At 69.0% G+C, this 57671-nt stretch carries 51 protein-coding genes (2 of these 51 running past the window's edge); 26 read left to right on the top strand and 25 right to left on the bottom strand.

Translation table 11 applies throughout. From position 1 onward, the window contains the following. Window positions 1–162, top strand: the 3' end of a protein-coding gene (locus OG579_RS19450) for a cellulase family glycosylhydrolase (RefSeq protein ID WP_328857283.1). Its footprint begins 1614 nt before the window's first position; the window shows 162 of its 1776 coding nt (coding positions 1615–1776); the start codon falls outside the window, past its left edge; it ends in the stop codon at window positions 160–162. Between the two features lie 77 nt (window positions 163–239). On the opposite strand, the gene OG579_RS19455 is transcribed toward OG579_RS19450, so the two are convergent. From OG579_RS19455 to OG579_RS19465, 3 genes are all read right to left on the bottom strand, one after another. Further along, window positions 240–548 (bottom strand): hypothetical protein, encoded by a 309-nt coding sequence (locus OG579_RS19455; RefSeq protein ID WP_328857284.1) that lies wholly within the window; start codon window positions 546–548, stop codon window positions 240–242. 81 nt (window positions 549–629) lie between these two features. Further along, window positions 630–1199, bottom strand: a complete 570-nt coding sequence (locus OG579_RS19460) for a vitamin K epoxide reductase family protein (protein WP_408068831.1) — start codon at window positions 1197–1199, stop codon at window positions 630–632. 158 nt (window positions 1200–1357) lie between these two features. Continuing rightward, complete coding sequence (locus tag OG579_RS19465) at window positions 1358–1834, bottom strand: glutathione peroxidase (protein WP_328857286.1); 477 nt, start codon at window positions 1832–1834, stop codon at window positions 1358–1360. A 75-nt stretch (window positions 1835–1909) separates the two neighbouring features. Here OG579_RS19465 and OG579_RS19470 point away from each other — a divergent pair, with 75 nt between their 5' ends. Together OG579_RS19470 and cobF are read left to right on the top strand one after the other, a co-directional pair. After that, complete coding sequence (locus OG579_RS19470; RefSeq protein WP_328857287.1) at window positions 1910–2749, top strand: SDR family oxidoreductase; 840 nt, start codon at window positions 1910–1912, stop codon at window positions 2747–2749. Continuing rightward, window positions 2746–3534, top strand: coding sequence for a precorrin-6A synthase (deacetylating) (cobF, locus tag OG579_RS19475; protein WP_328857288.1), 789 nt, complete (start codon window positions 2746–2748; stop codon window positions 3532–3534). Before OG579_RS19470 ends, cobF begins: the two co-directional genes overlap by 4 nt. A gap of 18 nt (window positions 3535–3552) precedes the next feature. Here cobF and OG579_RS19480 read toward each other — a convergent pair whose 3' ends face one another. After that, window positions 3553–4314: a 3'(2'),5'-bisphosphate nucleotidase CysQ gene (locus tag OG579_RS19480; protein ID WP_328857289.1), complete on the bottom strand. Its 762-nt coding sequence runs from the start codon at window positions 4312–4314 to the stop codon at window positions 3553–3555. Between the two features lie 206 nt (window positions 4315–4520). Here OG579_RS19480 and OG579_RS19485 point away from each other — a divergent pair, with 206 nt between their 5' ends. The 3 genes from OG579_RS19485 to OG579_RS19495 all read left to right on the top strand — a co-directional run bounded on the left by OG579_RS19485 (window position 4521) and on the right by OG579_RS19495 (window position 7522). Continuing rightward, window positions 4521–5240: a hypothetical protein gene (locus OG579_RS19485; protein ID WP_328857290.1), complete on the top strand. Its 720-nt coding sequence runs from the start codon at window positions 4521–4523 to the stop codon at window positions 5238–5240. Between the two features lie 64 nt (window positions 5241–5304). After that, window positions 5305–6207, top strand: coding sequence for a DNA-formamidopyrimidine glycosylase family protein (locus OG579_RS19490; protein ID WP_328857291.1), 903 nt, complete (start codon window positions 5305–5307; stop codon window positions 6205–6207). Window positions 6208–6352: 145 nt separating this feature from the next. Beyond that, window positions 6353–7522 (top strand): GGDEF domain-containing protein, encoded by a 1170-nt coding sequence (locus tag OG579_RS19495; protein WP_328857292.1) that lies wholly within the window; start codon window positions 6353–6355, stop codon window positions 7520–7522. 19 nt (window positions 7523–7541) lie between these two features. On the opposite strand, the gene OG579_RS19500 is transcribed toward OG579_RS19495, so the two are convergent. From OG579_RS19500 to pgi, 3 genes are read right to left on the bottom strand one after another with little or no spacing between them, the layout of a single operon-like run. Further along, on the bottom strand, window positions 7542–8216 hold the full coding sequence (locus tag OG579_RS19500; protein ID WP_328857293.1) for a hypothetical protein: 675 nt from the start codon (window positions 8214–8216) through the stop codon (window positions 7542–7544). Between the two features lie 21 nt (window positions 8217–8237). Beyond that, entirely contained in the window at window positions 8238–9605 is a 1368-nt protein-coding gene (locus OG579_RS19505) for a hypothetical protein (RefSeq protein WP_328857294.1), read from the bottom strand. Then, window positions 9589–11274 carry a glucose-6-phosphate isomerase gene (gene pgi / locus OG579_RS19510; protein WP_328857295.1) on the bottom strand — a complete coding sequence of 562 codons (1686 nt, stop codon included), beginning with the start codon at window positions 11272–11274 and terminating at the stop codon, window positions 9589–9591. The genes OG579_RS19505 and pgi overlap by 17 nt, the downstream gene beginning before the upstream one ends. A 130-nt stretch (window positions 11275–11404) precedes the next feature. Between pgi and OG579_RS19515 the strand changes: the two genes are divergently transcribed. Continuing rightward, complete coding sequence (locus tag OG579_RS19515; protein WP_328857296.1) at window positions 11405–12385, top strand: formylglycine-generating enzyme family protein; 981 nt, start codon at window positions 11405–11407, stop codon at window positions 12383–12385. 2 nt (window positions 12386–12387) lie between these two features. Here OG579_RS19515 and OG579_RS19520 read toward each other — a convergent pair whose 3' ends face one another. After that, a complete protein-coding gene (locus OG579_RS19520; RefSeq protein WP_055792295.1) occupies window positions 12388–13008 on the bottom strand; it encodes a TetR/AcrR family transcriptional regulator in 621 nt (206 codons plus the stop codon). Window positions 13009–13222: 214 nt separating this feature from the next. Between OG579_RS19520 and OG579_RS19525 the strand changes: the two genes are divergently transcribed. The 3 genes from OG579_RS19525 to OG579_RS19535 are packed head-to-tail and all read left to right on the top strand — an operon-like array spanning window position 13223 to window position 16636. Continuing rightward, the gene (locus OG579_RS19525; protein ID WP_328857297.1) at window positions 13223–14026 is read left to right on the top strand and encodes an SDR family NAD(P)-dependent oxidoreductase; all 804 of its coding nucleotides are present in this window, start codon (window positions 13223–13225) and stop codon (window positions 14024–14026) included. A 37-nt stretch (window positions 14027–14063) separates the two neighbouring features. Continuing rightward, entirely contained in the window at window positions 14064–15614 is a 1551-nt protein-coding gene (locus OG579_RS19530) for an acyl-CoA synthetase (protein WP_328857298.1), read from the top strand. A 26-nt stretch (window positions 15615–15640) separates the two neighbouring features. After that, window positions 15641–16636, top strand: a complete 996-nt coding sequence (locus OG579_RS19535; protein WP_328857299.1) for an LLM class flavin-dependent oxidoreductase — start codon at window positions 15641–15643, stop codon at window positions 16634–16636. Here the strand turns inward: OG579_RS19535 and OG579_RS19540 are convergent, their stop codons facing one another. After that, window positions 16637–18028, bottom strand: coding sequence for a sulfatase family protein (locus tag OG579_RS19540; protein WP_328857300.1), 1392 nt, complete (start codon window positions 18026–18028; stop codon window positions 16637–16639). After that, window positions 18025–18345 carry a chorismate mutase gene (locus OG579_RS19545; RefSeq protein ID WP_045824084.1) on the bottom strand — a complete coding sequence of 107 codons (321 nt, stop codon included), beginning with the start codon at window positions 18343–18345 and terminating at the stop codon, window positions 18025–18027. The genes OG579_RS19540 and OG579_RS19545 overlap by 4 nt, the downstream gene beginning before the upstream one ends. A gap of 61 nt (window positions 18346–18406) precedes the next feature. On the opposite strand from OG579_RS19545, the gene OG579_RS19550 reads away from it, so the two are divergent. Continuing rightward, on the top strand, window positions 18407–20296 hold the full coding sequence (locus OG579_RS19550) for a hypothetical protein (RefSeq protein ID WP_328857301.1): 1890 nt from the start codon (window positions 18407–18409) through the stop codon (window positions 20294–20296). 80 nt (window positions 20297–20376) lie between these two features. After that, window positions 20377–22869: a UvrD-helicase domain-containing protein gene (locus tag OG579_RS19555; protein ID WP_408068704.1), complete on the top strand. Its 2493-nt coding sequence runs from the start codon at window positions 20377–20379 to the stop codon at window positions 22867–22869. A 28-nt stretch (window positions 22870–22897) separates the two neighbouring features. On the opposite strand, the gene OG579_RS19560 is transcribed toward OG579_RS19555, so the two are convergent. After that, window positions 22898–24007, bottom strand: coding sequence for a M23 family metallopeptidase (locus OG579_RS19560; protein WP_328857302.1), 1110 nt, complete (start codon window positions 24005–24007; stop codon window positions 22898–22900). A gap of 431 nt (window positions 24008–24438) precedes the next feature. Here OG579_RS19560 and sucC point away from each other — a divergent pair, with 431 nt between their 5' ends. Both sucC and sucD read left to right on the top strand, forming a co-directional pair. Further along, window positions 24439–25602 (top strand): ADP-forming succinate--CoA ligase subunit beta, encoded by a 1164-nt coding sequence (gene sucC / locus OG579_RS19565; protein ID WP_045824038.1) that lies wholly within the window; start codon window positions 24439–24441, stop codon window positions 25600–25602. 14 nt (window positions 25603–25616) lie between these two features. Continuing rightward, window positions 25617–26507 carry a succinate--CoA ligase subunit alpha gene (gene sucD / locus OG579_RS19570; RefSeq protein WP_328857303.1) on the top strand — a complete coding sequence of 297 codons (891 nt, stop codon included), beginning with the start codon at window positions 25617–25619 and terminating at the stop codon, window positions 26505–26507. Between the two features lie 70 nt (window positions 26508–26577). Here sucD and OG579_RS19575 read toward each other — a convergent pair whose 3' ends face one another. Next, the gene (locus tag OG579_RS19575) at window positions 26578–27048 is read right to left on the bottom strand and encodes a DinB family protein (RefSeq protein WP_328857304.1); all 471 of its coding nucleotides are present in this window, start codon (window positions 27046–27048) and stop codon (window positions 26578–26580) included. A gap of 250 nt (window positions 27049–27298) precedes the next feature. Between OG579_RS19575 and OG579_RS19580 the strand changes: the two genes are divergently transcribed. The 3 genes from OG579_RS19580 to OG579_RS19590 are packed head-to-tail and all read left to right on the top strand — an operon-like array spanning window position 27299 to window position 29950. Beyond that, the gene (locus tag OG579_RS19580) at window positions 27299–28189 is read left to right on the top strand and encodes a MetQ/NlpA family ABC transporter substrate-binding protein (protein WP_328857305.1); all 891 of its coding nucleotides are present in this window, start codon (window positions 27299–27301) and stop codon (window positions 28187–28189) included. Beyond that, entirely contained in the window at window positions 28182–29276 is a 1095-nt protein-coding gene (locus OG579_RS19585) for a methionine ABC transporter ATP-binding protein (RefSeq protein ID WP_328857306.1), read from the top strand. The genes OG579_RS19580 and OG579_RS19585 overlap by 8 nt, the downstream gene beginning before the upstream one ends. A 2-nt stretch (window positions 29277–29278) precedes the next feature. Then, window positions 29279–29950 (top strand): methionine ABC transporter permease, encoded by a 672-nt coding sequence (locus tag OG579_RS19590; RefSeq protein ID WP_328857307.1) that lies wholly within the window; start codon window positions 29279–29281, stop codon window positions 29948–29950. Between the two features lie 90 nt (window positions 29951–30040). On the opposite strand, the gene OG579_RS19595 is transcribed toward OG579_RS19590, so the two are convergent. The 7 genes from OG579_RS19595 to OG579_RS19625 all read right to left on the bottom strand — a co-directional run bounded on the left by OG579_RS19595 (window position 30041) and on the right by OG579_RS19625 (window position 37583). Beyond that, the gene (locus OG579_RS19595) at window positions 30041–31381 is read right to left on the bottom strand and encodes an ABC transporter permease (RefSeq protein ID WP_328857308.1); all 1341 of its coding nucleotides are present in this window, start codon (window positions 31379–31381) and stop codon (window positions 30041–30043) included. An 84-nt stretch (window positions 31382–31465) separates the two neighbouring features. Further along, entirely contained in the window at window positions 31466–32254 is a 789-nt protein-coding gene (gene heR, locus OG579_RS19600) for a heliorhodopsin HeR (RefSeq protein WP_328857309.1), read from the bottom strand. Window positions 32255–32419: 165 nt separating this feature from the next. Further along, window positions 32420–33199, bottom strand: coding sequence for a hypothetical protein (locus OG579_RS19605; protein ID WP_328857310.1), 780 nt, complete (start codon window positions 33197–33199; stop codon window positions 32420–32422). Next, window positions 33196–34269 (bottom strand): hypothetical protein, encoded by a 1074-nt coding sequence (locus tag OG579_RS19610; protein ID WP_328857311.1) that lies wholly within the window; start codon window positions 34267–34269, stop codon window positions 33196–33198. The genes OG579_RS19605 and OG579_RS19610 overlap by 4 nt, the downstream gene beginning before the upstream one ends. Next, a complete protein-coding gene (locus OG579_RS19615) occupies window positions 34262–34783 on the bottom strand; it encodes a hypothetical protein (RefSeq protein WP_328857312.1) in 522 nt (173 codons plus the stop codon). Before OG579_RS19615 ends, OG579_RS19610 begins: the two co-directional genes overlap by 8 nt. Before the next feature lie 593 nt (window positions 34784–35376). Continuing rightward, a complete protein-coding gene (locus OG579_RS19620; RefSeq protein ID WP_328857313.1) occupies window positions 35377–36975 on the bottom strand; it encodes a carboxylesterase/lipase family protein in 1599 nt (532 codons plus the stop codon). Then, a complete protein-coding gene (locus OG579_RS19625) occupies window positions 36972–37583 on the bottom strand; it encodes a TetR family transcriptional regulator (protein ID WP_328857314.1) in 612 nt (203 codons plus the stop codon). Before OG579_RS19625 ends, OG579_RS19620 begins: the two co-directional genes overlap by 4 nt. A gap of 81 nt (window positions 37584–37664) precedes the next feature. Between OG579_RS19625 and OG579_RS19630 the strand changes: the two genes are divergently transcribed. After that, window positions 37665–38522, top strand: a complete 858-nt coding sequence (locus OG579_RS19630; RefSeq protein ID WP_328857315.1) for a hypothetical protein — start codon at window positions 37665–37667, stop codon at window positions 38520–38522. Then, window positions 38519–39124 carry an HNH endonuclease signature motif containing protein gene (locus OG579_RS19635; RefSeq protein ID WP_328857316.1) on the top strand — a complete coding sequence of 202 codons (606 nt, stop codon included), beginning with the start codon at window positions 38519–38521 and terminating at the stop codon, window positions 39122–39124. Before OG579_RS19630 ends, OG579_RS19635 begins: the two co-directional genes overlap by 4 nt. Here OG579_RS19635 and OG579_RS19640 read toward each other — a convergent pair. Continuing rightward, the gene (locus OG579_RS19640) at window positions 39057–42620 is read right to left on the bottom strand and encodes an indolepyruvate ferredoxin oxidoreductase family protein (protein ID WP_328857317.1); all 3564 of its coding nucleotides are present in this window, start codon (window positions 42618–42620) and stop codon (window positions 39057–39059) included. The two genes, OG579_RS19635 and OG579_RS19640, sit on opposite strands and share 68 nt — an antisense overlap. Window positions 42621–42773: 153 nt before the next feature. On the opposite strand from OG579_RS19640, the gene OG579_RS19645 reads away from it, so the two are divergent. From OG579_RS19645 to purH, 7 genes are all read left to right on the top strand, one after another. Further along, a complete protein-coding gene (locus tag OG579_RS19645; protein WP_328857318.1) occupies window positions 42774–44432 on the top strand; it encodes an AMP-binding protein in 1659 nt (552 codons plus the stop codon). After that, the gene (locus tag OG579_RS19650) at window positions 44429–46384 is read left to right on the top strand and encodes an acetoacetate--CoA ligase (protein WP_328857319.1); all 1956 of its coding nucleotides are present in this window, start codon (window positions 44429–44431) and stop codon (window positions 46382–46384) included. The genes OG579_RS19645 and OG579_RS19650 overlap by 4 nt, the downstream gene beginning before the upstream one ends. A gap of 66 nt (window positions 46385–46450) precedes the next feature. Next, entirely contained in the window at window positions 46451–47689 is a 1239-nt protein-coding gene (locus OG579_RS19655) for an acyl-CoA dehydrogenase family protein (RefSeq protein ID WP_328857320.1), read from the top strand. A 200-nt stretch (window positions 47690–47889) separates the two neighbouring features. Continuing rightward, complete coding sequence (locus OG579_RS19660) at window positions 47890–49188, top strand: DUF5336 domain-containing protein (RefSeq protein WP_328857321.1); 1299 nt, start codon at window positions 47890–47892, stop codon at window positions 49186–49188. Between the two features lie 77 nt (window positions 49189–49265). Continuing rightward, on the top strand, window positions 49266–50753 hold the full coding sequence (locus OG579_RS19665; protein ID WP_328857322.1) for a cell division protein PerM: 1488 nt from the start codon (window positions 49266–49268) through the stop codon (window positions 50751–50753). A 147-nt stretch (window positions 50754–50900) separates the two neighbouring features. Next, entirely contained in the window at window positions 50901–51524 is a 624-nt protein-coding gene (gene purN / locus OG579_RS19670; RefSeq protein ID WP_328859304.1) for a phosphoribosylglycinamide formyltransferase, read from the top strand. Then, entirely contained in the window at window positions 51521–53083 is a 1563-nt protein-coding gene (gene purH, locus OG579_RS19675; RefSeq protein ID WP_328857323.1) for a bifunctional phosphoribosylaminoimidazolecarboxamide formyltransferase/IMP cyclohydrolase, read from the top strand. The genes purN and purH overlap by 4 nt, the downstream gene beginning before the upstream one ends. Window positions 53084–53163: 80 nt before the next feature. On the opposite strand, the gene OG579_RS19680 is transcribed toward purH, so the two are convergent. From OG579_RS19680 to OG579_RS19700, 5 genes are all read right to left on the bottom strand, one after another. Next, on the bottom strand, window positions 53164–53289 hold the full coding sequence (locus tag OG579_RS19680) for a hypothetical protein (RefSeq protein WP_328857324.1): 126 nt from the start codon (window positions 53287–53289) through the stop codon (window positions 53164–53166). 9 nt (window positions 53290–53298) lie between these two features. Next, window positions 53299–54093, bottom strand: a complete 795-nt coding sequence (locus OG579_RS19685) for a type IV toxin-antitoxin system AbiEi family antitoxin domain-containing protein (protein WP_328857325.1) — start codon at window positions 54091–54093, stop codon at window positions 53299–53301. A gap of 167 nt (window positions 54094–54260) precedes the next feature. Continuing rightward, window positions 54261–56312: an ArnT family glycosyltransferase gene (locus OG579_RS19690; protein ID WP_328857326.1), complete on the bottom strand. Its 2052-nt coding sequence runs from the start codon at window positions 56310–56312 to the stop codon at window positions 54261–54263. Between the two features lie 113 nt (window positions 56313–56425). After that, complete coding sequence (locus OG579_RS19695) at window positions 56426–57568, bottom strand: NAD(P)/FAD-dependent oxidoreductase (protein WP_328857327.1); 1143 nt, start codon at window positions 57566–57568, stop codon at window positions 56426–56428. A gap of 56 nt (window positions 57569–57624) precedes the next feature. Further along, window positions 57625–57671: the end of an MIP/aquaporin family protein gene (locus OG579_RS19700; RefSeq protein ID WP_045824073.1), read on the bottom strand. It continues 694 nt past the right edge of the window; only the last 47 of its 741 coding nucleotides appear in the window; its start codon lies beyond the right edge, outside the window; it ends in the stop codon at window positions 57625–57627.

Genomic DNA, 57671 nt, shown 5'->3' on the forward strand with positions numbered 1-57671 from the left:
GGCACGAGTGCGCCGGTCACCCCGTCGACCGGTGAGAGCTCGCCGAGTGCGACGATCCCGTCGACCTCGAGCACCCCGTCGACGTCCGCCGGGCCGTCGATCACGGCAGGACCGACAGGATCGGACACCAAGTCCGTCGAGACGGTCGGTGCCGCCGGCTGATCTCGACCCGGACCTGACGCCTCGGGCGGTCACCGCAGCCTCACGGCTCGGTGGCCGCCCGTTCGCGTGCCGGGGTCCTAGAAGCCGAGGCCCATCCAGTCGGTCTCGGTGAACGTCTTCTCCAGGAACTGCGCCTCCACCTTCACCACATCGGGATCGGGTTCGCTTCCGGCCGTGGCGATGTCGCGATCGGCGATGGCCTTGAGCGCGCCGGTGACACCGGCCTCATAGGTGGGGAACGCGCCGATCACCTCGCTGTCGGTGTGTCGGTCGTCGGTGTCGCGCCACCACACCCACAGGCTCATGCCGTCGGGGGAGGGGGAGAAACCGACGGTGGTCCCGTCGCGGGTGAGGGTGGGGCAGTCGTCGGGGAAGCGCTCGCTCATGGGCGAACGGTAACCGCCGCGGCCGACACGATACGTGCGCTGACAGCCGTGGCGACGGCGTTGTTCACAGGAGTGCCGGGTTCACAGGAGCGTCGACCAGTAGTACCAAAAACGTTCGCCGATGAGCGCGACGACGATGATGTAGTAGGCGATCAGGGCGAACCACGCCTTGTCGACGACACGCCAGAGGGTGGGGATCGACCCGAGCCGGGCGGTGGTCTGTGCGGCGATCACGAGCAGGATCGGCGTCACCGTCCACACCGCCATGCAGTACGGGCACAGCGCGTTGATCCGATAGAGGCTCTCGACGATCAGGTAGACGACGAACACCATCCCCGCGGCCAGGCCTGCGGTGAGGCCACCCCAGAACCAGACCGGCAGATCGACGCGCGCCAGCACCAGGACACCGATCACCAGGACGACGCTGAACGCGCCGATGCCGATGAGCGGGTTGGGGAACCCGAAGAACTGGGCCTGCCTCGTCACCATCACCGATCCGCACGAGAGGACCGGGTTCAGGCTGCAGCTCGGACGGTACGACGGGTCCTCGAGCAGCTTGAAGCGTTCGATCGTGAGGGTGACCGCGGCCAGCAACCCGATGGCGCCGCAGATGAGCAGGACGATCGCGGTGGCACGCCGTGGCGCCCAGATGGGATCCGGCGAGTGGTCATCGAGATCGGTCGGCGTCTGATCGGACGCGGTGATCGACTCGCTCACTCCGGCCTCCTCGGTTCGGGCCGCTGCGCGGCGCTGGGCGAGACCAGGCTACAAGTGCCGGCTGAGGCGGCGATGAGATGTCGACGCGAGGGTCAGAGGACCTTCTCGATCTTGCCGGTCAGCGCCTGCGGCTTGGTGGTCGGCGGGAATCGGTCGACGACCTGTCCCTCCTTGTTGACCAGGAACTTGGTGAAGTTCCACTTGATCCGGTTACCGAGGATGGTCGACTTCTCCGACCGCAGCCACGCGAACAGCGGGTGGGCGTCGCTGCCGTTGACGTCGACCTTCTCGAACATCGGGAAGCTCACGTCGTAGGTGAGGCTGCAGAAGTTCTTGATCTCCTCGGCGTCGCCGGGCTCCTGGTGACCGAACTGGTTGCACGGGAAGCCGAGCACCACGAGGCCCTTGTCGGCGTAGGTCTTGTTCAGCTCCTCGAGACCGGTGTACTGCGGGGTGAAACCGCACTGCGACGCGGTGTTGACGATGAGCAGGGGCCGGCCCCGGTACTGCTCGAGGCTGACCTCCTCACCGTCGATGGTGGTGGCGGTGAAGTCATACGCGGTGGTCATGACTCATATTCGTAGCGCATCCGCGGGCGGATGGCGTCATGGAGGTGCCGTCGTTGACGCCCTAGAGTGATCTGCGTGACCTCATCGCACTCCGCCACCACCGCTCCCCGGACCGTTCTCGTGACGGGTGTGTCCAGTGGGATCGGCCAGGCCGCGGCCCGACTGCTCGTCGAGGCCGGCCACACGGTGATCGGCACGAGTCGCCACCCCGACGGCATCGCCGAGGCCGACCGCGTGCCCGGTGTCCGCTACATCGCACTGGATCAGACCGATGCCGACAGCATCGAACGGTGCGCCCGCGAGGCCGGTGCCGTCGACATCCTGATCAACAACGCCGGCGTGAGCCACATGGGCCCGCTCGAGGACACCCCGATGTCGACGATCCAGGAGGTGTTCACGACGAACCTCTTCGGCCCGATCGCACTCACGAAGGCGCTGCTGCCCGGGATGCGCGAGCGCCGCTTCGGTCGCATCGTGATGGTCGGGTCGATGCTCGGGAGTTTCCCGCTGCCGTTCCGATCGGTTTACGGGGCCACCAAGAGCGCGATGCACGCCTTCTCCGACGCGACCCGCCGCGAGTTGGCGCCGTTCGGCATCGCGATCACCACCGTCGAGCCGGGGACGATCGCCACCGGTATCGCCGACCGCCGCGTCTACACCGTCGCCGAGAACTCCGCGTACGCCGCCGATTACGACACCGTGGCCGCGGCGACCCGCCGCAACGAGGCGAACGGGATGGCGGTGGGACCCCTCGCCGACCTCGTGGTGACGGCGGCACTGGCCGACAACCCGAAGACGCTGTACGCCAGGGGCAACAAGGCGCCGATCGTGTTCGCGCTCAAGCGGATCCTGCCGTCGCAGTCGATGCTCGACGTGATGGCCCGGTTCCACGGGTTGAAGCGCGCCCGTCCGTGACGTCGCCCGCGGGTGTCCGCACGCTCCGTGTGATCGGCATCGGTCCCGGCGACCCGCGCCAGATCACCATCGAGGCCGTCGACGCGATGACCGGTGTCGACGCGTTCTTCGTCCTCGAGAAGTCCTCCCGTGGAAAGGGTTCGACCACCGACACCTTGATCGGCGTGCGCGAACAGATCTGTGACCGCCACCTGGGTGCCGGGAACTACCGTTTCGTCGAGGTCGTCGACCCGCCGCGGCGGTCCGATCCCGACGACTACGACGCCGAGGTCCGACGCTGGCACGACGAACGCGCCACCCGCATCGAGGACGCGCTGCGCGCCGAGCTCGCCGACGACGGTGTCGGGGCGATCCTGGTGTGGGGCGATCCCGGTCTCTACGACAGCACCCTGCGCATCGCCGACGCGATCGTCGAACGCGGCCGCGTGCCCCTGCAGATCGAGGTGGTCGCCGGCGTCACCAGTGCGTCGGCACTGACTGCGGCACACCGGATCCTGGCCAACCGCATCGGCGAACCCATTCTCGTCACGACCGGTCGACGGCTCGCCGACACGCCGCCGGGCATCGACACCAATCAGATCGTGATGCTCGACGCCGACTGCACCTTCCGACACACCGCCGCCCACGACGACCACATCTGGTGGGGCGCCTACCTCGGTACACCGCACGAGATCCTGATCAGCGGCACCGTCGGCGACGTCGGTGACCGCATCGCCGAGGAACGCGCGCAAGCCCGCGCCGAACACGGCTGGATCATGGACATCTATCTGCTCCGCAAACCCTGACCGCGCGTAGCTGAGGGATCAGAAGAGGTCGCCGAGCGCCGACAGCATCTCCTCGGCGATGTCGGAGCGGCAGATCACGAAGTCCCGGACGTAGGGCCGCGACCGGTTGTAGACGACCGGCGAACCGTCGAAGCGGCTGCAGTGCAGACCGGCGGCGAGCGCGACACCGATGGGCGCGCAATTGTCCCATTCGTACTGTCCGGTCCCGTGCACGTACGCGTCGGCGTCGCCGCGGACCACCGCCATCGCCTTCGCGCCCGCCGAGCCGACCGAGTAGGGCCGCAGCGACAGCCGATCGGCCACCCACGCCGTGTCGTAGTTCAGGCCGTACCGGGAGACGACGAGCCGGCCCGACGGTTCATCGGCCTGCGACACCTCGTCGGTGCGGAACAGCTCGCCCGTGGCGGGTAGCGAGACCGCGCAGTCGGTGGGTGCGCCGTCGACGGTGAGCGCGATGTGGACCGCCCAGTCGTCGCGCCCGGATGCGTACTCCCGCGTGCCGTCGAGGGGATCGATGATCCACACCCGTTCGCTGCGCAGCCGCGCACCCGAGTCGCGGGCCTCCTCCGACAGGATCGCGTCGTGTGGCCGGTGGGTGGTCAACACCGCCGCGATCCACGCCTGGGCGACGGCGTCGCCGACATCGCCGAGCATGCGGCCGGTGAGCAGCGAGCGGTGTCGAGCCGCGACCAGCACCTCGCCGGCGCCGCGGGCGAGGCGAGCGGCCAGTTCGACGTCGGACAGTGCGGTGGACGAGGCACCCTGCGGCGGAGGAGCCATGGCCGAACCTTTCCGCCGAGACCTCGAGACCGGGACCGGGTGTCCGACCGAGATGAACTGTTAATGTACCGGCGTCCAAATCCATTCTCGCAGGGCACGTTGTCGTGTCTCGTTGGTCGCCTCCGGGAGGTGTCGATGTCACGCCGGGCGCACGGGACGAACGCTGCGCGGATGGTCGGTGCCGTGGCCACGTCGATCGGGGCGCGGTGACCGAGCCGGGTGTCGATCGGAACGCTGTCGCCGCGTTGATCGTCGGTGGCGACGTCGAATGGATCGATGCCGATTCGGAGGCGGCTCGGGCTCTCCCCGAGGTCTGGCAGGCGATCGTTGCAGCGAGGTCGGCGCCCGAGCGTGTGCGCGCGGCCATGGGTCGATGGGATCACGAGTTCGTCGATCTGCTGCCACGTTTTGCGGCCCTGATGCGCGAACAGCTCATCGATGTCGTGCCCGCGATGATCGCGGGGGATCCAGCGCTGGTCTACGTCACGACCGACGGTGACGCCTACGCCCCCTGGGTGGGTACCGACCCGCGCGACTTCGGCGAGGTCTCGCCGATCTGGGACGTACTGCCCGAGCCGTTGCGGGCGTTCCAACGGAACACCCATCCGGGCTTTGGACTGACGTGGCCCGGCGTCTACGGGATCCGCACACCCGCCGACCAGATCTCCCGGTACGAACGACTCGAACTCGCAGACCTCGGGGTGGCGCCCGAGGAGGCCGTCATCGGCGAGTACGACGGCGAACCCGTCCGCGAGGACGAGGTCTATCTGCTGTCGTTCGATGAGGCGCAGGCCTTTTATTGTGTGTCACCGCTGTTCCGTGTCGGTGAGATCGTGTTCATCCACTACGACGATTTCGATATCGTCGACCTCTGGCCGACCCTCGACGACATCATGCTCATGCCCTATCGCAACGTCGTCTACTGACCGTCGTCGTGCGCGGCCGGTCGAATCGGGCCGAACGGTTGACGGGTGAGGGAAACTGGACCTCATGCCGGAGTTGCCCGAGGTACAGGCCATCGCCGACTACGTCGACGGACGTGCGGCCGGACTACCGATACGTCGCGTCGACGTCGCGTCGCTCGCCGTGCTGAAGACCGCCGACCCGCCGTACTCGGCGATGGCCGGCCGGATCGTCGCCGGTGTCCACCGCATCGGCAAATACCTCGTGATCAGCACCGATCCGGCCGAGGCGGCACCCACCGGCCCCGATGCCGAGCGCGACGTCATCCACCTGGTGATCCACCTGTCCCGCGCCGGGTGGCTGCGGTGGTCGTCGAACCTGTCGCAGACACCGCCCCGCCCCGGCGGCAAGGGGCCCATCGCGCTCCGCGTCCACTGCGGGCTGCCGGGTGAGGGATTCGACGTGACCGAGGCGGGCACCCAGAAACGCCTGGCCGTGTGGATCGTGCGCGACACCGCCGAGGTCGAACGGATCGCGACGCTGGGCCCCGACGTCCTGTCGCTGACGCGGGACGAGCTCGCCGCGATCCTCGGCGGCACCGGGGCGCGTATCAAGACCGTCCTCACCGACCAGCGGGTCATCAGCGGCGTCGGCAACGCCTACAGCGACGAGATCCTGCACACCGCGCAGATCTCCCCGTTCGCGACGGCGAAATCGCTCTCCGACGATCAGCTCGACCGGCTGTTCGTCGCGGTGAACGCCGTCCTGTCCGACGCGATCGTGCGACTCGAGGGCGCGGAGGTCGCGACCATGAAGGGCGAGAAACGGTCCGGATTGCGGGTGCACGCGCGCACCGGCATGCCGTGCCCGGTGTGCGGTGACACCGTGCGCGAGGTGTCGTTCACCGACCGGGCGTTCCAGTACTGCCCGACGTGCCAGACCGGCGGCAAGATTCTCGCCGACCGGCGGATGTCCCGCCTGCTCAAGTAGCTCACGGCGGTGACATCCCCGTGCGTTAGCATTCTCGACAGGTACCGCACACATTTGCGGTCGTTCACCGGCCGTGACGCGTCGTCGCCGGACGCGCCGCTGACCGGAGGCATCACGGGGGGCTGACGATGGTGGGGGATCCGAGGTGATCCGCATCGCCGTCGCGTTGGGTCAACTCGGGTGGGCCCTGTCGCACTGGTGGAAACGACAGGACCAGTTCGCCTGGTTCACCAGCTACCTCGCCGACCGTCAGCTCATCGAACCCAGTCGCATCATCCTGGCCCTGTCGGCCGCGATGGTGACCCTGGTGCCCGTTGTCGTCCTCATCGACGCCGACCTCACGACGTCGTTGCTGGCCATGCTCATCGCGTCGATCGTGGTCGGGTCGGGGCTGTCGTTGATGTGGGTGCTGTTCCCGTGGCCGTCGCCGGCACGATCGCGTGCGTGGGTGTGCGTCTGCGACGTCACGATCCTGGTGGGCTCGCTCGCGCAGTACAAGACACTGGGCGGCCTCTACGGATGTGCGGCCTTCGGTCTCGTCGGCGGCTACATCGCCTTCTTCCACGGCGCACGTCTGCTCGCCGCCCACCTCGTGTTCTCGCTGGCGTCGGCGAGTGCGATCGCCGGCTTCATCCTCGCCGACGACGGCGCGGCGACCTCGAGTGTCGCGGTCGGCATCATCCAGGCGGTGCTGATCGGGATCTCGATCCCCGTGGCCACACAGTTCCTCATGGAGGCGCTGGCATCGGACGCCGCGGCGGCCGAACTCGACACCCTCACCGGCGTGTTGAACCGTCGTGGGCTCGAACGTGCCCTCGACCGGCTCAACAGCATGGATCCCGACAACGTGCACGGTCTCGCGATGATCGTCGCCGATCTCGACAACTTCAAGGAGATCAACGACCGGTTCGGCCACCGCTACGGCGACCGTGTGCTCGCCGAGATCGCCACACGGTTGCGCGCCACGCTCGGTGTGAGCGGCGTGGTGTCGCGGATCGGTGGCGACGAGTTCGTCGTCGCCGACAGCCTGCGCTGGACCGAGCCGATGCGTCTGGCCAACCAGGTGCTGCACACCATCTCGACCACGAGCGATCCGCCGGTGACCGCCAGTGTCGGGGTCGTGCACCTCACCGGGCGCCTACCGGGTCATCGGTCGTTGATGACCACGGTCCTGTTCACCGATCTCGCCGACGCCGCGATGTACGAGGCCAAACGCGCGGGCGGCGACACCGTCCGTACCCGCTCACACGACTACGGCGCCGCCGTCACCGGCGACCCGTCCCCGTCGCCGCGCCCGACGCAGTGGCCGCACTGATCCGCGGGGGGACGCGCGGTCAGCCCGTCGTGGCCGGCGACGACGCCGGTGCGGCCGGCGATCCGTCGGACCACACCACGGGCGCGGCCTTGTAGTCGGCCGAGGGATCGGTCGAGGTCTGCGCCCAGTAGATGACCCGGGTCAGATCGACGCCCTTGTCGGCCACCGCGACGAAACACGTCGCGTAGGAGTTGCCACGGCCCAGGGTGCGTGGGGCTTCCGTCGCCCGGCACTTGTCGAATCCGTCGGGCGGGGTCTCGGTCAGGGTCGCGGTGCGCCCGTCGCTGCTGCCGGCGAGGCCCACCACCGACGGCACGTCGAGCTGGCGGTTCGCCAGCTGGGTGACGGTGACATGGACGTAGAACGGGGTGCCGCCATGGGTCACCGACTCCGGCAGTTCCGATGCCGAGCCGGGCTCGATGCCGGTTACGGTGAACATGGCGAGCTGACCGGCGGGCCGGAACGCGTCTGCGGGGAGGTAGGCACTCGCGCCGAAGGCCAGGGTCGTGCCGGTGGGGGTGCGGTCGACCAGGCCCGCGGGCGCCACGACGTTCGCCGACACCGGCACCGACGTGCTGGGCCGGGCCGGGGCGTCGGTGCCCGCCGACTCCGACCCGGACGTGCAGGCGGCGAGGGTCGCGGCCGTGCCGACGATCGCGAGCGCGGAGGTGACAGCGGTTCTCAACGTGACCATGTCAGTGATCGTATGCAGCGATCACCATGGAATGGCGACAAGTCCCCGCCGCGCCGCGACCGCGGCGCCGAGTTCACCGAGCCGGTGGCGATCCATCGCGGCGCCGCGCCCGGGGCGAGCGGGTGTCACGAGGGTGAGGGTGATGCGTCCCGCCGAGCGGCCCGACCACAGACGCACGATGGTCCGCGACGGCGTGTCGGTGGGTCGGGGTTCCACCGACCGCACCGCCATGCCGGTCGCGCGGTGCCCACCGAGCTCGTCGAACACCCCGCCCAGATCGCCCAAGGGGGACACCAGCGCCTCGCGTCCGCCGGGGTCGGGGACCATCGCATGCGCGATGCGGTCGCCGAGGAGCTGCAGCAGTTCGGCGGGCATCCCACCCGGTGGACCCAGGCCGGAACCGGACGCACCGCCGCCCGCCGCGGCGTAGGCGGCGCGCAGCTTGCCGGCGCATACGGCCGCGTCGTCGGCGTCGTCGATCACCGTCTCCGCCATCATCAGCTCGCCGGTCTCGTCACCGCCCGACATGGGGATCGCGACCTCGACCGGTCCGGGTCCGCGGACCTCGCGCACGAGGTCGGCGGCGAGCGCGGTCGCGACCGCGGTGGAGGTGGCGCCACTGTCGGCGACGAATTGATCCCAGTGCGCCGCATCGACATCGAGCACGGCGTGGACCTCACGCACGGGCGGTCCGGACGGGGCTGCGGCGGGTCGCGACGGCGGTCGGGCCGCGGCCAACAGTTCTGTCCGGACCTGCGGATCGGTCACGGTTCGCGCGAGGCTGCGCACCACGCCGACGACGACGTGTACCCACAACAGCAGCGCGTCGATCACGTCGTCGCGCAGCCGCGGCGGTGTGGTCGGGGTGCGCACCGCGCTCGGATCGGATCCGGCGAGTGCCGCCCGGGCGACACCGATCAGGCCGAGCCCCTCGGTCACCACGTGCGAACAGCTGACCGTCACCGCCGACCCGCCGTCGGTGACCGGGCGCACCGCGATCTCCCACACCGGTCCGCGGTCGACGTCGAACCCCGCGGCGGCGCGGTCGTCGGCCCACGCCACCACGTCGTGCGGCGCAACCGGTTCGGGATCGACCCGCAGCGGTGCGACGATCGCGTCGGCGACGAAACTGCGACGCGCGAACGGGACCGGCGACGTCGCCACCCGCCGCGTCAGGTCACTGGCCGCGAGCAGTCGGTGCAGGTCGGCGAGATCGTCGGGCGCGATGGGTTCGGCGAAACGCCACACACCCTGCATGACGACCTCCGCGCCGCGGCCGTGGTTGCCGCGGTAGAAGATGTCGTCGAGAACCGACAACCGTGCCGCCGCCGCGCGATCGACCAAGCGCGGCCGACGGGTGTCGGCGGTGCGCTCAGATGTCGCGTCCACGCTCTCCTCGATACCACCGGATGAGGGCATCGGTGGACGAATCGTCCTGCGCGGCCGGGGCCGCCGGGTCGATGAGGACCTCGAGGAGCTCCTTGGCCTGGGTCTTGCCCAACTCGACACCCCACTGGTCGAAGGAGTTGATGCCCCAGATCGCGCCCTCGACGAACACCTGGTGCTCGTAGAGCGCGATGAGCTGCCCGATCACCGACGGCGTGAGCTTCGGCGCCAGGATCGACGTCGACGGACGGTTGCCCGGCATCACCTTGTGGGCCACCACGTGCGAGTCGACACCCTCGGCGGCGATCTCGTCAGCGGTCTTGCCGAACGCGAGCACCTTGGTCTGGGCGAAGAAGTTGCTCATCAACAGGTCGTGCATCGACCCCGAACCGTCGGCGTCGACGGGGAGATCATCTGTCGGCGACGCGAACCCGATGAAATCGGCGGGGACCATCCGGGTGCCCTGGTGCAGCAGCTGGTAGAAGGCGTGCTGGCCGTTGGTGCCGGGCTCACCCCAGAAGATCTCGCCGGTGTCGACGGTGACGTGATGGCCGTGGGCGTCGACGGACTTGCCGTTGGACTCCATCGTGAGCTGCTGCAGGTACGCCGCGAAACGGGCCATGTCGTTGGAGTAGGGGAGCACCACACGCGACTGCGCGTCCCAGAAGTTGTTGTACCAGAGGCCGATCAGGCCGAGGATGACCGGCGCGTTCTGGTGCAGCGGCGCCGAGCGGAAGTGCTTGTCGACGACGTTGAAGCCGTGCAGGAAGTCGGCGAACGCCTCCTTGCCCACCGCCGCCATCACCGACAGCCCGATCGCGGAGTCGACCGAATAGCGGCCGCCGACCCAGTCCCAGAACCCGAACATGTTGTCGGTGTCGATGCCGAAGTCGGCGACCTTCTCGGCGTTGGTGCTCACGGCGACGAAGTGCTTGGCGACGGCGCCGTCGTCGGGTCCCACCCCGAGCTTCTCGAGCAGCCAGGTGCGGGCCGCGGTCGCGTTGGTGAGGGTCTCCAGCGTCGAGAAGGTCTTCGACGCGATGACGAAGAGGGTGGTCTCGGCATCGAGGTCGGCCAGGGTGCCGACGAGGTCGGCAGGGTCGACGTTCGACACGAATCGACAGCTGATGCCGGCGTCGACGTAGTGCCGCAGGGCCTGATAGACCATCGCCGGGCCGAGATCGGACCCGCCGATGCCGATGTTCACCACGGTCTCGATGCGCTTACCGGTGTGACCGGTCCACTCGCCACTGCGCAGTGCGTCGGTGAAAGTGCCCATCGCCTCGAGCACCTCGTGCACGTCGGCGACGACGTCCTGACCGTCCACCTTCAGCGTCGCGCCCTGCGGCAGACGCAGCGCCGTGTGCAGCACCGCGCGGTCCTCGGAGGTGTTGATGTGTTCGCCCCAGAACATGGCGTCGCGCTTGCCCTCGAGATCGACCTCGCGCGCCAGCGACACCAGCAGATCGAGCGTCTCGCGCAGCACGCGGTGCTTCGAGTAGTCGATGTGCAGGTCGCCGACGTCGATGACGAGTTCGCGGCCCCGCTTGGGGTCGACGGCGAAGACCTCGCGCAGGTGCATGGCGTAGACGTGCGGCTGGTGGGCCGACAGTTCCTGCCAGGCGTGGGTACCGGTGATGTCGTGATCGTGTTCGGTGGTGTCGCTCGTCATGGTGGACCTCTCGGTTCTGGCGTCGCGCGGGCTCGTGACCCTCTCCGCGATCAGCCTAGTGGCGCCGTCGCGCCCCGTTCACGGTGGACGCGCACGCCGTCCGTGGCGACGGCTCCCTAGGGTGTAGGCCATGACGGGGTTCGCGGACCGGGCGCAGGCGGCACCCTGCTGTTCGCCGGCCGCCGACACCGCGAGGGCGATCCCGGACGCGCTGCCCGTCACGACGACGGGCGCCCACCGGGTGGCCCAGCGGCCGCTGGCCGGGGGCCGCTTCGAGATGGGCGACGCCCACTCCGAGGGTGTTGCCACCGACGGCGAGACGCCGTGCCACGCCGTCACCGTCGCCGCGTTCGCGATGGACGAGACCACGGTCCGCACCAGCGATTTCGCGGCGTTCGTCGACGACACCGGATACCGTACGACCGCCGAGAGGGCGGGATCGTCGGCGGTGTTCCACGCGCTGGTCGATCCCGCGTCGGTCGACGTCCTCGGGGCCGCGCCCGCCGCGCCGTGGTGGTGGGAGGTGCGGGGCGCGGACTGGCGACACCCGTTCGGACCAGGCCCCGACCTGCGCACCGACCTCGCCGACCACCCGGTGGTGCACGTCTCGCACGACGATGCGCTCGCCTATTGCCGTTGGGCGTCGCGTGCCCTGCCCACCGAGGCGCAGTGGGAGTACGCGGCGCGCGGCGGACTCGAGGGGACCCGCTTCGCCTGGGGTGACGACCGCACGACACCGTCGGGCGCCGAGTTGTGTCACATCTACGACCCCGCGAGGTGGGGATCGGCGTTCCCGGCGCACCCGGGGTCGCGGATCGCCGTCGCCCCGACACTGCCCGGCGATGCTCTGCCGCCCAACGGCTTCGGGCTGCGCCAGATGTCGGGCAACGTGTGGGAGTGGTGCTCCGACCGCTTCGACCCGCGGTGGTATCGACGCAGTCCGACCGCCGACCCGTCCGGCCCGGACCGCGGAGCGACCCGCGTTCTGCGCGGGGGGTCGTACCTGTGCGACGACTCGTACTGCCGGCGCTACCGTGTCGCGGCGCGCTCGCACACCACCCCCGCGTCGTCGGCGGGCAACATCGGGTTCCGCACCGTCTCCTCGACCTGACGTCAGAGGGCTGCGAACACCTCGTCGAGAAGGTCTCGCGCACCGGTCATCTCGGGGTCGGCGCCGTTGAGGAGGTCGTCGAGGCCCTGCTGGAAGATTCCGTCGAAGGCGACGTAGACGAGCTGTCGGGTCATGCGCGCCGGCGCCCCCCGCAGCTCGCAGAAGCGGTGCACCACATTCCAGATCATCTCGGTACGGCGGAGTTCGATCTCGCGGACCTCGTCGCGCAGCGACTCCTCGTAGCGGGTCTGGTTGCGGAGGTCGTACCAGAGTCGGTGCAGTGACGAGTCGGCCCGCAGGGTCGCCACGAACATCGAGGAGAAGTCCCGCCGCAACTCGTCGGCCGTCGTCGCAGACGCGACCGCCTCGTCGTACCGGGTCACGCACAGGTCCTCGTAGATCCGGACCGCCTCGGCGATGAGGTCGAGCTTGTCACGGAAGTAGTAGTGCAGGACCCCGTGCGAGAACGCCGAGTTCTGCGCGATCTCCCGCAGGCTGGTGCGCGCATAGCCCAGCTCGGCGAGTGTCTTGAGCGTCGCGGTCGCGAGCTCCCTGCGCCGTGCGGAGAACTTGTCCGGGCCTCGCTGCCCCGACCGCGCGTCGGGGTGCGTGGCGGTGGTCATCGACCGAGTGTACGGCGCGATCGGGCCGGAACGTGCAGCGAAAGCCCACTTCACCGGCGCCGCGCCGTGCGAGAGCACGTGGTTCTTGACAACTGCCCAAGAAATCCTTGACAGCTGTCAAAGGACGTTCTTAGTGTGATGGCCACCGCATTCATCCACGGCTGTGGCCTACGTCTCCCGACCGGGTCGAGTCCGTCCAGGAAAGGGCACACGCATGACGAGTTACGACCTCACCGGCCGGAAAGCGCTGGTCACCGGGGCTGCACAGGGACTCGGCGCCGGTATGGCGTCGGCGCTGGCGCAAGCCGGGGCGGCTGTCGCCGTCGCCGACATCGACGACGACCTCGGCCACGAAACGGTCGACAGCCTGCGTGCCGCCGGGGCGAAAGCGGAGTTCGTGCACCTCGACGTCCGCCACGACGCGGAGTGGGAGTCGGCCATGGCGACGGCGGTCGCCGCACTCGGCGGTCTCGACATCGTCGTCAACAACGCCGGCGTGGAGGTCACCGACCTGCTGATCGACTTCGATGCCGATGCCGCGTCGACCCTTCTGTCGGTCAACGTCCTCGGGACCGCGCTCGGTATCAAGCACGCCTTCCGGACGATGCGTCCCGGCGGGGCGGCGGGTGACGGCGGCGCGGTGGTCAACATCGCGTCCGTCGCCGCGACCATCGCATTTCCCGGCATCGCCCTGTATTCCGCGTCGAAGTCGGCCATCGACCGCCTCACCCGCGTCGCGGCCGCCGAGTCCGGCAAGCTCGGGTACGGGGTGCGGATCAACTGCATCTACCCCGGCCTCACCCCGACGGCCATGGGCAACAAGCTCGCCGTCGAGACCGCCGGCCTCGGACTCTTCGAGTCGCCGGAGGCCGCGGCGGGCGCCGTCGCCGAACTCACCCCGCTCGGGCGTCTCGGGCAGGTCGACGACATGGCCGATGCGGTCGTGTTCCTGTCGTCGGACGCCGCGAAGTTCATCACCGGGGCCGGGCTGCCGGTCGACGGCGGGATGGGGATGTGAGGTCCCCGACCTCGGTCGACGACCTCCGGGATCTGCTGTGACGCTGGCCTTCTACCTCGACAAGGGCGCATCGCTCGGCCCGGACGCACCGTGTCTCACCCTGTGCGGGGAGTCGATGAGCTACGGCGAGGTGGTTGGCCTGTCACACGCGGTGGCCCGAGCGCTGCGTCGGTCCGGTGTCGCGCCGGGGGACAAGGTGGGCATCCTCTCGGCCAACCACCCCACCTCGTTCGCCTGCGTCTTCGGCATCGCGCGGACCGGCGCGGTGTGGTGTCCCATCAACCCGCGCAACGCGGCCGGTGAGAACGCCGAACTCCTCGATCTCATCGACTGCACGACGCTGCTCTTCCAACCCGCGTTCGACGACCTCGTCGCCGAGATCGCCCCGCAGCTCCCGTCGTTGGTCACCCTCGTCCGGCTCGGCGAGTCCGACGGCACCGCGATCGGTCTCGACGACTGGCTCGCCGCGGCCCCCGACGACGACCTGGTCACCGACGACGACCCGGTGGACGACGGCCCCGTCGACGACGTCGTCGCACTCGTCGGTACGGGCGGGACGACGGGGCGTCCGAAAGGGGTGATGCTCACCGACCGCAACCTGCAAACGATGACGTCGGTCGTGCTGATGCGCTACCCGTTCGAGGGGCGGCCGCGGTACCTCGCGCTGGCGCCGTTGACGCATGCGGCCGGGGTCCTGTGCTTCCCGATCATGGCGCTCGGCGGCGAGATCGTCGTGATGGACCACCCGGACGTCGGGGAGTTCCTCGACCTCGTCGCGCGGCACGGGATCACGCACACGTTCCTGCCGCCGACGCTGATCTACATGGTGCTCTCGCACGAGTCGCTCGACGCGACGGATCTGTCGTCCCTGCAATGCTTCTGGTACGGCGCGGCACCGATCTCGACCAGTCGACTCGCCGAGGCGCTGAGGCGGATCGGCCCGATGGCGCAGCTGTTCGGGCAGTCCGAGGCACCGATGATGATCTCCACCCTGTCGCCGGCGGAGCATCGTCGGCCCGACGGGAGCATCCATCACGAGCGGCTCGCCTCCGCCGGCTTCCCGTCGCCGCTGGTGACCGTGGCGATCCTCGACGAGGACGGCGTCGCCGTGCCCGCAGGCGAGCGCGGGGAGGTGTGTGTCCGTGGGCCTCTCGTGATGGCGGGCTACTACCGCAACCCCGAGGCGACCGCCGCCGCGTCGACCCACGGGTGGCACCACACCGGCGACATCGGGTTCCTCGCCGACGACGGACTGCTCCACATCGTCGACCGCGCCAAGGACATGATCATCACCGGCGGTTTCAACGTGTATTCCGCGGAGGTCGAGCAGGCGCTCATGGCGCACGACGCCGTCCGTGACTGCGCCGTCGTCGGACTGCCCGACGACAAGTGGGGCGAACGGGTCACCGCGGTCGTCCTGCTCCACGACGGCGCCGCTCCCACGGCCGAGGAACTGACCGCGTTCGTCAAGACGCGCATCGGATCGGTCAAGGCGCCCAAACAGATCGAGGTCTGGCCCGACCTGCCCCGCTCCACCGTCGGGAAGATCCTCAAGACCGACATCCGCTCCGCTCTCTCCGCCCAGTGACCCACCCGTCCCACCGAGGAGGACCCATGCTCGAACTCGCCCTGTACCTGCCCAATTTCCGCGAGAAGATCACCGTCGCCGAACTCGAGGACCTCACCGCCCTCGCCGAGGAACTCGAGTACGAGTCCGTCTGGACGCTCGACCGCATCATCGTCCCGGAGTCGTCGGACCGTGCGGAGATGGAGTTTGCCTTCGGCATGATGCACGAGCTGCCCAAGCAGCTGCCCGTGTCGTCGAGAGGGGAGTTCCTGCAGGGGTTCCCGCTGATCCCGTGGCTCGCCGCGAAGACGACGAAGGTCCGCATCGGGATGAGCATCATCGACACCCCCTACCGCTCACCGGGTGTGCTCGCCGCCGAGCTCGCGACCATCGACCACCTGAGCAACGGCCGACTGAACGTGGCCGTCGGATCGGGGTGGATGCCCGAGGAGTTCGCCGCCGCGAGCGCCGGTCACATCTTCCCGCGCCGCCATCAGCACCTGCGTGAGTCGATCGAGATCATGCAGGGGATCTGGGCGAACGACGTGTTCGAATACCACGGGGAGTTCGCCGATTTCGGCCCCAGCGGGTTCGGGGCCAAGCCGCTGCAGAGCCCTCGGCCGCCGATGTACTTCAGTGGACTGAAGGACGCCAAGCGCGCGGCCAAGCGGGTCGCGAAGTACGGCCTCGACGGGTGGATCGGGATCCAGGACTCGCCGGAGGAGATCGCGACCTGGCGAGCCGGGATCGCCTCGGAACTCGCCGAACTCGACACCCCGCGGACCATCGACGACCTCGACATCGCCAGCATGATCTGGACGGTCATCACCGACGTCGACATGGACGACACCCCGGCCGGCAAGGCATCCAATCTCCTCGTCGGGTCCGAACGCCAGGTGACCGACATCCTCAAGCGCTATCGCGAGGCGGGACTGACGAAACTGCTGGTGTGGCCGCCGTTCGCCGATGTGCCCACCGCGAAGACGATGGACGACATGAAGCGCCTCAAGAACGACATCCTGCCGAAGATCGAGGCGATGTAGTCAGTCCCGCTCGGTGCGCCGGAGCTGTCGCTGGTCGCCGAGCGGACGGCGCGACGGCAGGCTGCGGGCCGTCGCGCGCGCAGCCTCGGTGTCGAGCTGGGCGTGATGACGTCGCATGAACTCGGCCGCGATCGCGGTGCCGGTCGCCTCGTCGAGCAGCTCGTCGCCGGTGTCGGTCCGCCAGGCGCGCAGGCGCGCGGCGAGGTCGTCGCGGATGTCGGCCTGCGCAGGGTCCTCGGCGAGGTTGACCCGCTCGAGGGGATCGACACGCAGGTCGTACAACTCGCGCTCCGGACGCGGGAGGTCCTGCGACCCGTCGAGCGCCAGCGCCGACGGGCTGTCGAGGATGTCCAGCGGCAGGCTCAGCGCGGGACGTCGCGCGTAGTTCTCGATGTACCGGTGCGTGGAGGTGCGCACGGCCCGGATCGGGTCGAAGCTGTCGTGGAAGGTCTTCTCCGTGAACACCTCCGAGCGCACCGCGTCCGCCGTCTCCGGGGTGGCGCCGAACATCTCGTCGGCGTGGGAGAAGCCCTCCATGTCCTCGGGCACGTCGAGCCCGAGCGCGTCGAGGATCGTCGGCGACAGGTCGACGCCGCTGAACAGGTCGTCGTACCGGTGTGCGGGGACATCCCGTGACGTCGGCGGACGGATGATGCAGGCGACACCCGTTCCCGCCTCGTAGAGGGTCGATTTGGCGCGGGGGAATGCGATGCCGTGATCGGTGATGAACACGATCCACGTGCTCTCGTCGAGGCCGAGGTCGGTGACTGTCTGCAGCAACCGTCCTACGGCCGCATCGGCTTTCGTCACCGACGCCTGCAGGCCTGCGATGTCCTCGCGCACCGGTCGCGCGTCGGGCAGGAACGGTGGCACCGTGACGCCGGCGGGATCGGCGGGCGGGTACTCGTCGGCGGGGTAGGGGCGGTGGGTCTCGAAGAACCCCGCCGTCAGCAGGAACGGACCGTCGGCGCCGTGGTCGGCCAGCCATTCCTGGCTGCGTGCGACGACGTGATTGCAGCGGGAGTCCGAGACGTCCCAGTCGTCGAAACCGATCCGCGCCGGGTCGGAGCTCTCGTGCTGCATGCCGAACAGCTGCGTCGTCCATCCCGCACGCGACAGGATCGCCGGGAGCGTCGCCACGTCGTCGTGGTACTCGAAACCGTGGTGGGCCAGCCCGATCAGTCCGGTCGAGTGCGGGTACCGACCCGTGAACAGCGCACCGCGGGCGGGGGAGCACAGCGGGGCGGCGGCGTGGGCGTCGGTGAGCAGGACACCGTCGGAGGCGAGTGCGTCGAGATGAGGGCTCACCACCCCGGCGGCGCCGTAGCAGGCGAGATGGCGTCCGAGATCGTGCCAGTGGACGAACAGGACGCTGTCGCGGGTCCCGGTCACCGTCCCAGCGGTCCGCGGCCGAGACGCAGCAGCATCATCGCGAGGGTGTGACCCTCCTGGCCGAGTTCGGAGAAGCGCTGCAGGACCTTCATCTCGCGGCTGTGCACCAGGCGCGGTCCGCCCGACGCCATGCGGGTGCGTCCCACCTTCTTCGAGATGGCGGTCCGGCGTTTGATGGCGCCGAGGATGATCGCATCGAGACGGTCGATCTCGAGGCGCAGTTCGTCGATCTCGTCGGGGAGGTCGTCGACGTCGGACGAGAGTCCGTAGCTGCTCAGGTCGATCGGCGAGCCGGCCGCATCGTCGGAGGCGTTCATCGGACCGATCTTGCCACGTGTGTCGTGCGATCCCGGGGCGGGCGACTGGTACCAATGAGCGGTGGCGCACCCGACCAGCACGACCTCGGCGGTGTCGGTCGACGTGCGCGCCCACCGGTCACCGGCCCATGCGGGTCGCGGTGTGGTGATCGCCCTCGGATTGCTGCTGCTCATCCACGTGGTGGTGCGCGCCTACGTGCTCGTACGGGGCAACTTCTACTGGGACGACCTGATCCTGACCTCGCGCGCGGGCACCCACGGGTTCCTCGCGCCGTCGCTGCTCTTCGACGACCACGACGGCCACCTGATGCCGGCGGCGATGGCGGTGATCGACGTCGTCACCGCCGTGGCCCCGTTGAGCTGGCCGGTGGCCGCGGCGACCCTGCTCGTCGGGCAGCTCGTGGCGTCGGCGTCGGTGGCGCGGATGATCGTCGTCGTCGGCGGCCGTCGACCGGCCGCGCTGGTCGCCTTCGCCTTCTATCTCCTGACGCCGATGGTCGTGCCGTCGTTCGCATGGTGGGCGTCGGGGCTCAACAACCTGCCGTTGCAGGCGGCGATGGCGTGGGTCGTCGCCGACGCCGTCCTGCTGACCCGCGACCGCGCCGGCGGCGCGCCGCGAGGCCCTCGGTCCCAGATCATCGAGAGTCGGACGATCGTGATCCGCTCCGCGGTGGTGTTCGCCGTCGGTCTGGCGTTCTTCGAGAAGTCGGCACTGATCCTGCCGGTCGCGTTCGCGGTCGCCCTGCTCGGAGTGCGGCTGTCGCAGCTCGGGCGCAACCCGGGGGAACCGACCCGCGCGCTGCCGGTGGTGTGGCGGCGGGCCGGCGGGCTGTGGATCGCACTGTCGACGGTGGCCGCGGTGTGGGCGGTGGTCTTCGTGGTGGTCGCACGGCCGACGACCGGTGACCACTCGATCCGGCAGACCGCCGCACTGGTGTGGCGTTCGGTGAGCGAGGGGATCGTCCCGGCCGTCGCGGGCGGGCCGTGGACATGGGATCGCTGGATACCCAGCCCGCCGTTCGGCACTCCCGGCGTCGGCCTGCAGATCGTCGGCTGGCTCGTCGTCGCCGGGGCGGTCGTCGCGGCGATCCGCGCTCGACGCGGCGCGGTGGCGATCGTGGTGTGCACGGTCGGCTACATCGTGGTGGCGCAGGCGCTGGTCAGCTGGAACCGCAGCAGCACCACCACCGCGCTGGAGCTGTCGCAGACGCTGCGCTACCTCCCCGACACCGCCGTCGTGCTCGTCGCGGCGGCCGCGCTGATCATCGCCGCGCCATCGCGGTCGGGTGGACACCCGGGTCGCGGCCCACGACTGGTCGGGGCGGCGGTGGTCGCGTTCTCGGCCATCGGCTCGGTGGTCTCGACGCTGACCTTCGCCGGATCGTGGGCCCACGACCCCACCGGCGACTACGTCACCACCGCGCACGCATCGCTGGCCGCCTCGGCTGACACCCCGATGTTCTCCCAACCCGTCCCGCTCGAGGTGCTGACCCCGGTCGCCTACCCGGACAACCTCGTGGAGAACGTCTTCTCCGGGCTGTCGAAGCGGCCCGAGTTCGGTGACTGGACCGGCGACCTGCGCGTGCTGAGCCCGAAGGGCACCGTCACCGCGGGTGCGGTGACCCGGGCGCGCGGATTCGCCGCCGGCGCGGGTGCCTGCGACCGCCCCGAGGTCACCGGCCCGACGTCGATCGATCTGGACGGGCCGCTCATCCGTTGGCGGTGGACCGTGCAGTTCGCCTACTGCGCGAACGCCGCCGGAGAGGTCGAGGTGCGGATCGGGGACAGCAGCCCGGTGATCGCGCCGGTCGAGGCAGGCCTGCACGGCCTGTGGGTGCAGGCCTCGGGCACCGGTACGACCGTCTCGATCCGTCCCCACACGCCCGGGTTGGCGCTACACCTCGCCGCCGGCGTGGTCGGCGAGGTCTACGACCCCGCGTTGATCCGCTGACGCGCGCGATCGGCGCACTAGAACACCTGTGCGCATGGCGCGGGCGTCCTGTCCGACCGCGCGAGTAGGATCGTTCCCTGATGACACGCGCACCACAGCCCTCTCTTCCCGGCCTCACCAGGGGCGATCCCGTGGTCTCCGGCATGTCCGGCGACGCCCTCACCGATCGCGCCCGCGAGCTCCTCGACGGCCTCAACCCGCAGCAACGCGCCGCCGTGATGCACACCGGCGGCCCCCTGCTGATCGTCGCGGGCGCCGGATCGGGCAAGACCTCGGTGCTCACCCGACGCATCGCCTACCTGCTCGCCCAGCGCGACGTCTCGCCCGGCGAGGTGCTCGCCATCACGTTCACCAACAAGGCCGCCGCCGAGATGCGCGAGCGGGTGATCGAGCTCGTCGGCCCCCGCGCGAACCGCATGTGGGTCTCGACGTTCCACTCGACCTGTGTGCGGATCCTGCGTGCGCAGGCCGCACTCATCGAGAGCCGCAACTCGAACTTCTCCATCTACGACGCCGACGACTCCAAGCGACTGCTGGCGATGATCGTGCGCGACCTCGACCTCGACCCGAAGAAGTTCAGCCCGCGCGGCTCGGGCATCCACATCTCGAACCTGAAGAACGAGCTCATCAGCCCCGAGTCGGCGACCGCCACCGCCGCCGAGGCCGACGACGACACCGCCACCACCCTCGCCGACATCTACACGCGGTACCAGGCGCGTCTGCGGGCGGCGAACGCCTTCGACTTCGACGATCTCATCGGCGAAACCGTTGCGCTGCTGCAGAATCACCCCGAGGTCGCCGAGTACTACCGACGTCGCTTCCGGCACGTGCTGGTCGACGAGTACCAGGACACCAACCACGCCCAGTACGTCCTGGTGCGTGAGCTGGTGGGCACCGGCGAAGGTGCGGTCAGCCCGTCGGAACTGTGCGTGGTCGGTGACGCCGACCAGTCGATCTACGCGTTCCGCGGCGCGACGATCCGCAACATCGAGGAGTTCGAGCGCGACTTCCCCGACACCGAGACCGTGCTGCTGGAACAGAACTACCGCTCCACGCAGACGATCCTGTCGGCGGCCAATGCGGTGATCGCACGCAACCCCAACCGGCGCGAGAAGAAGCTGTGGACCGACGCCGGCGAGGGTGAGCTGATCGCCGGTTACGTCGCCGACAACGAGCACGACGAGGCGTCGTTCATCGCCCGCGAGATCGACTCGCTGTGCGACAGTGGCGAGTTCACGTACTCCGACGTCGCGGTGTTCTACCGGACGAACACCGGTTCGCGATCGCTGGAGGACATCTTCATCCGCCTCGGCATCGCGTACAAGGTCGTCGGCGGCGTTCGGTTCTACGAACGCAAGGAGGTCCGCGACATCGTCGCGTACCTGCGCGTGGTGGCCAACCCCGACGACACCGTGAGCCTGCGACGCATCGTCAACACCCCCAAGCGTGCCATCGGTGACCGTGCCCAGGCATGTGTCGCGGTGTACTCCGAGAACGCAGGCGTCAGCTTCTACCAGGCGCTGATCGACGCCGCCGCGGGCAACGTGCCGCTGCTCAACAGTCGTGCCGTCAAACAGATCTCGGGTTTCGTCGACCTCATCGAGGGCTTGCGCAACGACTTCCTGGCGGTGTTCGGCGAGTCCGACACCCCCGACGCCGACACCACCACCATCGACGCCGGGTCGGAGAGCGCCGACATCGGTGAACTCGTCGAGGCCATCGCCCACCGCTCGGGGTACCGGGACGAGCTGGAGGGTTCGAGCGACCCACAGGACGGCGCGCGCCTCGACAACGTCAACGAGTTGATCTCCGTCGCAAGGGAGTTCAGCGCCGACGCCGCCGCGCTCGATCCCGCCGACCGCCCCGACCCGGAGGAGGGCCTTCCCGAGCCCGGTTCGCTCGCCGCGTTCCTCGAGCGTGTGTCGCTGGTCGCCGACGCCGATCAGGTGCCCGACAGCGCCGCGGGGATGGTGACGATGATGACGCTGCACACCGCGAAGGGGCTGGAGTTCCCGGTCGTGTTCGTCACCGGGTGGGAGGACGGGCAGTTCCCGCACATGCGCGCCCTGGGCGACCCCGCCGAGCTCAGCGAGGAGCGACGACTCGCCTACGTCGGTATCACGCGTGCCCGCAAGCGGCTCTATGTCACGCGGTCGATGGTGCGTTCGGCGTGGGGACAGCCCGTGTCGAATCCGGAATCGCGTTTCCTGCAGGAGATCCCGCAGCATCTCATCGATTGGCGCCGCACCGAGCCCCGACGCCGTGAGCGGTCGTTCGGCAGTTCCGGCGGCTTCTTCGGCTCCGACTCGTTCCGCTCCGGCGGCAACGGCGACGGGGGTGGCGAGCGCAGTTCGGCCCGTGGTCGCAGCTCGTATTCGGCCAGTCCCACGCGGGGACGCAACAACCAGGTGTCGGTCGCGGTCGGCGACCGCGTGAACCATGCCAAGTACGGCATGGGCAAGGTGGTCGCGAAAGAGGGATCGGGGGCCACCGAGCGGGTGACCTTCGACTTCGGCAGCAGCGGCCGGATCACGCTGATGTCACTGGGCGGTCTGCCCGTGGACAAGCTCTAGGCGGGACCCGTCGAGCGGGCGGGTCGGCCTAGCCGGTGTAGTTGGAGAGCGGCACCCCGTGCTCGGGGAACCACGGCATCGGGTCGACCTTCATGCCGTTGACCCAGCGCTCGACGTGCACGTGCGGTCCGGTGGAGAACCCCTCGTTGCCGACGCGTGCGATCACCTGTCCGGCCATCACCTTCTCGCCCTTGGTGACGAGGACGCCGCTCGACGCCATGTGGCCGTACATGAAGATGCTGCCGTCGGACGCCTTCACCTGGATCCAGTTGCCGAAGCCCGACGCCGGTCCGGCCTCCACCACGACACCGTCGGTGGCGGAGTGGATCGGGGTGCCCAGCGGGGCGGCGAAATCGATGCCGCCGTGGAAGGCGCCCCAGCGGTAGGCGAAGCCCGAGGTGAACTGGTAGAGCCCCATGTCGACCGGCGAGGCGTAGAGCGGGGTGCGTGACGCGGCGTCGGCGGCCTTGGCGTCGCGGGCCATCTTGTCGCCGGTGGCGAGCTGGTCGGTGAAGTCGTGGAGATCGGTGGGCGCGGCACCGGGTGCGACGGCGGCGTCGCCGGTGACCGACGGGTCGAGCGGAGTGACCGCGGCGGCCCGGTTCACCGAGCCCGACGCGGGCTCGGCCTTCTGCGGGGCCTCGGTGGTCGAGCCGGTGTCGATCTGTCCGCTCACGGCGACCACGGCCGCCCCGGCGGCGACGGCGAGGAGCGCGGCACGACCCCTGAGGGCGGTGGGCGGCGCCGAGATGCGGTGCTTGCCACCCGAGCGCGGGGCGCGGGTCTGCGGGATGCGCCGGAACGAGCGGTCGTCGTCGGCGGGGTCGAAGTCGTCCGGTCGTGCGCCGGTGACCGAGAACGGATGGTGATGAGCCGTCTCGTCGAACTCGATCTCGGCGATCAGGATGTCCTGGGTGACCTCCGCGGGCAGCGGCCGCCGGCGCGGGGTGTCGCGCACAGGACGGTCGGTGACATCAGACGAGCGGACGTCTGCGTAGGCCTCGTCGGTGCGGCGGTTCGACGTCGCGGTGTACGGATGGGCGTCGGCTCGAGACGGGTCGGCGAACTCGGCGTCGAGGTCATCCCAATCGATCGGGATGATCGAGGTGATCTCCTCAGGTCGCATCCGTACTGCCAAGACTGCACCTTCCGATTCGACACACGACACCGCCGAGCTGACCCGATGGTGTGCGTGAGCTGCGCCTTTCGGCGACGACCCCCGGTTGAGTTCCGTTGGCGTTCCCCTGGGGGAGATGTGGCCGTGACCACGCGCCTTGGAGACGGTAACGAAATGATTGCAGCGTGTGCAACCGCGCGCGAACAGTTCGTCATCGATGTGAGCTGCATCACAAGAAGTGCTGGTCAGAGGGGATGGGAGATAACGGACCCGAACGATCGCTCGTGCGGCACCTCTCCTACGCTGGGCACGTGATCTGGGGCACATGCGTCGGGACTGTCCCCGAGGCGTTCAGACGGCGGCGATACAGTCCGTTGGGGCTCGCGACCGCAGACGATCCTCGCGGGAGAACAACTATCAGGAGCGGGCAAACACTAGAGATGGTGAGCTGAATGGATCTGTTCGAATACCAGGCGAAGGAACTCTTCGCCAAGCACGAAGTCCCCACATCGGCCGGACGTGTTACCGACACGGTGGCCGGGGCGACGCAGATCGCCGAGGAGATCGGCAAGCCCGTCATGGTCAAGGCTCAGGTCAAGGTCGGCGGCCGCGGCAAGGCAGGCGGAGTGAAGTACTCCAAGGACGCAGCGGAGGCCACCGCCAACGCCGAGGCGATCCTGGGACTCGACATCAAGGGCCACGTCGTCAAGAAGCTCCTCGTGGCCGAGGCGAGTGACATCGCGGAGGAGTACTACATCTCCTTCCTGCTCGACCGCACCAACCGCACCTACCTCGCCATGTGCTCGGTGGAGGGTGGTGTCGAGATCGAGGTGACCGCCGAGGAGAACCCCGACGCACTCGCCCGCATCCCCGTCGACGCCGTGAAGGGTGTCGACCTGGCTTTCGCACGTGAGATCGCCGAGGCCGGCAAGCTGCCCGCCGAGGTCCTCGACGCCGCGGCCAACACCATCCAGAAGCTCTGGGAGGTGTTCATCAAGGAGGACGCGCTCCTGGTCGAGGTGAACCCGCTGGTTCGCACCCCCGACGACCAGATCCTGGCGCTCGACGGCAAGGTCACCCTCGACGCGAACGCGGACTTCCGCCAGGAAGGTCACGCCGAGTTCGAGGACAAGGACGCGACCGATCCCCTGGAGCAGAAGGCCAAGGAGAACGACCTCAACTACGTCAAGCTCGACGGTCAGGTCGGCATCATCGGCAACGGCGCGGGTCTGGTCATGTCGACCCTCGACGTCGTTGCGTACGCCGGCGAGGCCCACGGCGGCGTGAAGCCCGCCAACTTCCTCGACATCGGTGGCGGTGCCTCGGCCGAGGTCATGGCCGCCGGTCTCGACGTCATCCTCGGCGACGATCAGGTCAAGAGCGTTTTCGTCAACGTCTTCGGTGGCATCACCGCGTGCGACGCGGTCGCCAACGGCATCGTCGGCGCGCTGAAGAAGCTGGGCGACGACGCGAACAAGCCCCTCGTCGTCCGTCTCGACGGCAACAAGGTCGACGAAGGCCGTGCGATCCTCGCCGACGCCAACCACCCGCTGGTGACGCTCGCCGAGACCATGGACAGCGGCGCCGACAAGGCCGCCGAACTGGCGAGCAAGTAAAGGACTGCTGACTCATGTCTATTTTCCTCAACAAGGACTCCAAGGTCATCGTCCAGGGCATCACCGGCGGCGAGGGCACCAAGCACACCGCCCTGATGCTCAAGGCCGGGACCCAGGTCGTCGGCGGTGTCAACGCGCGCAAGGCCGGCACCACCGTGTCGCATGACGGTGGCGTGGAGCTGCCGGTGTTCGGCACGGTCGCCGAGGCGATCACCGAGACCGGCGCCGATGTCTCCATCGCGTTCGTGCCGCCGAAGTTCGCCAAGGACGCCATCATCGAGGCGATCGACGCGGAGATCCCGCTGCTGGTCGTCATCACCGAGGGAATCCCGGTGCAGGACAGTGCATATGCCTGGGCCTACAACAAGTCCAAGGGCGAGAAGACCCGGATCATCGGGCCCAACTGTCCCGGCATCATCACCCCCGGCGAGTCGCTGGTGGGCATCACGCCCGCCAACATCGCGGGCAAGGGCGAGATCGGTCTGGTGTCGAAGTCGGGCACGCTGACCTACCAGATGATGTACGAGCTGCGCGACATCGGTTTCTCGACCGCCATCGGCATCGGCGGTGACCCGGTCATCGGCACCACCCACATCGACGCCATCGCGGCCTTCGAGGCCGATCCCGACACCAAGGTGATCGTCATGATCGGTGAGATCGGTGGCGACGCCGAGGAGCGTGCCGCCGATTACATCAAGGCCAACGTCACCAAGCCGGTCGTCGGCTACGTCGCGGGCTTCACCGCACCCGAGGGCAAGACCATGGGCCACGCCGGCGCCATCGTGTCCGGCAGCTCGGGCACCGCCCAGGCGAAGAAGGACGCACTCGAGGCCGCCGGGGTCAAGGTCGGCAAGACCCCCTCGGAGACCGCCGATCTCGCGCGGGAGATCTACAAGGGCCTGTAGTCACAGCAGCTCTCGATTCAGCCCCGACCGGTGTTCCGGTCGGGGCTGAATTGTGTTCCGGCGAGTCCCCTCAGCGTGCGGCGAGGATCTGTTCGCGCAGGATGTCGGCGTGGCCGCAGTGGTGGGCGAGTTCGCGGAGGACGTGCATGTAGGACGCCCACAGCGGGTGCGGTCTGCGGCCACGGACCTCGGTGTCGAGGTCGAGGGCGGCGGCCACCTGCCGCGAGTGTTCGCACGCGACACGGTGTTCGGCCTGTATCGAGGCGATGGTGTCGTCGGGTGTGAGCAGGAACGAGTCCTCCGAGGACTCGGGTATCCCGATCTCCGATCGCGACCGACCGCTGATGTCCTGGTCGAACCAGACCTTCTCGACGAACGTGGCGTGCTTGAGGAGCCCGAGCAGCGTGGTGGCCGACGGGACCAGCGACCGCCTGGCCTCGTCCTCGGTGAGGCCGTCGAGACTGTCGTGCAGGATCGCGCGATGCTGATCGATGAGCTGGTCGACGTAGGGTCGAAAACCATCCGAGGTGGGCGTCGTCATCGTCCCAGCATCACCGACAGTCCGGTCGGCCGCAACGAGATCGCGTTGGCGGCTCTAACCTCCGCCTGGTTTTCGATCGTGCGGAGCGAAAGCCCCACCCGCATCGTCGCGGCTGGTCAGATCCGTGTTCCGCTGTAGGACAACGTATCTGTGGTCAGGTGCGTGTCCGGTTCGTGTCTACCATGTCGACGCGCCGCGATCATCGGCGCGCACGTGAGCCGGCGATCCCGGCGTGGAGAAGGACAGGGCAGTGCATCAGAGAAAAGTGGGTTGGAAGAAGCTGGCGGTCGCGTTCGTTGCGGCGGCTTCGGTGATGGGGAGTGCGGCCGCATGCGGGTCCGACTCGGACTCCGACACCGTGAAGATCGGCGTCGCCGACGCCGCGGAGAGCTACTGGACCGTCTTCACCAAGAAGGCCGCCGACGAGGGCATCACCGTCGATCTCGTGAACTTCACCGACTACAACCAGCCCAATCCCGCACTGGCCGAGGGCGAGCTGCAGCTCAACGAGTTCCAGCACATGCTCTACCTGGCGACCTACAACCAGAAAAACGACCAGAAGCTGGTCCCCATCGGCGCCACCGCGGTCTACCCGCTGCCGCTGTACTCGACGAAGCACACCTCGGTCAGTCAGATCCCGCAGGGCGGTTCGGTGGTCATACCCAACGATCCCACCAACCAAGCGCGTGGGCTCCTCGTCCTTCAGCAGGCCGGTCTGATCTCGCTCCGCAACGGCGGCAACGGATTCTCGACGATCGCCGACATCGATCAAGCGAAGTCCAAGGTCACGGTCAAGGCGATCGACGCGGGACAGACCGCGCAGAGCCTCGACTCCGTCGACGGCGCGATCGTCAACAACAACTACGCCACGTCGGCAAAATTGGGCGAGGACAGGATCATCGCCAAAGACGACCCGAACAGCGACATCGCGAAGCCCTACATCAACGTCTTCGTCGCCCGTGAGAAGGACAAGGACAACGCGACCTACAAGAAGCTCGTGTCGATCTACCACGACCCCGACGTCGAGGCAGCCGTCAAGAAGTCGTTGGGCGACAACGGTGTCCTGAAGAACAACGATCCCGCCGAGCTCCAGCAGCTGACCGTCGACCTGCAGAAGCAGGTCGCGAACAACGGTGGCTGAGCCCGCGGTCACCGACCGTCCCGCGATCTCGTTTCGTGGGGCCACGAGGCGATTCGGTGCGCCGCGTCGCACGGGTCGGTCGAAGCCTGCTGTCGCCGCCGCGGTCGACGGTGTCGATCTCGACATCGCGGCCGGCACCATCACCGGTGTGATCGGGTACTCCGGCGCGGGCAAGAGCACACTCGTGCGCCTCATCAACGGGCTCGAGCGTCCCGACGAGGGACAGGTCATCGTCGACGGTGAGGACATCAGCACCGCGGGCGAGCACGAGCTGCGCCGCGTACGCCGCGAGATCGGCATGGTGTTCCAGCAGTTCAACCTGTTCTCGTCGCGGACCGTGGCACGCAACGTCGAGTTCCCGCTGCGCATAGCAGGTGTCGCCAAGGAGGAGCGTGCGGCGCGGGTGACCGAGCTCCTCGAGTTCGTGGGTATCGCGGACAAGGCGACGCAGTACCCGCGTGCGCTCTCCGGCGGACAGAAGCAGCGCGTCGGGATCGCCCGTGCCTTGGCCACGTCGCCGAAGATCCTGCTGGCCGACGAGGCCACGAGCGCACTGGATCCCGACACCACGTCGGAGATCCTTGCGTTGCTACGCCGCGTCAACCGCGAGCTGGGCACGACCATCGTCGTGATCACCCACGAGATGGACGTCATCCGCGAGATCTGTGATCGCGTGGCCGTTCTCGACGGTGGGCGACTCATCGAACAGGGTGACGTCTACGACGTCTTCGCCCGCCCGCAGTCGGCGATCACGCGGCGACTCGTCCGTGGCGCCGTCGGCGACGTGCCGTCCGACGAGACGCTCGTGCGGCTGCGGACGCGGCACGAGGGTCGGTTCGTCACGGTCGCCATCCGGGAGACCGAGATCGACGCCGACACCGGTGCGAACACCATCGACGTCGCCGACCACTTCGCTCGCGCCGGGGTCAAGGCGTCGATCGTCTACGGAGGCATCGTGGAGCTGTCGCAGCGTCCCTTCGGTGCGTTCACGGTCGCTCTGCAGGGATCCGACGAGCAGATCGACACCGCCGTGGCCGGTCTACGCGCGGTCACCGACGTCATCGAGCACGAGAAGGTCGGTGCCTGAGGATGTTTCTCGGCGACATCATCACCCCGCAGTTGCGTCCGCTGCTCTGGGACGCGCTGCTCGAAACCTTTGCGCTGGTCGGGTTCACCCTGGTGATCGGCGGCGTGCTGGGCCTGGGCCTCGGCGCCCTGCTGTACGCGACGCGCCCGACCAACCTGCTGGCGAACCCCGTGGTCTACACCGTGCTCAACGTCGCGGTGAACATCGTGCGGCCCATCCCGTTCATCATCTTCATCACCGCGATGGCCCCGGTGACCCGTGAGGTCGTGGGCACCCGCATCGGGACGGAGGCGGCGATCTTCCCCATGACCGTGATGGCGGCGTTCGTGATCGGGCGTGTGGTCGAACAGAATCTCGTGGCCGTGGACCCCGGTGTGGTCGAGGCCTCGCGCGCCATGGGGGCAAGCCGACTGCGCACGCTCGCAACGATTGTCGTCCCCGAGGGACTCGCGCCACTGATCCTTGGGTACACCTTCGTGTTCGTCGCGATCGTCGACATGTCGGCCATGGCCGGCTATGTCGGTGGCGGTGGCCTCGGCGACTTCGCCCAGCAGTACGGCTACCAGCAGTTCGACGCGAAGCTGACCGTGGTCGTCATCGTCATCCTCGTCGTGCTGGTGCAGCTCGGTCAGTGGCTGGGCAACACCCTCGCCCGGCGGGCGCTGCGGCGCTGAACGAACCGACATCGTCCGTCCTGAGGCCCACCGTGGGCGATGTGTCCACGGTGGGACCCCAGGCGGACGATGTCTGTCGACGTCAGCCGGCTACCGCGGCGCCTCGTGCTTCGGGTGGCGGATCGCCTCGCGCATCTCGTACTCGCGCTCCTCGTCGGCGAAGCCGCCACCGAGGTTGTTGCCGTTGAGCATCGGGTCGCCGCGGAACTGCGTCTCCATGTCGTCGACGGAGTAGTGACCCCCCTCCGAGGTGTCGGGATCGTCGGTCGCGCGGTCCTTCTCGTTCGGGCTCTCCTCGATCGGGTTGGCGTCCGAGTCGAGACCGTGTGCGGTGAGGATCCGCTCGCGGTCGGCCATCCCCTTGCGCATCATGGCGCCCTGCGCGGCGGCCATCATGGTCGTCTTGCCCGCAAGGATCCGATCGAACTCCTTGCTCTCGCGCCAGCGCTTGCCGACGATCATCGTGACGATGCCGAGCAGTGCGTACCCGCCCATCAGGAGGAACGGCTGCCAGTACGGTTCGCCGACGCCGTACAGCACGCGCTTGATCATCTCGGTGATGCCGTGGCCGACGACCAGCGGATTCAGGTCGCCGAAGATCCGCGGCACCATCCACGTCGGGTAGGCCGCGCCGGAGGACGGGATCGAGAGGAACACGAACATCAGCAATGCGACGGCCGTGATGAACCGTCCGAAGAAGTACGACAGACCGTTGACCGCGAGGCCGACCGCGAGGATCCACAGGAACGAGATGCCGATCATCTGCGGCAGGTGGCCGTCGTAGACACCGATGACCGGGCCCGCGAGGAGGTTGGTGATCAGCGCGGCGACCGCGGCGCCGCCGGCCAGGATGCTGACGCGGGTGAGGTGGCTCAGCGGTGCGCCCATCATGCCGATGAACATCGCGACCATGTAGCCGCCGATGCACCACGACAGCATCAGGTACATCGCCCCGAGACCGTAGGAGTCACCCTTGGGCAGCGGTGCGATGTCGTTCACCTGGGGTGCCACCCCGTTCTGCGCGAAGGTCTGGGTGAAGGTGGACTTCATCAGCTGCGCGGCCTGGAACTGGTGTGCGCTGGCGATGGTGACGACCGGCTTGCCGCCCGCCTGCGACGGCAGGGCGAGCGACGCGGCGGCGCTGCCGTCCCGCACGGCCTCGGTGGCCTCGTCGGCGGTCTGGTAGAGCCGGAAATCGAACATGCCGGGCTGCGCCTTCGAGAACTGATCGGTGAAGGTCGAGGCGGCGGGGGAGTTCACCACGGCCACCGGGGCGTCGTGGATCTGCGGCGAGTGGAACGCCCACAGATAGCAGAAGCAGAACGCGAACAGGAAGAAGACGGGCAACCACAGTTGCAGCCCGATCATCTGCAGGGCGGGCGGCAGCGAGCCGTAGAACTTTCGCCACCGCGTGGTCAGGGCCTTGAACATGACTGTTCCCCTCGTCGTCGGATAGGTAGATGTATAGCCCAACTATATGCAGACTGCATCTATTTCCGGAACGGGAAAAATTTGTCAGACGGCCAGTGAGCCACCGAAGATCTGCCAAGCCAGGAGTGACTTCGCGACGAGGCTCAGCACCAGGTACGACTTCTCGCCGAACGCATAGCTGCGCCACGGGCCGATCTCGCGGTACTGCAACCACTGATTGATCGCGAAGGTCGAGAAGAAGACGAGCAGCGACACGAAGATGCCGATCACGAACCCGGGCACCCGGTCGCCCGCGCCCACGAAGTTGACCACGATCGCGACCCAGGGTGCCGCGCCCGCGACGCATCCGAACCAGAACGGCAGCATCGTGGTGTCGGCGCGGCCGGGTGGGTTCATGCGCTCCTGCAGCCAGCCGAACAGGATCATCGCGATGTTCGCGCCGCACACGACGATCACGGTGCCGATATCGGTGAGACCGAAGTAGAAACCGATCAGCACGATCATGATGGTTGCGCTGATCGAGTACTCGATCCACCGGAACCTGTTGATGCCGCGACGCAGATCCGACTCGTAGATCCCGCGTGCGACGGTCGCGGTGAGCAGGTGGTCGGCGGCCGCGAGGAACAGGAACACCGCGATCGCGGCGCCGATCGACACGTCGACCAACGACGACGGCGGCGGTTGGGCCGCGCCGGGTGGACCGGTGGGGAACGACGAGTTGACGGTGATGGCGAAACCGTTGCCCAACAGCAGGATCGCCACCGCCTGCGCGGCGTGGAGCACGGTCAGACCGATGTTCCACCGCCGCAGTCCGGCGAGCGCGGAGTCGGTGACGCCCGTGGCGATCGGACCGGACCTCTGGGGTGTCGACATGGGTCCGACGCTACGGCAGGGAGGCCCGCGCAGCCGCCGACGACCGGCGCCGCCGGCGCGGCGTGCGAACACGACGGTGAGCGGCAGCATCGACGCCGGACTCGACCGGCACGATCCTGCGTTGGAACGGCACCGACCACGTCGGTTGATCAGCGTGCGAGGGTGTCAGGCGATCGATTGGGTGAGAATGCCCGAATACGTGTCGGCGAGGACGCCTGAGTCCGGAACCGCGATGGACACGGTCACAGTCCAGCTGTCGGCAACGCACGCCGCCCCGGCCCGTCGTACGACGGTCGCGCTGCTCGACAATGCGACCGCTGTGGACCCCGAGCCCCCCGAACACCCGCCACCGATCGACCTGTAGGTGGCTGTTGTCGGGGTGAGGACGGCACCGCGCGTACCGGTCAACGGGGACAGGCGAGCGGTGGCGGTCCATCCGTCCAGCAACCCCTGTGTCCCGATCACCGTGACAGCCCCGGTCCCGGTCCAGGTCGATCCGGGGGTGATGGTCGCGGGACCGACGATGGGCGCGGAGATCCCGATCGTCACGCCGCTCGCAATGATGGGTGTCAGCTCGGGAATCGACGGGATGACAATGGCGCGTCGACGGCGCGTGGACTCCGGCGATGCCTCGGTCGAGCTGTCCGACGCGGCTGTCGACTCCGACTCGGAGGAGGACGATCCTGTCGTCGAGCCGATGGAGGGCTCGGAGTCCGATGTCGATGTGGATCCCGGCGCAGACGTCAGCGTGGGATCGCTTGCCGTCGACGACGGTACGGCCCCGGTGGTCGAGGCGGACGTCGTCGGTGCGGGTGCGCTGCCGGTCGCGGTGGCGGTACCGGGGGCCGGCGCGGTGACTCCGCCCGACGGGGCCCCGGCCGCCGGGACCCCGATCGCAGCACTGAGGACAGTGGCTGCAACCGGGATCACGAGGCGCCGGTTCACGACGTCACCTCTCCGGAGCGGCGCCGCAGGAACACGATCACGCCTCCACCCACGACGACGACGAGCAGCGCAACGCCCCCTACCCAGATCCACCACGAGGTACCGCCGCCGTCGGATTGGTCGACCGGGCTCGAACGGGACATACCTTTCGCGGGGAACGTGACGGAACTGGTCCCCGTGCGATTCACGGTGCCGCTGGTGATCGAGATGTTCGCGGTCCAGGGCCCGTCCGGCAGCGCGGAATCGAACCCGAAGACGACGTTGCCCATCCCGCCGGGCGCCACCGACCCGCCCGATCCCTTCACCGTCCCGGTGCTGATCCCTCCGGGTCCGCCGGTCAGGGTGATCGTGCCCTCGGGGTCGAGGGCACGCTTTCCGGTGTTCGTCGTCTGGACGGTCAACTGCGGTGCACCCGAGGAGGACCGGCCCGGCGTGACCTGGCCGATCGAGAACTGGGCCGGCGGCCCATTACCCGGGCCGACGGAGAGGTAGGTCCGGATCCCGACGCGAGACACCGTCGAGATGCCCCCTCGGGTGGCCGTGCCGCCCGACGTCTCCGCCCAGATCACGGCGTAACGCTCGGTCTCGGTTGCCGTCCGGGGCACTGCGATCCGCACTGTCGCGTCGGCGGCACGTCCGTCGGGGATGGTGAGCGTTCGTGGTGTGACCGACATCCACGACGTGAGCTCGTTCTGGGCGCGACCGTCCTCGAGGACGAACCCTCCGGTCTCCTGGATCGAGGCCGCACCCGGGTACAGCGAGACGATTCGCTGTGCACCGGTGTTGTTCGACACCTGGAAGCGTCGGGTGATGGTCGTCCCGGGTGGGAGGTTGTCGACGATGTAATTCTGCGCGCGCGGGTCTTTCGCCAGTGCGAGTGGTGCCTCGAGGAGGCGGATACCGAGACCGGGTGCATCGCTGCCGGTCGGTGATGTGCTCGGGGCCGCGACGGCAGGTCCGGCGGCCGACGCGAGCACCACGAACGCCGCACACGCCGCCAACAGAAGACGGCGGGTGAGTGCGGTCGTTCGCGGGCCGCGAGCGTGGGGGAGGGGGACGAGATCAGGCAACCGAGTGGGTCACCGTTCCGGTGTAGAGACCGGCGGTGGCATTCCCTGGCAGCGCCACGGACACCGTCGGTGACCACAGAGCGGTGTTGAGACCGACAACGCCGGTCGCGGACTGCGCGGTACGGGCGGTCCCGAGGGTTCCGGCGGTACCGGCGGCGACGGTCGCGGTACCGACGACCGTCGCGGTTCCCGGGGTGTAGGTGACGTTCGTGTTCGTGATCGTGGTGGTGCCGTTGGTGAACGATCCGCTCGACGCGGTGGCCGTCCAGTTGGCCGTTCCCAATCTCGCATCGGTGACGAGGACACCGATGAGCGAACCACTCGCCGAGGTGGACGTCACGGTGGAGAAGACCGTCGCCGCGGGAGCGGTGATGGCGATGGCCCCGCCGGTCACCGTGAAGGTGACGATGGTGTCGGCCGCCGACGCCGTCGCGGGCACGAGCACTGCAGGGAGGGCCAGAGCTGCGGCCGCCGCCGCGGCGACCGCGGCGCGGTGGGACGATGTGATGCGCATTTCGGGTTCTCCTCATCTGGAGAATGGGGGCGCCACCACGGCGCCGCAGTAATTGGTGCGACCACCATATGCCCGGTGGCGCGCAAAACGGTCGAAATTTCTGAACTTAATAATCGCTATTTTTGCGTCGGCAATTCCGTTCTGGAAGTGGAATTCGGACAGTCGGGGGGTACCTGGCTCACGGCTCCGCGGTAATTCGCGGAATCAATTACGCAAGGTAATTATTTTTGCTCGCGGAGTCGGATCAGCCTGTACGACCGCGGTTTCCGGGAGATGGGACGCCGAGGTGTGTCGACGTCTGAAACGTCGTTCGGGAATGTGTTCGTCGTGCTTTCGTGACTTGTTTCGATACGTCATGGATCGGAAAGAGGCATTGGTCGAACGCCGCAGTCGACAACGTGCGGCGAAATGGCGACTACTCCTCAGCGAATGTCGCACTGAACATCATCGGGCTCATTGTTCCCGGCGTGATGGGCGAGTTCCGGCCGGTCATTTACGCGGGTGTCGACGTCGAGGGCATTCGCCACGAGTGGCGGGAGGGACTGCTCTGCCCCGGGAAGGAGGCGGCCACGACGCCGAGACGTGACGTGTCGTCAGGTCAACCCGACGCCGGCCCAGAACGAGCATTGGTGGTCGGCGGCATGGTCGACCAGGCGAACGCCCGACGACGTGAACCCGAGAACGGGCGCTGACGCGGTGGTGGTCCGGGGCCAGGTCGGCGCGTTCTCGGCGCTGGGAGTGCCCGTGTGCGCGAACGACGTCCAGTACTCGATCATGCTGCGCGACAACGCTGCCTGCGGGTCGTTCGGCACGAGATCCCGTCCGCCGATGTCGAAGATGTACGGCAGATCGTTGGCGTGGAATGCCGCCTTCGGGATCTGCGGTGACGATCCACCGCTCACGTTGGGCCCGGTCTCGTCGGAGAACTCGTAACTGAACACCGGTGCGTGCGCCGCGTATTGCTGTGCGGAACGCGTTGTCGGACAGGCCCAACCGGCATCGGTGAACGTACGGGCGAGCGCGGCCGGTGCGCCGGCGAAACGCGACAGCGGATACCGTTGCGCGACATCGCCGGCGCGTGCGCCGTAGGCAGCCCGGAGATCGTTCGGGAACGACTCCGTGGTGTACGCGGTCGGCGTCGCGGCGAGCGCGCCGGCGGTGAAGGCGTCGTTCTCGTCGCGGTTGCCGCCGGAGATCATCGGGACACGTAGCGTGTCACCCGAGGCGACGGCGGCTCGAGGATCACGGGGGAGCAGGTCGGTCCCGAAGGCGAGATCGTTGCTGAAGTTCTCGTTCTGCTCGAGAAGCGCCGACGTCGGCCGCGATCGCAGGCAGTCGAGGGTCGTGGTGCCGGCGCATCCCAGGGCCTGCGCGGCAGTCGTCCCCGTCGCTATGGCGGTCGCGGCGGGTACGTACGGTCGCTGCTGCGGCACTCCGGGATAGAAGGCCCCCGCGGGGAACACCAGTGCACACGATCCCGACGAGACGATGGCCTTGTCGATGAGGCCGCGCGCGGCCGGCGAGGTGAGCGCTGCGCATGTCGACATCCCGCCGGCGGACTCGCCGAAGACGGTGACGTTGCCGGGGTCGCCGCCGAATGCTTTCGCGTTCCGCTCCACCCATCGCAGTGACTCGAGCTGGTCGGCCAACCCGAAGTCCCCGCCGCCCTTGAGTCCGGGGAGTGCGAGATAGCCGAAGATGCCGAGACGGTAGTTCACCGTCACGACCATGACGTCGCCGGTGTCGGCGAGTCGCTGGGCGTCGTAGGCGGAGCCGGAGCCCGTCGTGTAACCGCCTCCGTGCCACCAGACCATCACCGGTAGCGGCGTGCCCGCCGTGATCTTTCGCGGGGTCGTGACGTTCACGAAGAGGCAGTCCTCGCTCGACGTGGACGTGACACCCGGCGTCGGGACCTGCTCGCATTGCGCACCGGGTCTGGTGGCGTCCACGCGGGCGTCGGGGGTGTCGACCGATGTGGGCAGCGTCCACCGCCGCGCGCCGGTGGGCGGCTGCGCGTACCGGACGCCGAGGAACTGCCGGGTGGTCGTGTCGGCCTTCCCTTGCAGCGCACCGCTGCTGGTCTCCACGCGCAGCGGTGCGTCGGTGGGGACCGAAGCGGGCCGGTTGTCATCACCACATGCCGCGGTGGCCATCACTGCGAGCGCGGTGAGGGTGCAGAGGGTCTTCCTCATGGCGTCTCCGATCGGGTCGCTGCGTCGAACAGGTTGCCGATCTCGCGACCCAGGCGGGCGGGATCGGCGCCGCCGGCCAACTGGCCGATGGCCGAATCGAGAACGGCGCGAATCGACGCGGCCATCACGTCGACATCGAACCGGCGGAACTCGCGAGCACGCTGCCCGCGCCGCAGGATCGCCGTCAGCTTTGCCATCTCGGCGGAGTGCTCGCCGCGATCGCCACGTCCGACGGTGTCGACATCGTCGGAGCGGTAGATCGCCGACAGCGCGATCCTCTCGTGGATGTGCCGGGCGTAGAAGGCGATGCTGCCGGTGATCATCGCTCGTATCGCGGCGGCCGGTGAGCTCGCGCTCCGGACGGACGACTCGACCTCGTCGCGGCCGAGCGAGTAGATGTGCACCACCACGGCGTCGAGCAGGGCCGCACGATCGGCGAAGTGGTAGTTGATGACCCCGCGACTCACGCCCGCGCGTGCGGCGATGGCCACGAAGGTGGCTCCTGCGACACCGGTCTCGGCGAGCACCGTGATGGTCGCGTCGACGAGTTGCTGACGGCGCTTCTCCTGGATGAAGGTCGACGGCTTGGCTGTCGGTGTCGTGGCCACGGCTCGAATTTAGCAGCCTTGTTCATAATTTGTCACTGGCGTCAGAAAAATGGATCCGGTGTATCGCTCCGATGCGCGTCTGTGGACGGAGTGCTCCTGTGGACAGAGTGCCGTGGCAGTTTTCGTCCGAGGTGGGTTGTCGGAGGGCGCCCCTACGCTGATGTCATGTTCGCGGGGGTGGATGTCACGGGGGTCGACGACCTGGTGGCGTCGCCGTCCGCCCGTATCGCGACGCAGATCGCGCAGGACGCTCAGCGGTCGGAGAACCGTTGCGCGGCAGCCAAGGTCATCGCGGCGGGTCGTCTGCATGCGATCAGGTTCGCGGCGATCTCGGCGGGCGACGACGGGATGGGTTCGCAGTTCGGCAACATCGCCGACAAGGGCGCCACCGTCGAGGTCGCCACCGCACTCGGCGTGTCGACGTCGAAGGCCACGACGATCATCGGGTTGTCGATTCTGCTCGACGACCTCCCAGACCTCCGTGCCGCATTTCTCCATGGCGACATGGACTTCTATCGCGTGAACATGATCGCCATTACCATCGCCGGCCACGAGCCGCTCGCGCGCAAACAGCTCGAGGCCGAGGCCATCCGGCTCGACGCCGACACGGCGATGTCGCACCGACAACTCCGCGACAGGCTCGGCACGGCCACTCCGCCATCACCGGATGTGTTCCGGCGCAGGATGGCGTCGAGATCGACGGGCGCATCGCCGCGCTCGTCGCCACACTGTGCCCTGGTGATTCCCGACGCATCGGCCAGAAGCGAGCCGCAGCTCACCTCGCGCTCATCCGTGGCGAGACCACGCTGTCGTGCTGGTGCGGCGCCGACGATTGCCCCGGTGCGTCCGGTGCTCCCTCCACCGAGCTGGTGCCGGCCCCCACTCTCGTCGTCGTGCACGCCGACGCCTCGACGCTCATTGGCCATGGCGGTGAGATGACCCCGTGGATCGACGGTCACGGTGCCATCGACCCCGCACTGGCGCTGTCACTCTCGGCGGACGCGCCGTGGCGGATGTTGTACGAGGACACCCTCACCGACCAGTCGTCGACGTCGGCCGCCGGTGCCCGTCGTGGACCGCTCCAGCCCGCGGGCACCGTCGGCTGCATCCGCGACGGTCATCGTCAGACGTCCGGTCACACGCCGGCTCCCGGACCGCCCCCAGGTGCGCTCGCCTACACACCGTCACGGTCGCTACGGAACTGGATCACCGATCACGATCAGCACTGCCGGTTCCCGTACTGCAACCAACCGCCCAGTGCCCGCGAGATCGACCACCAGATCCCGTTCGACCACACGAACCCGGCCGCCGGCGGGTGGACGATCAGGATCAACCTCGCGTTGCTGTGCGTGCTCCATCACCACGTGAAGACCGTTGGGCTCTGGCATGCCCACATGCACCCCGACCGGTCGATCACCTGGACCCACCGCGACACCGGTGCCGAGCGTCACCACCCATCCGGTGCGGTGACGCTCAGACGCCCAGCGCACCCCGCTGTCGCGACAGCTCCGCCCGATAACGCTCGACGTTCGCCATCTTGATCGACTCGTATCCGCGCACCATGTCGGGCAGCTCGGCCAGCGCCACGGCGGCGTCGAGTCGATCTCTGTCGATCTCCCCGCTCCGCAGTGCTGTGACCATCGCGCCGAGGAGCTCGCGGTACTCCGCGACGAGTGCGCGCTCGGTACGGCGCACCTCGGCCCGACCGAACGGGTCGAGTCGGGTGCCCCGCAGCCTCTTCGCCCGCGCCAGACCGGAGAGCGCCGGTCGCGCCCAGCCGCCCAGTGACAGCTTGTTCCGCATGCCCATCGCCCGCAGCGTCGGTGGGTGCAACCGCACCGCGACCCTCGCGTCGTCGCCGAACTGGCCGGCGACCTCGGCCGCGAAGGTGGCGTCAGCGGTCAGCCGGGCCACCTCGTACTCGTCCTTGTAGGCCATGAGCTTGAACAGGTGGCGCACGACGGCGACCGTGAGACGCGAGGAGCCCAGGGCTGCCTCGGCCACGCGGACCCGTTCGACGTCATCGAGGAAGGCCTGCGCGTAGCGCCGATCCTGGTACGCGATCAGCTCGTCGACCCGCCGCAGCACGAGCTCGCGCACCTCGTCGTCGAGATCACCCAGCGGTGCGATCATCTCTCGTGCGATGGCAGAGGGCTGCGCCGCGACCGGCTGCGGGTGCCGTTGCGCGATCGCCTCGCGCACGGCGTCCGGATCGGCGACCACGTGACGTCCGCGTCGGAACGCCTGCAGGTTCGCGGCCACCGCGACGCCGTTGAGCTCGATCGCCTGTTCCAGTGACTCGGCCGAGATCGCCAGCGCCCCCGTCTGATACGCCGCCCCGACCATCAGCATGTTGGCGTACTGCTCGTCGCCGAACAGGTCGGTGGCCAACGCCATGGGGTCGAGGTAGACCGCCCGTCCGGTCGCGCGGTCGATCGCGTCGTGGATCTGCTGGTCGGAGGGGAAGCCGACGGAGGTGTCGACGACCATGGCGCCGGTCGGGATCGCGCTGGTCGACACGACAGCTGTCGTCCGGTCCGGACTCGCCACCTTGAGGTTCACCGGGTCGGCACCGACGAGCGGATCGCACGACAGGTACAGGTCGCAGTCACCGGAGGCGATCTTGGCCGCCTGCTCGATCGGGCCGTCGGGGGTGGGCGGACCGATCTTGACGTCGCTCACCACCGCTCCGCCCTTCTGGGCGAGACCGGTCATGTCGACGGTGCGTGCGTCGTAGCCGTCGAGGACACCCGCGGTGGCGAGCACCTGCGACACCGTGACGACACCGGTGCCGCCGATACCCGTCACACGCAGGCGGAAGCCGTCGGTCGCGGTGCGCCGGTGTGCCGGTTCGGCCACCGAGTCGGCCGCGAGATCGTCGACGGCCGCGCGACGGGTCGGTGCGGTTCCGGGTGTCACGGTCACGAACGACGGGCAGTCGCCCTTGAGGCACGAGAAGTCGAGATTGCACGAGCTCTGGTCGATGTGGGTCTTGCGCCCGAACTCGGTCTCCACCGGGTGCACCGACAGGCAGTTGGACGTCTCGCCGCAGTCGCCGCACCCCTCGCAGATGCGTTCGTTGATCATCACGCGCTGGGTCGGGACCGGCGCGGTGCCGCGCTTGCGCTTACGTCGCTTCTCCGCAGCGCATTGCTGATCGTGCACGAGAACGGTGACGCCCGTGACCGCGGCCAGCTCGTTCTGCACCTCGAGCATGTCGTCGCGGTGCCGGACGGTCACCCCCGCCGGCAGACCCAGTGCGCGGGTGCGGGTCGGGTCGTCGGAGGTGATCACGACGCGGCGGACCCCTTCGGCGAGCAGCAACGCCGTCAGTTGCGGCAGTCCCTGCGCGCCGACGGCGTCCTGGCCGCCGGTCATCGCGACGGTGCCGTTGTAGAGCAACTTGTAGGTGATGTTCTCGCCGGAGGCCACGGCGTAGCGCAGCGCGAGGGACCCCGAGTGCATGAAGGTGCCGTCGCCGACGTTCTGCACGAAGTGGCGTTCGGTGAGGAAGGGCGCCATGCCCAACCACTGCGCGCCCTCCCCGCCCATCTGGGTGACGCCGGTGACGTCGCCGACCTGCGCCGGATCCATCAGCAGAACCATGGCGTGGCAACCGATCCCGGCTCCGACGAGGGTGTCGTCGGAGACCTTGGTGGAACTGTTGTGCGGGCACCCCGAACAGAAGTAGGGACTGCGCACGGCGAGCGGCAGTTCGATGCGGGTGCGTTTGCGGCTCTGGCGCTCGATCCAGTCGACCGCGGCGGGCACGTGGTGGCGGCGGGCGAGGCGCGACGCCAGTCCGCGCACCACCGCGTCGATGTCGAGTTCCCCGAACCGCGAGAACAGGGTGGACCCGTCCTCGTTGGTCTTGCCGACGATCGCCGGGGCTTCTGGTCGACGAAAGAGGATGTCGCGCATCATCGTCTCGATGAAATCGCGCTTCTCCTCCACCACGATCACCTCGTCGAGACCGGCGACGAACTCGTCGAGGATCTGTCGCTCGAACGGGTAGACCATGCCGAGCTTCAGGATCCGGATCCCCAGCGCGCCCAGCTCGTCGTCGCCGACGCCGGTGAGTCGCAACGCCTCTCGCACGTCGAGGTAGGTCTTGCCCGCGGCGACGATGCCGATGCGATCGTCGGCCGTGCGAGACACGATCCTGTTGAGCCGGTTCAGCCGCGCGTATTCCTCGGCGCGCGGCTTGCGGATGGTCAGTTGGTTCTGTTCGAGTTCCATCAGGTTCGCGCCGAGCAGTTTGCCGCTCGGGATGTGCGGGCTGGTCCCCAGATCGCCGTACACCGGCACGATCCGTTCGGGGTCGACGACCGCGGTCGAGGCGCCGTCGGCGACGTGGGCGGAGATCTTCATCGACGTCCACAGTCCCGACACCCGTGACATCATCGCCGCGTGGATGCCGAAGTCGAGGATGTCCTGCGAGTCGGCGGGGTAGAGGATCGGCATGTACAGGTCGGCCAGCGCCATCTCCGACGCGCACGGGACCGTGGAGCTCTTCGCGCCCGGGTCGTCGCCGACGAGGGCCACCGCGCCCCCGTGGTGGTGGGTGCCGATGAGGTTCGCGTGGCGCAGGGCGTCCGATGCGCGGTCGAGACCGGGTGCCTTGCCGTACCAGTACCCGACGACGCCGTCGCGGTCGTGGCCGCCGGCGTCGGCGGCGAGGTGGCCGACCCTGGCGGCGACCTGTGAACCCATCACCGAGGTCGCGGCGAGTTCCTCGTTCAGGGCGGGGCGGTGGGTGACGTCCCACGGTTCGAGGTGTCGGCGTCGGCGTCCGATCTCGAGGTCGTAGCCGGCGAGTGGGGATCCCTCGTAGCCGGAGATGAACGACGCGGTGTGGAGGCCGGTGCGGCGATCGAGCCGGGCGCGGTCTGCGACCATACGGACCAGCGCCTGGATGCCGGTGAGGTAGATCGTGCCGGACTCGCGGGTGTAGCGGTCGTCGAGCGAGAACGCGGTCGCACCGTCTCGGTGCGGGTCGGTCGGGCCGTCGTTGCGACGGTCGGTTGCGAGGGTCATAGGGGTCACCTGGGCCTTTGCGTATGTATCCGGCCGCGGCCCCGGGGGTGGTGGGGGCGGCCGTCCTTTGTGTTCGGTGGGTCACCGTGTGTCGGTGACACCACCGTAGGCGGCGATCGTGACGTGTGTCACGTAGGGATGCATCATGTCGGTATGACCGAGTCCTCCGCCCCGTCCGCCCCTGAGCCCTCGTACGCGCGCGGCGAGGCACGACCGCCTCTGCTCGAGACGACCATCCCCGCCACCCTCGCCGCCACGGTCGCCCGCGTCCCCGACAACGACGCGCTCATCGACTGCGCGGCCGATCGGCGGTGGACCTATCGCGAGTTCGCCGAGACGGTGCACGCCCTCGCCGCCGGCTTGTACGCGCAGGGCCTGCGACCGGCCGACCGCCTCGGACTGTGGTCTCCGAACCGGTGGGAGTGGGTGGTCACCCAGTACGCGTGCGCCGAGATCGGCGTCATCCTCGTCAACCTCAACCCCGCGTACCGGCAGCGCGAGATCGAGTACGCACTCGTCCAGTCGGGGGCGTCGACGGTCATCGCGGCGCCGTCGTTCAAGGATTCCGACTACCGCGCCATGCTCGCCACGGCGCGTGCGTCGTGCCCGGAACTGCGCGAGGTCGTCGTGATGGGTGACCCGGAGTGGGACGAGTTGCTCGCCCCGCCGACACCCGAGGTGTCGGCGGCGGTCGCCGAGGTGACGGCCGGTCTCTCGGCCGACGACCCGATCAACATCCAGTACACCTCGGGCACAACGGGTTTCCCGAAGGGCGCGACGCTGTCGCACCGGAACATCGGCAACAACGGGTACCTCGTCGGGGAGCTGTGCGGGTACACCGCCGACGACCGGATCGCGATCCCGGTGCCGTTCTATCACTGTTTCGGCATGGTGATGGGCAATCTCGCGGCGACGAGTCACGGTGCCGCGATGGTGATCCCCGCCCCGGCTTTCGACCCGGCGGCGACCCTGCGTGCGGTCGAGCAGCACAGATGTACCAGTCTGTACGGTGTGCCGACCATGTTCATCGCCGAGCTCGCCCTCCTCGATTCGCCAGACGCCGACGACCACGACCTGTCGTCGTTGCGCACGGGGATCATGGCGGGTTCGCCGTGTCCGGAACACGTGATGCGCCAGGTGGTCACGCGGATGAACATGGACGAGGTGTCGATCTGCTACGGCATGACCGAGACGTCACCGGTCTCGACGCAGACCCGCACCGACGACTCCCTCGACCGCCGTGTCGGCACGGTCGGGCGCGTGGGTCCGCACCTCCAGATCAAGATCGTCGACGGCGACGACGCCATCGTCGACCGCGGGGTCGCCGGCGAGTTCTGCACGCGCGGGTACAGCGTGATGAGCGGCTACTGGAACGAGCCTGCGAAGACGGCCGAGGTGCTCGGCGACGACGGATGGATGCACACCGGCGACATCGCCGTGATGGACGCCGACGGCTACGTGCAGATCACCGGACGGATCAAGGACATGGTGATCCGGGGTGGCGAGAACATCTACCCCCGCGAGATCGAGGAGTTCCTGTACACCCACCCCGACATCCTCGACGCCCAGGTGATCGGTGTCCCCGACGAGCGATACGGCGAGGAGATCATGGCGTGGGTGCGCCTGCGTGACGGCGCGCCCGCGATGACGGCGGAGTCGTTGCGGGACTTCGCGTCCGGGGTGATCGCGAAGCACAAGATCCCGAGGTATGTCCACGTCGTCGACGAGTTCCCGATGACCGTGACCGGCAAGGTGCGCAAGGTGGTGATGCGCGAACAGGCGGCGCAGATGCTGGGTGTGAGCGCCCGATGACCACGGCGATCGAACGGTTCGCCGACGGACTCCCCGACGGTGTGAGAGGCGACTACGCCGCGATGTGGCAGTGGTCGATCGACGAGCCCGCACGATTCTGGCGTGCACTGTGGGATTTCTTCGACCTGGAGAACCGCGGCGCACCACTGGATTCCGGCGACGACGCCGTCCTCCCGGACCCGGGGATGCCCGGGGCCCGGTGGTTCCCCGGTGTCGAGCTGAACTACGTCGACGAGGTCCTGCGGCACGCCCGGGACGCGAAGGGACCCGCGCTCGTCGGGATCGACGAGGCAGGGGAGCGGACGGTCGTCGACCGTGCCGACCTGCCCGGACAGATCGGCGCTCTCGCCGCGGCTCTCGCCGATGCCGGCGTGGGGCGCGGCGACGTGGTCGTCGGCTACCTGCCCGACGTCGTCGAGGCGATGACCGTCTTCCTCGCGACCGCATCGCTCGGCGCCATCTGGTCGGGCTGCGGCGCCGACTACGCACCCGACGGCGCCGCCGCCCGCCTCGGCCAGCTCGCCCCGAGCGCGCTGATCGTCGCGAACGGCTACCGCTACAACGGCAAGTGGATCGACAAACGGTCGCACGTCGATGAACTCGTCGCCGCGCTGCCCACCCTGCGCGCGATCGTCACGGTGCACATCGAGGGCGGCCCCGACCTGTGCACCGACGGATGGGGTGAGGTCACCGTCATCGATCACGCCGCCGTCGTCGCCGAGGCCCGCACCCCGCAGGTCACCGACGTCGCCTTCGACCACCCGCTGTGGGTGCTCTTCAGCTCCGGGACCACCGGCCGGCCGAAGGGCATCGTCCACGGCCACGGCGGCGTCGTGCTGGAACACCTCAAGGTCATCTCGCTGCACTCCGACCTCGGCCCGGGAGACGTCTTCTTCTGGCAGACCGCGCTCAGCTGGATGATGTGGAACTACCGGGTCGCTGGATTGCTCTGCGGCGCAACGGTGATCTGCTATTCGGGCTCCCCGCTATATCCCGACGCCGACCGGCTGTGGTCGCTGCTCGAGCGCGAGGGCGTCACCTACTTCGGGACCAGTCCGGGCCAGCTGCAGGCCTCCCGCAAGGCGGGACTGCACCCCGGCACCGATCACGACCTGCACCGCCTCGCGACCCTGGGTAGCACCGGCTCGACGCTGGCCGCCGACCTGTTCGACTGGGTCGACGAGAACGTCGGCGCCGACGTCGCGGTGTCGTCGGTCAGCGGGGGCACCGACGTCGTCACCGCCTTCGCCGGTGGATCCGTCGGTGAACCGGTGGTCCCCGGCGAGCTCTCGGTGCGCTACCTCGGCGTGGCCCTGCACAGCTGGGCGCCCGACCGGACCGAACTGGTCGACGAGGTCGGGGAGATGGTCATCACCACCCCGATGCCGTCGATGCCGGTGTCGTTCTGGGCCGATGACGACGGCAGCCGCTACCGCGCAGCCTATTTCGAGCACGAGTGGGACCAGGGTCCGGCGCCCGGAGTGTGGCGTCACGGCGACTGGGTGACGGTCACCGACCGCGGCTCGGTCGTGATCCACGGACGCAGCGACGCGACGCTCAACCGCCACGGCATCCGCATGGGATCGGCCGACATCTACGAGGTCGTCGAGGCCGTCCCCGAGGTCGCCGAGGCCTTCGTCCTCGGTGTCGACGGACCCGACGGCGCCTACTGGATGCCGTTGTTCGTCACCCTCGTCGACGGTGCCGTCCTGGACGACGCTCTCATCAGGCGCATCGCATCCGACGTCCGCACACGCCTGTCGCCGCGGCACGTCCCCGACGAGGTGATCGAGGCCCCCGGCATCCCGCACACGCGCACCGGCAAGAAACTCGAGGTCCCGGTCACCGGGATCCTGGCCGGTCGCACCGACGTCGCGATCGACCCGCGATCGATGGACGATCCGTCACTGCTCGAGTGGTTCACCGCCCAGGGGGCCGCGCACCGCTGGTGAGCGGGGTTGGACTCACCGCGCGCGCAACGGGTCACAGACACCTGTTCGGTTGCTGTCATGTCCTCCATGACTTCCACCCTTTCCCGTGACACCACCGTCCATCCCGACCGCAGCGCCTGGACCGAGACGCCGAGCGACTCCGCCGGCTGGATCCGACGCGCCCACGAGGTCGCCTCGATCCTCGCCGCCGACGCCGTGGAGCGGGACCGCGCCGGCGCGACCCCGCACGCCGAGGTCGCCCTGCTCAAGGAGTCGGGCCTGGTCACCCTCCTCGGCCCCGTCGAGCACGGCGGAGGTGGCCAGAACTGGGTCACCGCCTACGAGGTGATCCGTGCCGTCGCCGCCGGCGACGGATCGATCGGCCAGCTCCTGGGCTACCACCTGCTCTGGTTCTGGGCGGCGCGACTCGTCGGGACGCGCGAGCAGATCGAGGCCGTGGAAACCGCGGCGACGCAGAACAAGTGGTTCTTCGGCGGCGCGGTCAACCCCCGCGACAGCGACGTGACGATCACCGACAACGGCGACACCATCAGCTACACCGGCCGCAAGTCGTTCTCGACCGGCTCGCACGTCTCCGACGTCACCGTTCTCGAGGGCGTCCTCGAGACCACAGGCGCCCACATCTTCGCGATCGTGCCCAGCAACAGTGAGGGCCTCACCTTCCACCACGACTGGGACAATCTCGGCCAGCGCCTCACCGAGAGCGGCAGCGTCACCATCGACAACGTGACCACCGAGTGGGCCTCGGCGGCCGGGTTCGTGGACAAGGAGTTCCAGCCCCGCGTCTACAACACGCTCAACGTGCCGATCATCCAGTTGGTGTTCGTCAACTTCTACCTAGGCATCGCCCGCGGCGCCCTGCAGGCCGCCGCCGACTACACCCGCGACACCACCCGCCCGTGGCTGCACGGAGGATTCGACCGCGCCGTCGACGAGCCCTACGTCATCGACACCTACGGCGACCTGACCACGAAGCTGTGGGCCGCCGAGGCGCTCGCCGACGCCGTGGCCGTCGAGCAGCAGAAGATCCACGACAACGCGTGGGACGTCACCGCCGAGGAACGCGGTGCCCACGAGGTGCGGGTGGCCGCCGCCAAGGCCGCCGCCACCGACGTCGCGCTCGAGATCACCACGCGCATCTTCGAGGTCACCGGCGCCCGGTCGACCTCGTCGAAGGTGGGGCTCGACCTGTTCTTCCGCAACGTCCGGACGCACACGCTCCACGACCCGGTCGCCTACAAGCGTCGCGAGGTCGGGCGCCACCAGCTCATCGGTGAACTGCCCGAACCCACCTGGTACAGCTGAAACACACCACACCCGACACGACCGGTGAACCCGCCGGTCGTGTCGGGTTTCGTCGATGTCAGAGGGGTTGCTCGCGGACATCGGTACGTTAGCGTGGGCAGCGACGATCGACCGCCGGCCGATCGCGGGAACGCGGTCGCCTGAGGTCACGAGTGCACCAACGCGGTCACACGCGAACGAATCCGGTGAGGAGACACCACATGACGTATCAATCCGGCGGGGGCCACGACCGACCAGGCTCGGGATCGACACCCGCGAGCGGCTCGGAGTACGGGAACCCGGGTTCCTACGGCCAGCAGTGGGGCCAGCAGGGCTACCCCCAGGGTTACGGACAGCAGCCCGGCCAGCAGGCGGGGCAGCCCACCTACGGCCAGCCCGGTCAGCAGGGGTACCAGGGCTACGGCCAGCAGCCCGGCGCGCAGGGTGGCGGTCAGCAGGGTTACGGACAGCCGACGCAGCCCGGTCAGCAGGGCTACGGCCAGCAGCCGACCTACGGCCAGCCCGGCCAGCAGGGATACCAGGGCTACGGCCAGCAGCCCGCACAGCAGGGCGCCGGTCAGCAGGGGTACGGCCAGCAGGGATACGGCCAGCAGCCGTGGGGCCAGCAGGGCTGGGGCCAGGGACAACAGGGCGGCCAGCAGCCGTGGGGTCAGCCCGCGCCGGCGAAGAAGCCCAGCCAGGGCCTGCCCGCGGCGATCGGCACCTACCTCGTCTACATCCTGACCGCGCTCGGCCTGGTGAACCTGTTCCTCGGCTTCGCGAACGGCATCAGCTTCGGTGACACGGCGGGCAGCAGCACGCTGTTCCAATCGATCATCGGCGTGCCGCTGCTCGTGCTCGCCGGTGCCGGTCTGATCGCAGGCACCACGCTGCTGCCGAACATCACCGCGAAGGTCTCCCATGTCGTCGCGCCGCTGTCGGTGGTCGCCGCGCTCATGGCGCTCTTCCAGATCGTGACCCTGCCCGAGGGCGTCAGCGCCGGTATCGGTTCGATCCTGCTCCTGGTGTTCGGTCTCATCCAGGCCGTCGTGGCCGTCGTCCTCCTGCTCGTCGACGCGAAGGTCCTCAAGACCGCACCGCTGCAGGGCTCGGCCGGCCAGGACTCCGACCACACCGCCGACGCCGGTCGTGCGTCGACCACCGCCGACTCGTCCGCGCAGACCACCGTCACCCCCTCGGCCTACGGTTACGGCCAGTCGACGGGGCAGTCCGCAGGCCAGTCGACCGGTTCCACCGACGCGCACACCGGTGGCTCGGCGAGCCAGACCGCAGCCACCCCGGCGCAGGGACAGTCGGCCCAGGCGCAGCCGTCGCAGACCGCCCAGCCGACCTACGGTCAGTCGGCAGGCACCCAGTCCGGCACGGGCGCGTCGGCGACGGGCGGCGACGCCACGAGCGGGCTGCCCACCGCGGGAACCCAGCCCGGTCCCTCGCCCTACGGCGAGCGCACCACCTCGTTCCAGAGCCCGGAACACCCGGGGTCGTCGGACGCACGCTGATCCACCGGGCAGGCGCGTCGAGGTGACTCGGCGCGCCTGACCCAGGTCAGGGCCCTTCGGTGACACTCTGATCGTCGATGGTCATCTCCACCGGCGACACCCTGTCCACCCGTCTGCGGGAACTGCGCCGTGCGCAACGTCGACACGACGCGCACAGTGCCGGTTCCACGCGCGAGCTCGTCGTCGTCGCCTTCGGTGTCGGCGCCGCGACGATGCTGCTCATCGTCGTCCTCGCCCTGGCGTCCCTCCTCGCCGCGGGCAGCTCGCTGACCGGGTTGACCGCCGCCGCCGGAGCCATGTGGCTCTCCGTCCACCAGGTCCCGCTGACCATCAGCGAGGTGACCATCGGCATCCTCCCGCTGCTGCCGACGTTGGTGATCGTCGCGATCGTCGCCCGTGTGACCGCCGGTGCCGCATCTCGTCGCGGACGCTCCGAGATCGCCGCGGTCCTCCTCGCCGCCGTCGCGGGACCCCTCCTCATCACCGTCCTGAGTCTCGCCCTGGTGATGGACGGCTCCACCGTCCTCACGGTCGCGAGCCCGAACGTCCTCCTCGCGCTCGCCTGCACCGTTGCGGTACACGGTGTCGGTGCCGGTCTCGGCGTCTGCCACGGCCGGTGGGCAGAGATCGGCGCGCGTCTCGGTGTCGCCGACTGGGCGCCGAACGCGCTGCGCGCCGCCGCCGTCGCGGTCGTCGGCCTGCTGAGTGCGGGCGCACTCCTGCTGGTGGTGCGGCTGGTCTGGCAGTTCTCGGTCGTCGGCGACGTCCTCACGCAGGGCAACGGCGTCGCCGGGGCGCTCGGACTCACCGTCCTGTCGATCCTCTATCTACCCAACATGGTCATCGGCGCGGCCGCGGTCCTCGTGGGCGCCGACGCCCACATCGGCACCGCGGGCGGCGACCTGTTCTCCGCACACGGCGGGTCGGTGCCCCCGTTGCCGATCGCCGCCGTCCTGCCCTCGACGGTGTCGGCGGCCGCGCCCGGCCTGATGGTCCTCACCGCGACCGTCGCGATCGTCGCCGCCCGCCGCGCCGCACACGTCGACCCGATGCGCGCCACCCGGACCGTCGCCGCCACCGCCGGGCTCGCCGCCGTCGCGATGGTCGTGCTCACCTGGATCGGTGGCGGCGAACTCGGTGAACTGGGCTCCGCGGGTGCGACGGTGCCCGCCACCGGTGTCTTCACCTTCGGCTGGTTCGCCGTCGTCGGCATGGTCGTGACCCTCGTGCACGGCCTCCTGCCGTCGACCCGCGCCGCACGCCGCGCCTGGTACGCCGGCGATGACGGGGTCGCGGATCTCGACGACGACCTCGATGCCGAGGACCTCGAGTACGGCGACCTCGACTCGGATGATCTCGACCGGGATCGCCTCGACACCGACGATCACGACACCGACGATCACGACACGGACGGGCTCCTGGCAACGGGGTCGGGCGACCTCGATGCCGAGGGCCGCGACGCCTTCCCAGGCGACGACGACCCGACCGTGGAGGTCGAGCCGGTACGCGCACCGGCGTCGATGGTGTTCGGCGTGCAGTACACCGACCCCGACGGTCGCGGCTGATCGTCGGCTGACGTGGTTCCGGGCGTGCGCCCGGTCGGGGTGGCATCCGGTGGATTCGCCGACCGGACAGCCCACTAGTCTCGGAAGCGCCACGAGCTCCGACCGCATCGCGGGACGGACTCGACACGCCATCGCGAGGAGTCGACCCTGAACGCCACGTCACCCGACGGCCGCCCCGCGGTGGTCGTGCTGGCATCGGGTACGGGTTCGCTGCTCGCGGCGATCATCGACGCCACCTCGGCCCCGAACTCTCCCGCACGGATCACCGGCGTCGTCGTCGACCGTGACTGCCGTGCCGCCGAGCTCGCCGGTGCGGCGGGGATCGAGCTGCGCCGTTGCGTCGTCGCCGATCACGCCGACCGCACGGCCTGGGACGCCGCGCTCACCGACGTCGTCGCCGACCTCGGCGCCGATCTGGTCGTCACCGCGGGGTTCATGAAGATCCTCGGCCGGGCCTTCCTGGACCGGTTCGCCGGGCGGATCATCAATTCTCATCCGGCCCTGCTGCCGTCGTTCCCCGGTGCGCATGCCGTTCGCGACGCGCTCGCGCACGGCGTCAAGGTGACCGGCGCGACGGTGCACCTCGTCGACGACGGTGTCGACACCGGCCCCATCCTCGCGCAGGCGCCGGTGATGATCGACGACACCGACGACGAAATCTCCCTGCACGATCGCATCAAGACCGTCGAGCGTGTCCTGCTGGTGCAGGTCATCGCCTCGTTTGTGACCAGAGCTGTTGTGTCCGAAGGACGAAAGGTTCGTTTCTCGTGAGTGAAGGCCCCCGTATCCCCATCCGTCGCGCGCTGATCAGCGTGTACGACAAGGCCGGTCTCGCCGACCTCGCCGCCGCGCTGCACGGTGCGGGGGTGGAGATCGTGTCCACCGGGTCGACGGCGAAGACGATTGCCGCCGAGGGTGTCCCGGTGATCGAGGTGTCCGACCTCACCGGCTTCCCGGAGTGCCTCGACGGCCGCGTGAAGACGCTGCACCCGCGGGTGCACGCGGGGATCCTCGCCGACTCCCGCAAGCAGTCCCACCGTGATCAGCTCGCCGACCTCGAGATCGCGCCGTTCGACCTCGTCGTGGGCAACCTGTACCCGTTCTCGGCGACCGTCGCCTCCGGCGCGGGGTTCGACGAGTGTGTCGAGCAGATCGACATCGGCGGTCCGTCGATGGTGCGCGGTGCGGCGAAGAACCACCCCTCGGTGGCCGTGGTCGTCGACCCGTCGGACTACGCGCAGGTGATCGCGGCGGTCGGCGACGGCGGGTTCACCCTCGCCGAGCGGACCTCCCTGGCCGCGAAGGCGTTCGCGCACACCGCGGAATACGATGTCGCGGTGGCCGGTTGGTTGGCCGCGCAGCTCGCGGGCGACGCCGCACCGGAGTGGACCGGGCGCTCCTGGACCCTCTCGGCGCCCCTGCGATACGGCGAGAACCCGCACCAGTCCGCCGCTCTCTACGTCGACGGCACCGGCACCGGTGGCCTCGCCCGCGCCGAGCAGCTGCACGGCAAGGAGATGAGCTACAACAACTACACCGACGCCGACGCCGCCTGGCGCGCCGCGCACGACTTCGACCGCCCCGCGGTCGCGATCATCAAGCACGCCAACCCCTGTGGCATCGCCGTCGCCGGCGAGACCGGCGACATCGCCGAGGCCCATCGCAAGGCGCACGAGTGTGACCCCGTGAGCGCCTACGGCGGCGTCATCGCGACCAACACCTCGGTGAGCGTCGCGATGGCCGAGCAGGTGGCCGAGATCTTCACCGAGGTCCTCGTCGCGCCCGGCTTCGACGACGGCGCCCTGGGGGTGCTGACCCGGAAGAAGAACATCCGGATCCTGCTGGCGACCCCGCCGGAGCGGGCGGGCAACGAGCTGCGTCCCATCTCGGGCGGCCTCCTGGTGCAGCAGCGCGACATCGTCGACGCCGACGGCGACGACCCGCAGAACTGGCAGCTCGCCACCGGTGAACCGGCCGACGCCGCCACCCTCGCCGATCTGCAGTTCGCCTGGCGTGCATGCCGTTCGGTGAAGAGCAACGCCATCCTGCTGGCCTCCGACGGTGCGTCGGTCGGCGTCGGCATGGGGCAGGTCAACCGCGTCGACTCCGCGCACCTCGCCGTCCAGCGCGCCGGTGACCGCGCCGCGGGCAGCGTCGGTGCGTCGGATGCGTTCTTCCCGTTCCCCGACGGCCTGCAGGTGCTGACCGCCGCCGGCGTCCGCGCCATCGTGCAGCCCGGCGGGTCGATCCGCGACAACGAGGTGATCGACGCCGCCACCGAGGCCGGAGTCACCCTCTACCTCACCGGATCTCGGCACTTCGCGCACTGAGATCTTTCGCGCTCCACTTTCCGAGCCGCGCGCCACTTGTACGTGGAGCGCGGCTGTGGAAGTGGAGCGCGAGCGAACGGTCAGATGAGTCCGGCGCGTCTGAGGCCCCGGAGCAGCAGCGCGTGGAACCGCTCCGGGTGCATGAGGTCGTCCCAGGTCCATCGGATGACGACGAGTCCGAGGTCACGCAGGGCGTCCTCGCCCACCTTCTCGCGTCACACGTCGTCTGCGGAATCGCCGTCGCGGCCGTACTTCGTCCGACCGTCGAACTCGCCCACCAGGACTCCGCCCCAGTCGAAGTCGACACGAGCGATGCGTCCGTCGAACCCGATCACGTAGTCGACCTGCAGATCCGGCACCGGAACGTCGGTGAACCCGCGTATCAGCGCCCGACTCACCGATTCCCCGACACTCTCCGACCGGCCGTCGGCGATCGCCAACGCGCGTCTGGCCACCGGTGCACCGACACGGCGCCGCCCGCGATCGGACACCGCCACCAGTTCCCCGGGTGACACCGACCGTCGCAGTGTGCCGTCGAGCACGGTCACAGCTTGGACGAACGTGCCCGAACGCGACACGTCGATGGCGGTGCGCGCCATCGAGGTGACGGCGATCCCGTCCACCATGGTGACCTCATCGGGCTCCCACGGCGTCGCGTGCAGCACGAAGGCGCGCTGCTTGCGACGCCCACCCGATCGACGGTTGACGCTGAAATGCAGTGCGTCTGTGCGGCCGAGTGTCGGTAACCGATGCAGGGCCGCAGCCGAGTGATGGCTGACGACCTTGCCGGGTTCGCCCATCGACACCGCCGCGCGCACACGCGACAGGTACCGCTCGTCGAGGGCGGCATGGCTGCTGTCGGACATCGAGAGGGCGTACACCCCGCGGTAGAGGCGGTCGAGGTCACCGTCTCGGGTCGCGGCGGCGAGCGACCAGTCGTCGACGACACCGGCCGCGATGACGTCGCGGCGTCGTATGAGTCCACTGGGGTCGGGTGACAGGTCTCGCATCGCCACATGAGACCAGTCGGCGGCCGGAGATCATCCACGCAGCGCCCGGGTCAGTTCGCGTCTGTGCATGGCCTGCGATCTGTGGATCGAGGCTTCGCGCTCCACTTTCCGAGCTGCGCACCACTTGCAAGTGGAGCGCGACTGGAGAAGTGGAGCGCAAGCAGCGCTCAGGCGGTCGGGTGGCGGAGGTCGTAGACCTCGTAGCCGCCGACCTTCTCCGCGCGGTAGTGCGCCTGGACCCACTGTTGGATCTGGCCGGTGACCGAGCCGGAGTTGTAGCGAGAGAACAGTTCCTGCGCCTGCGACGTCTCGCGGGCGGTGAGGCCGAGGCTGCGCCCGAGGGTCGCCTGGCTCGACGTTCGCCCCAACCGGCCGCTCGACGACGACGAGAGCAGGTAGTAGGTCACGTCGCCGCTGCGGACGTACTGCTGGAACTGCGCGAGCGTCGGCGCCGGATCGTTGTTGAAGCCGCCGATCGCCATCACCGGTGTGCGGGTGTCGAGTTCGATCTGTGCGGCGGCCGAGGACCGACTGACCGCCGCCGACCAGCGCGAGGTGGTGGCGTCGAGCAGCGAGGTCAGCGCGGCCGACTTCTCGCCGCCGCCCCCGAAGAACGACCCGAACCCGCCGCCGCCCTTCGAGGGATGGTCCTCCGAGGCCGGGCTCACCGACGGGCCGCCGCCGGTGTGCGGTGTCGCGACGACCTCGGCGGCGTAGGCCGCCGGCGCGGCGAGCGCGGCGAACACCGCGACGGCCGCGACGCCGATGAGCGCACGGCGCCCCAGCAGTCGCCGGTCACCGCGCAGGCCGATCACCAGGATGGCGATGACCGCGATCACCGTGAAGACCAGTGCCGTCCAGGCGATGCCGGGCAGCCAACTCGACTGACGCTCCATCAGGACGAAGCCCCAGACCCCGGCCGCGGCCACGATCGCCGCGAGACCGACGACGGCCGTCGCGCGGTGTCGCTGCCGCCAGCACTCCACGACACCGATGCCGACGAGACCGGCGATCGGCGGCGCGATGGCCAGCGAGTAGTAGGGGTGCGGGTTGGACTTCATGTACGACAGCACGAGTCCGTCGACGATGAGCCACGCGCCGAAGAGGATGGCCCCGGCACGCACGATGTCGGTGCGGGGGAGCCGTCCGCGCAGGGCGATCACCGCGACGAGGGCGACGAGGGCGGCGGGGAGCAGCCAGGAGATCTCGATGCCGAACTCGCCGGTGAACAGGCGTGTGATGCCGGGGCCGTCGGCGAACATCGACCCGCCGCCGCGCGAACCGGCACGACTGCGCACCCGCTCCATCAACTCCGTCGCCAACGGTGAGTCGGCGATCGATCGACTCGCGCCGCCGCCGCCCTGCTTGCCCTCGATACGGGCGAGGCCGTTGTAGCCGAGCACCAGGTTCATGAAGTTGTTGTCGGTCGACCCCGCCAGGTAGGGGCGCGACGATGCGGGCCACAACAGGGTCAGCAGCACGTACCAGCCAGCCGAGACGATCATCGCGACCGCGGCGATGAGCAGGTCCCGGATGCGCTTGCCGATACCGGTCGGAGCCGCGACGAGGTACACGAGGCCGAGTGCGGGCAGCACCATGAGGCCCTCGAGCATCTTCGCCAGGAACGCGAACCCGACCGCGACCCCGGCGAGCGCGAGCCAGCGTGCCGAGGCGACGGCGGTGGCCCGGATGGCGCAGTAGGCACCCGCGGTCATCAGCAGCACCATCGCCGCGTCGGGGTTGTTGAACCGGAACATCATGGCCGCGACCGGGGTGAGTGCGAGGGCGGCACCGGCGACGAGACCGGCGGGGCGACCGGCGATCCGGGTCCCCGCGGCGTACATCAGCGCCACCGATGCGACACCCATGAGCGCCTCGGGGATCAGCATGCTCGCACTCGAGTAACCGAAGATCTGCCCCGACAGACCCATCACCCACTGGGAGACGGGCGGTTTGTCGACGGTGATGAAGTTCGACGGATCGACCGACCCGAACAGCAGTGCCTCCCAGTTCCGTGACCCCGCCCACGCCGCGCCCGCGTAGAACACGTTGGCGCTGCCGTTGACGGTGATGTTCCACAGGTAGAACACGGCGGTGGCGACCAGCAGCACGCCGACGGCGATCCGGTCGAGGGGTCGCGCGGGTGGCAGGGCAGGCTGCGCGGGCGAGGGGCTGGTCGCTACGGGTGGGCTTGCGGGAGGCGCGATGTCGGTGGTCACGACTGCACGCTGGTCGGCCGTCCTGACAATCGGATATCGGTTTCCTGTGAAAGAGCTGTCAGGTGCGGAGGTTTCGCGACCTTTCGGACAATGCGCCTACAGGGGTGTCGCGTTCACGGAGTTCGCAGGCCGTCGCGGGCCGGCGACAGGTCGTCGAACGACACCCCCAGAGCGGCCAGATCGGCGGGGACGGCATCGCCGCGGACCGCGGCCGCGGTCACCCGTGCCATGGCCGCGCAGGTCTGGATCCCGTACCCGCCCTGTCCCGCGCACCAGTGCAGGCCGACCACGTCCGGGTCGGGTCCGACGACCGGGGTGCGATCGGCCACGAACGAGCGCAGTCCCGCCCACGACGACCGCACGTGTCGCGCATTGATCGTGGTGCACTCGTCGATGGCATCGAGTGCGCGGGCGATCTCGAGGTCGTCGGGGCGTGCGTCATGGGGATCGACCGGGGTCTCGTCGGCCGGCGAGCACAGCAGCTGCGCGCCGTCGGGTTTGAGGTAGAAGGACTCGTCGATGTCGCTGACCGTGGGGAGCGTCTCGCCGGTGAGGTCGTCGGGCCGGGCGACCATGAACACGGTGCGGCGACGCGGACTCAGTCCGACCGGCCGCGCGCCGGCGATCGCGGCCACCGCTTCGGCCCACGCCCCGGCGGCGTTCACCACCTCCGAGGCCCGGTGGACATCGCCTGCTGTGGTCGTCACCTCCCACACGCCCCCGATGCGCGTCATGCCCGACACCGCCGACGAGGCGCGGAGGTGCCCGCCCCGCTGCCGCAGCCCGCGCAGGAAACCCTGGTGCACGGCGTGGACATCGATCTCCATCGATCCCGGCTCGTGGAGTGCGGCCTCGACGGCCTCGACACGCAACGCCGGGAACAACGCGACGGCATCGGTGGGGGAGAGCAGTTCGACGTCGGGGGCCAGTGTGCGGACCGACGCGAACATGTCCCGTACGGCGTCACCGCGTCCGGGTCGCGCGAACTGCAGCATCGGGCGCGGCGTCAGCAGGGGGCGGTCGAAGCAGTCGGGCGGGTCGACCAGCGCGCCACGGCTACCGGTGGTCAGCGCGCGGATCGGCCTGTTGCCGTAGGACTCCAGGAACAACGCCGCCGAGCGACCGGTGGAGTGGAAGGCCGCGGTGGCCTCCTGCTCGAGCACGAGCACCGAACGGTCCGAACAGAGTTCGTAGGCCGCCGAGACACCGGCGATACCGGCGCCGACGACGATCACATCCACATCCACCCGCCCCATTGTGCTCGGGGCGGGTGGATGTGTCGTGTCGGTTCTCGGCGCCGAGGGGTCCGGCCTCAGACGTTCTGGGTGAGCAGGAACAGGCCACCGGCGAGTGCACCAC

Source organism: Williamsia herbipolensis (assembly GCF_036153515.1).
GTDB classification, from domain to species: Bacteria; Actinomycetota; Actinomycetes; order Mycobacteriales; family Mycobacteriaceae; genus Williamsia_A; species Williamsia_A herbipolensis.

Bases quoted from the DNA above. Each gene is read 5' to 3' on its own strand.
- OG579_RS19455 (WP_328857284.1), bottom strand. From the start codon at position 548: ATGAGCGAGCGCTTCCCCGACGACTGCCCCACCCTCACCCGCGACGGG.
- OG579_RS19465 (WP_328857286.1), bottom strand. From the start codon at position 1,834: ATGACCACCGCGTATGACTTCACCGCCACCACCATCGACGGTGAGGAG.
- OG579_RS19480 (WP_328857289.1), bottom strand. From the start codon at position 4,314: ATGGCTCCTCCGCCGCAGGGTGCCTCGTCCACCGCACTGTCCGACGTC.
- OG579_RS19490 (WP_328857291.1), top strand. From the start codon at position 5,305: ATGCCGGAGTTGCCCGAGGTACAGGCCATCGCCGACTACGTCGACGGA.
- OG579_RS19500 (WP_328857293.1), bottom strand. From the start codon at position 8,216: ATGGTCACGTTGAGAACCGCTGTCACCTCCGCGCTCGCGATCGTCGGC.
- pgi (WP_328857295.1), bottom strand. From the start codon at position 11,274: ATGACGAGCGACACCACCGAACACGATCACGACATCACCGGTACCCAC.
- OG579_RS19515 (WP_328857296.1), top strand. From the start codon at position 11,405: ATGACGGGGTTCGCGGACCGGGCGCAGGCGGCACCCTGCTGTTCGCCG.
- OG579_RS19520 (WP_055792295.1), bottom strand. From the start codon at position 13,008: ATGACCACCGCCACGCACCCCGACGCGCGGTCGGGGCAGCGAGGCCCG.
- OG579_RS19525 (WP_328857297.1), top strand. From the start codon at position 13,223: ATGACGAGTTACGACCTCACCGGCCGGAAAGCGCTGGTCACCGGGGCT.
- OG579_RS19535 (WP_328857299.1), top strand. From the start codon at position 15,641: ATGCTCGAACTCGCCCTGTACCTGCCCAATTTCCGCGAGAAGATCACC.
- OG579_RS19545 (WP_045824084.1), bottom strand. From the start codon at position 18,345: ATGAACGCCTCCGACGATGCGGCCGGCTCGCCGATCGACCTGAGCAGC.
- OG579_RS19555 (WP_408068704.1), top strand. From the start codon at position 20,377: ATGACACGCGCACCACAGCCCTCTCTTCCCGGCCTCACCAGGGGCGAT.
- sucC (WP_045824038.1), top strand. From the start codon at position 24,439: ATGGATCTGTTCGAATACCAGGCGAAGGAACTCTTCGCCAAGCACGAA.
- sucD (WP_328857303.1), top strand. From the start codon at position 25,617: ATGTCTATTTTCCTCAACAAGGACTCCAAGGTCATCGTCCAGGGCATC.
- OG579_RS19575 (WP_328857304.1), bottom strand. From the start codon at position 27,048: ATGACGACGCCCACCTCGGATGGTTTTCGACCCTACGTCGACCAGCTC.
- OG579_RS19590 (WP_328857307.1), top strand. From the start codon at position 29,279: ATGTTTCTCGGCGACATCATCACCCCGCAGTTGCGTCCGCTGCTCTGG.
- OG579_RS19595 (WP_328857308.1), bottom strand. From the start codon at position 31,381: ATGTTCAAGGCCCTGACCACGCGGTGGCGAAAGTTCTACGGCTCGCTG.
- heR (WP_328857309.1), bottom strand. From the start codon at position 32,254: ATGTCGACACCCCAGAGGTCCGGTCCGATCGCCACGGGCGTCACCGAC.
- OG579_RS19615 (WP_328857312.1), bottom strand. From the start codon at position 34,783: ATGCGCATCACATCGTCCCACCGCGCCGCGGTCGCCGCGGCGGCGGCC.
- OG579_RS19620 (WP_328857313.1), bottom strand. From the start codon at position 36,975: ATGAGGAAGACCCTCTGCACCCTCACCGCGCTCGCAGTGATGGCCACC.
- OG579_RS19635 (WP_328857316.1), top strand. From the start codon at position 38,519: ATGACCCCGTGGATCGACGGTCACGGTGCCATCGACCCCGCACTGGCG.
- OG579_RS19640 (WP_328857317.1), bottom strand. From the start codon at position 42,620: ATGACCCTCGCAACCGACCGTCGCAACGACGGCCCGACCGACCCGCAC.
- OG579_RS19645 (WP_328857318.1), top strand. From the start codon at position 42,774: ATGACCGAGTCCTCCGCCCCGTCCGCCCCTGAGCCCTCGTACGCGCGC.
- OG579_RS19650 (WP_328857319.1), top strand. From the start codon at position 44,429: ATGACCACGGCGATCGAACGGTTCGCCGACGGACTCCCCGACGGTGTG.
- OG579_RS19655 (WP_328857320.1), top strand. From the start codon at position 46,451: ATGACTTCCACCCTTTCCCGTGACACCACCGTCCATCCCGACCGCAGC.
- OG579_RS19660 (WP_328857321.1), top strand. From the start codon at position 47,890: ATGACGTATCAATCCGGCGGGGGCCACGACCGACCAGGCTCGGGATCG.
- OG579_RS19665 (WP_328857322.1), top strand. From the start codon at position 49,266: ATGGTCATCTCCACCGGCGACACCCTGTCCACCCGTCTGCGGGAACTG.
- OG579_RS19685 (WP_328857325.1), bottom strand. From the start codon at position 54,093: ATGCGAGACCTGTCACCCGACCCCAGTGGACTCATACGACGCCGCGAC.
- OG579_RS19695 (WP_328857327.1), bottom strand. From the start codon at position 57,568: ATGGGGCGGGTGGATGTGGATGTGATCGTCGTCGGCGCCGGTATCGCC.